The 57,671-nt window shown below is 67.9% G+C and carries 45 protein-coding genes and 3 pseudogenes (2 of these 48 cut by a window edge); 25 read left to right on the top strand and 23 right to left on the bottom strand.

Annotation, left to right across the window (positions count from 1 at the left end):
* On the top strand, positions 1–300 hold the 3' end of the coding sequence (locus SKC42_RS09140; protein ID WP_330963986.1) for an alpha/beta fold hydrolase. 486 nt of this gene lie to the left of the window's left edge; the window shows 300 of its 786 coding nt (coding positions 487–786); its start codon lies beyond the left edge, outside the window; it ends in the stop codon at positions 298–300.
* Between the two features lie 57 nt (positions 301–357).
* Entirely contained in the window at positions 358–1,164 is an 807-nt protein-coding gene (locus SKC42_RS09135) for a GAP family protein (RefSeq protein WP_330963985.1), read from the top strand.
* A 192-nt stretch (positions 1,165–1,356) separates the two neighbouring features.
* On the opposite strand, the pseudogene SKC42_RS09130 reads toward SKC42_RS09135, so the two are convergent.
* From SKC42_RS09130 to SKC42_RS09110, 5 genes and pseudogenes are all read right to left on the bottom strand, one after another.
* Positions 1,357–2,130, bottom strand: a pseudogene (locus tag SKC42_RS09130) (TylF/MycF/NovP-related O-methyltransferase); the annotation flags it as partial.
* Between the two features lie 119 nt (positions 2,131–2,249).
* Entirely contained in the window at positions 2,250–3,518 is a 1,269-nt protein-coding gene (locus tag SKC42_RS09125) for a glycosyltransferase (protein ID WP_330963984.1), read from the bottom strand.
* A 111-nt stretch (positions 3,519–3,629) separates the two neighbouring features.
* Complete coding sequence (locus SKC42_RS09120) at positions 3,630–4,898, bottom strand: glycosyltransferase (protein ID WP_330963983.1); 1,269 nt, start codon at positions 4,896–4,898, stop codon at positions 3,630–3,632.
* Positions 4,899–5,061: 163 nt separating this feature from the next.
* Positions 5,062–6,030 (bottom strand): sulfotransferase family protein, encoded by a 969-nt coding sequence (locus SKC42_RS09115; RefSeq protein WP_442932060.1) that lies wholly within the window; start codon positions 6,028–6,030, stop codon positions 5,062–5,064.
* A 347-nt stretch (positions 6,031–6,377) separates the two neighbouring features.
* Positions 6,378–6,593, bottom strand: a complete 216-nt coding sequence (locus SKC42_RS09110; RefSeq protein WP_330963982.1) for a hypothetical protein — start codon at positions 6,591–6,593, stop codon at positions 6,378–6,380.
* 6 nt (positions 6,594–6,599) lie between these two features.
* Here SKC42_RS09110 and SKC42_RS09105 point away from each other — a divergent pair, with 6 nt between their 5' ends.
* From SKC42_RS09105 to SKC42_RS09085, 5 genes are all read left to right on the top strand, one after another.
* Positions 6,600–7,799: a hypothetical protein gene (locus tag SKC42_RS09105; protein ID WP_330963981.1), complete on the top strand. Its 1,200-nt coding sequence runs from the start codon at positions 6,600–6,602 to the stop codon at positions 7,797–7,799.
* 99 nt (positions 7,800–7,898) lie between these two features.
* On the top strand, positions 7,899–9,569 hold the full coding sequence (locus SKC42_RS09100; RefSeq protein ID WP_330963980.1) for an MFS transporter: 1,671 nt from the start codon (positions 7,899–7,901) through the stop codon (positions 9,567–9,569).
* 216 nt (positions 9,570–9,785) lie between these two features.
* Positions 9,786–10,205 carry an MmpS family protein gene (locus SKC42_RS09095; RefSeq protein ID WP_330963979.1) on the top strand — a complete coding sequence of 140 codons (420 nt, stop codon included), beginning with the start codon at positions 9,786–9,788 and terminating at the stop codon, positions 10,203–10,205.
* Positions 10,202–13,075: an MMPL/RND family transporter gene (locus SKC42_RS09090; protein WP_330963978.1), complete on the top strand. Its 2,874-nt coding sequence runs from the start codon at positions 10,202–10,204 to the stop codon at positions 13,073–13,075. The genes SKC42_RS09095 and SKC42_RS09090 overlap by 4 nt, the downstream gene beginning before the upstream one ends.
* A gap of 31 nt (positions 13,076–13,106) precedes the next feature.
* The gene (locus tag SKC42_RS09085) at positions 13,107–16,022 is read left to right on the top strand and encodes an MMPL/RND family transporter (protein WP_330963977.1); all 2,916 of its coding nucleotides are present in this window, start codon (positions 13,107–13,109) and stop codon (positions 16,020–16,022) included.
* 24 nt (positions 16,023–16,046) lie between these two features.
* Here the strand turns inward: SKC42_RS09085 and SKC42_RS09080 are convergent, their stop codons facing one another.
* The 3 genes from SKC42_RS09080 to SKC42_RS09070 form a co-directional block, all read right to left on the bottom strand.
* Complete coding sequence (locus SKC42_RS09080) at positions 16,047–16,628, bottom strand: PE family protein (protein WP_330963976.1); 582 nt, start codon at positions 16,626–16,628, stop codon at positions 16,047–16,049.
* Positions 16,629–16,676: 48 nt separating this feature from the next.
* Complete coding sequence (locus SKC42_RS09075) at positions 16,677–17,222, bottom strand: PE family protein (RefSeq protein ID WP_330963975.1); 546 nt, start codon at positions 17,220–17,222, stop codon at positions 16,677–16,679.
* Positions 17,223–17,470: 248 nt separating this feature from the next.
* Positions 17,471–18,772, bottom strand: coding sequence for an adenosylmethionine--8-amino-7-oxononanoate transaminase (locus SKC42_RS09070; RefSeq protein WP_330963974.1), 1,302 nt, complete (start codon positions 18,770–18,772; stop codon positions 17,471–17,473).
* Between the two features lie 61 nt (positions 18,773–18,833).
* Between SKC42_RS09070 and SKC42_RS09065 the strand changes: the two genes are divergently transcribed.
* From SKC42_RS09065 to SKC42_RS09030, 8 genes are all read left to right on the top strand, one after another.
* Complete coding sequence (locus tag SKC42_RS09065; protein WP_330963973.1) at positions 18,834–19,295, top strand: hypothetical protein; 462 nt, start codon at positions 18,834–18,836, stop codon at positions 19,293–19,295.
* A 315-nt stretch (positions 19,296–19,610) separates the two neighbouring features.
* A complete protein-coding gene (gene ripD / locus SKC42_RS09060; protein WP_330963972.1) occupies positions 19,611–20,408 on the top strand; it encodes an NlpC/P60 family peptidoglycan-binding protein RipD in 798 nt (265 codons plus the stop codon).
* 88 nt (positions 20,409–20,496) lie between these two features.
* The gene (locus SKC42_RS09055) at positions 20,497–22,629 is read left to right on the top strand and encodes an acyltransferase family protein (protein ID WP_330963971.1); all 2,133 of its coding nucleotides are present in this window, start codon (positions 20,497–20,499) and stop codon (positions 22,627–22,629) included.
* A gap of 93 nt (positions 22,630–22,722) precedes the next feature.
* The gene (glgX, locus tag SKC42_RS09050) at positions 22,723–24,915 is read left to right on the top strand and encodes a glycogen debranching protein GlgX (protein ID WP_330963970.1); all 2,193 of its coding nucleotides are present in this window, start codon (positions 22,723–22,725) and stop codon (positions 24,913–24,915) included.
* Between the two features lie 3 nt (positions 24,916–24,918).
* Complete coding sequence (gene treY / locus SKC42_RS09045) at positions 24,919–27,231, top strand: malto-oligosyltrehalose synthase (RefSeq protein ID WP_330963969.1); 2,313 nt, start codon at positions 24,919–24,921, stop codon at positions 27,229–27,231.
* Positions 27,224–28,960 carry a malto-oligosyltrehalose trehalohydrolase gene (gene treZ / locus SKC42_RS09040; protein WP_330963968.1) on the top strand — a complete coding sequence of 579 codons (1,737 nt, stop codon included), beginning with the start codon at positions 27,224–27,226 and terminating at the stop codon, positions 28,958–28,960. Before treY ends, treZ begins: the two co-directional genes overlap by 8 nt.
* Positions 28,961–29,040: 80 nt before the next feature.
* A complete protein-coding gene (locus SKC42_RS09035; protein ID WP_330963967.1) occupies positions 29,041–29,955 on the top strand; it encodes a class I SAM-dependent methyltransferase in 915 nt (304 codons plus the stop codon).
* A 237-nt stretch (positions 29,956–30,192) separates the two neighbouring features.
* Positions 30,193–30,783: a mismatch-specific DNA-glycosylase gene (locus SKC42_RS09030; RefSeq protein WP_330963966.1), complete on the top strand. Its 591-nt coding sequence runs from the start codon at positions 30,193–30,195 to the stop codon at positions 30,781–30,783.
* Here the strand turns inward: SKC42_RS09030 and SKC42_RS09025 are convergent.
* From SKC42_RS09025 to SKC42_RS09005, 4 genes and pseudogenes are all read right to left on the bottom strand, one after another.
* Positions 30,761–31,638, bottom strand: a pseudogene (locus SKC42_RS09025) (aminotransferase class I/II-fold pyridoxal phosphate-dependent enzyme); the annotation flags it as partial. The gene SKC42_RS09030 and the pseudogene SKC42_RS09025 overlap by 23 nt on opposite strands.
* 158 nt (positions 31,639–31,796) lie before the next feature.
* Entirely contained in the window at positions 31,797–33,086 is a 1,290-nt protein-coding gene (ilvA, locus tag SKC42_RS09015; RefSeq protein WP_330963965.1) for a threonine ammonia-lyase, read from the bottom strand.
* Positions 33,087–33,120: 34 nt separating this feature from the next.
* Positions 33,121–33,351: pseudogene (locus SKC42_RS09010) on the bottom strand (nitroreductase/quinone reductase family protein); the annotation flags it as partial.
* An 89-nt stretch (positions 33,352–33,440) separates the two neighbouring features.
* A complete protein-coding gene (locus SKC42_RS09005) occupies positions 33,441–33,998 on the bottom strand; it encodes a TetR/AcrR family transcriptional regulator (RefSeq protein WP_330963964.1) in 558 nt (185 codons plus the stop codon).
* Between the two features lie 97 nt (positions 33,999–34,095).
* Here SKC42_RS09005 and SKC42_RS09000 point away from each other — a divergent pair, with 97 nt between their 5' ends.
* From SKC42_RS09000 to SKC42_RS08985, 4 genes are all read left to right on the top strand, one after another.
* Entirely contained in the window at positions 34,096–34,503 is a 408-nt protein-coding gene (locus SKC42_RS09000) for a hypothetical protein (RefSeq protein ID WP_330963963.1), read from the top strand.
* The gene (locus SKC42_RS08995; RefSeq protein WP_330963962.1) at positions 34,500–35,933 is read left to right on the top strand and encodes an FAD-dependent monooxygenase; all 1,434 of its coding nucleotides are present in this window, start codon (positions 34,500–34,502) and stop codon (positions 35,931–35,933) included. Before SKC42_RS09000 ends, SKC42_RS08995 begins: the two co-directional genes overlap by 4 nt.
* A gap of 167 nt (positions 35,934–36,100) precedes the next feature.
* A complete protein-coding gene (locus SKC42_RS08990) occupies positions 36,101–36,931 on the top strand; it encodes a mycofactocin-coupled SDR family oxidoreductase (RefSeq protein ID WP_330963961.1) in 831 nt (276 codons plus the stop codon).
* Positions 36,932–37,009: 78 nt separating this feature from the next.
* Positions 37,010–37,831 carry a TetR family transcriptional regulator gene (locus SKC42_RS08985; protein ID WP_330963960.1) on the top strand — a complete coding sequence of 274 codons (822 nt, stop codon included), beginning with the start codon at positions 37,010–37,012 and terminating at the stop codon, positions 37,829–37,831.
* Between the two features lie 167 nt (positions 37,832–37,998).
* Here the strand turns inward: SKC42_RS08985 and SKC42_RS08980 are convergent, their stop codons facing one another.
* The 4 genes from SKC42_RS08980 to SKC42_RS08965 form a co-directional block, all read right to left on the bottom strand.
* Complete coding sequence (locus SKC42_RS08980; protein WP_330964077.1) at positions 37,999–38,724, bottom strand: MBL fold metallo-hydrolase; 726 nt, start codon at positions 38,722–38,724, stop codon at positions 37,999–38,001.
* Between the two features lie 196 nt (positions 38,725–38,920).
* The gene (locus SKC42_RS08975; RefSeq protein ID WP_330963959.1) at positions 38,921–40,813 is read right to left on the bottom strand and encodes a lysophospholipid acyltransferase; all 1,893 of its coding nucleotides are present in this window, start codon (positions 40,811–40,813) and stop codon (positions 38,921–38,923) included.
* Positions 40,810–42,636 (bottom strand): fatty acid--CoA ligase FadD11, encoded by a 1,827-nt coding sequence (gene fadD11 / locus SKC42_RS08970; protein ID WP_330963958.1) that lies wholly within the window; start codon positions 42,634–42,636, stop codon positions 40,810–40,812. The genes SKC42_RS08975 and fadD11 overlap by 4 nt, the downstream gene beginning before the upstream one ends.
* A 127-nt stretch (positions 42,637–42,763) precedes the next feature.
* Positions 42,764–43,147: a MerR family transcriptional regulator gene (locus SKC42_RS08965; protein ID WP_330963957.1), complete on the bottom strand. Its 384-nt coding sequence runs from the start codon at positions 43,145–43,147 to the stop codon at positions 42,764–42,766.
* A 60-nt stretch (positions 43,148–43,207) separates the two neighbouring features.
* Here SKC42_RS08965 and SKC42_RS08960 point away from each other — a divergent pair, with 60 nt between their 5' ends.
* Together SKC42_RS08960 and SKC42_RS08955 are read left to right on the top strand one after the other, a co-directional pair.
* Entirely contained in the window at positions 43,208–43,651 is a 444-nt protein-coding gene (locus SKC42_RS08960; protein ID WP_330963956.1) for a PPOX class F420-dependent oxidoreductase, read from the top strand.
* Positions 43,651–44,634, top strand: a complete 984-nt coding sequence (locus SKC42_RS08955; RefSeq protein ID WP_330963955.1) for an MBL fold metallo-hydrolase — start codon at positions 43,651–43,653, stop codon at positions 44,632–44,634. The genes SKC42_RS08960 and SKC42_RS08955 overlap by 1 nt, the downstream gene beginning before the upstream one ends.
* On the opposite strand, the gene SKC42_RS08950 is transcribed toward SKC42_RS08955, so the two are convergent.
* The 4 genes from SKC42_RS08950 to dnaE form a co-directional block, all read right to left on the bottom strand.
* Positions 44,598–45,689 (bottom strand): MAP_0585 family protein, encoded by a 1,092-nt coding sequence (locus SKC42_RS08950; protein ID WP_330963954.1) that lies wholly within the window; start codon positions 45,687–45,689, stop codon positions 44,598–44,600. The genes SKC42_RS08955 and SKC42_RS08950 overlap by 37 nt on opposite strands.
* 55 nt (positions 45,690–45,744) lie before the next feature.
* Positions 45,745–46,206, bottom strand: a complete 462-nt coding sequence (locus tag SKC42_RS08945) for a lipoprotein LpqH (RefSeq protein ID WP_330963953.1) — start codon at positions 46,204–46,206, stop codon at positions 45,745–45,747.
* Between the two features lie 15 nt (positions 46,207–46,221).
* A complete protein-coding gene (locus SKC42_RS08940) occupies positions 46,222–46,662 on the bottom strand; it encodes a hypothetical protein (protein ID WP_330963952.1) in 441 nt (146 codons plus the stop codon).
* Positions 46,663–46,946: 284 nt separating this feature from the next.
* Positions 46,947–50,480 (bottom strand): DNA polymerase III subunit alpha, encoded by a 3,534-nt coding sequence (gene dnaE, locus SKC42_RS08935; RefSeq protein WP_330963951.1) that lies wholly within the window; start codon positions 50,478–50,480, stop codon positions 46,947–46,949.
* Between the two features lie 100 nt (positions 50,481–50,580).
* Here dnaE and SKC42_RS08930 point away from each other — a divergent pair, with 100 nt between their 5' ends.
* The 3 genes from SKC42_RS08930 (at position 50,581) to SKC42_RS08920 (ending at position 54,708) form a co-directional block, all read left to right on the top strand.
* The gene (locus SKC42_RS08930; protein ID WP_330963950.1) at positions 50,581–51,177 is read left to right on the top strand and encodes a TetR/AcrR family transcriptional regulator; all 597 of its coding nucleotides are present in this window, start codon (positions 50,581–50,583) and stop codon (positions 51,175–51,177) included.
* 229 nt (positions 51,178–51,406) lie between these two features.
* Positions 51,407–51,811, top strand: coding sequence for an MmpS family transport accessory protein (locus SKC42_RS08925; RefSeq protein ID WP_442932059.1), 405 nt, complete (start codon positions 51,407–51,409; stop codon positions 51,809–51,811).
* Positions 51,808–54,708, top strand: coding sequence for an MMPL/RND family transporter (locus SKC42_RS08920; protein ID WP_330963948.1), 2,901 nt, complete (start codon positions 51,808–51,810; stop codon positions 54,706–54,708). Before SKC42_RS08925 ends, SKC42_RS08920 begins: the two co-directional genes overlap by 4 nt.
* Here the strand turns inward: SKC42_RS08920 and SKC42_RS08915 are convergent, their stop codons facing one another.
* The 3 genes from SKC42_RS08915 to SKC42_RS08905 form a co-directional block, all read right to left on the bottom strand.
* Positions 54,709–55,140 (bottom strand): type II toxin-antitoxin system Rv0910 family toxin, encoded by a 432-nt coding sequence (locus SKC42_RS08915; RefSeq protein ID WP_330963947.1) that lies wholly within the window; start codon positions 55,138–55,140, stop codon positions 54,709–54,711.
* 148 nt (positions 55,141–55,288) lie between these two features.
* Positions 55,289–56,092: an SDR family NAD(P)-dependent oxidoreductase gene (locus SKC42_RS08910; protein WP_330963946.1), complete on the bottom strand. Its 804-nt coding sequence runs from the start codon at positions 56,090–56,092 to the stop codon at positions 55,289–55,291.
* 22 nt (positions 56,093–56,114) lie between these two features.
* Entirely contained in the window at positions 56,115–57,167 is a 1,053-nt protein-coding gene (locus SKC42_RS08905; protein ID WP_330963945.1) for an SDR family NAD(P)-dependent oxidoreductase, read from the bottom strand.
* A gap of 268 nt (positions 57,168–57,435) precedes the next feature.
* Between SKC42_RS08905 and SKC42_RS08900 the strand changes: the two genes are divergently transcribed.
* Positions 57,436–57,671: the 5' portion of a group I truncated hemoglobin gene (locus SKC42_RS08900; protein WP_330963944.1), read on the top strand. Its footprint extends 169 nt past the window's final position; 236 of the gene's 405 nt are visible here — the first part of the coding sequence; the start codon lies at positions 57,436–57,438; its stop codon lies beyond the right edge, outside the window.

Below are 57,671 nucleotides of genomic sequence, written 5' to 3'. Positions count from 1 at the left end.
CCGGCCGAACAGGTCGCGCACGTCGTGGAGGCGGTCACGGGTTTCACACTTCCCGACGGGCTCGACAAATCGGACTCCCCCGCGTTGTTCCTCAGTGGCTCCCACGACATGTGGCTCGTTCGCCGCTCGGCGGCGGCGCTCGCGCGGAAAATGCCGAACGGCATCGACCGAATCGCGACCGGAATGGACCACGAGTGGCCCTTGCACAATCCGGACCTTTTCTCACGCACCGTCGACGGCTGGCTTTCGAACTCGGCGCTCCCACCCGAGATCGCGCTAACCGATTCCATCCGTCGCTAAGAGCTTTTCCCATTCCGCCGCCGCACAATAAGAAACCGAAGAGGTAGTGTTCCAGCCGTGTGGAGCCCGGCTCTGGTCTTAGCGCTTGCGCTCGCGCTCGATCCGCTCCGGCTCGGCCTGATCGTTCTGATGATCACTCGACCGCGGCCGACGCAAAGCCTGTTCGCCTACTGGGTCGGCGCGATGGCCGTGAGCGTGCCTTACATGCTCGTTCCGCTAATGGTGCTGCATTCCGTACCGACGTTCAGGACCACCGCACACCATTTGGCCGTGGCCTCGTTCACCAGTCCCACCGTCCATCACATTCAAATCGCCATCGGAGTGCTCGCAATATCGATCGCCGCGCTGATGACAATTCGCCATCGCATGTCGCCGCGCGTGTACGTTCCGGCAGCGAACGGCACCGGGTCGCCGGGAGGGCCGGACGCCGGCACCTCGGCGAGCGTCCGCACGGCGGAAGGGGAACCAGATGCGCGGAAGGAGCGCCATCCCGTGGGACACGTGCTGCGCGGGCGTGCCCGCGTCGCTTGGGACAACGGCTCCTCATGGATCTCCGTGGTGGTGGGCCTCGCGTCGGGCCCGCCGCCCCTGACCGTCCTGTTGGTCCTCACCAGCATCATGGCCTCGGGGACCGCGATCGGCACACAGGTCGGCCTGGCGATCGCCTGGGTCGTCGGGATGTTCGCGGTCGTCGAGATCATCCTCGTCAGCCACGTGGCCGCGCCGGCGAAGACCGAGGCATTCCTGCGACGCGTACACGACTGGGTCTTGGCGCACCGTCGCCAAACCCTGATCGCCCTGGTGGCGGTCCTCGGGATCATGATGGTCGCCTACGGTATGGGGCCGGTCCAAACCGGAGCCTGAGCGCCAAGGGGCAACGGGCCCTTTGCAATACGCGGCCGTTACTCCTTGCTCTTACTCCTTGCGCCAGAGCACGCCGCCGCAGCGACCCGAGGAAAGATCACGCCGGTCGTGCGTGAAGTCCTTCGTGCCGGCGCGGGCGCCGCTCGGGCTGGCCGCGACCGACGCGGGCTGCCGCCGCTGGGAACTCACCGGTCCGCTTTCGTCGACTTCGAAGATCTCCGCGGTGATGCCGTGATCGGCGCGATAGTCCGCGACCGCCCGCCGGCATGCCTCGATGTCGAGGTAGTCGTCGACGATGCAGAAACCACCCGGGGACAGGCGGGGGTACAGCGCGTCGAGCGCCTGGATCGTCGACTCGTACAGGTCGCCGTCGAGCCTCAACACCGCGATGCGATCAATCGGCGCCGTGGGCAGCGTGTCTTTGAACCAGCCCGGCAGGAAGCGGACCCGGTCGTCGAGCAATCCGTAGCGCTGGAAATTGGCTTTGACTTCGGCCTCCGGGACGGCAAGGGCGGCGCCGGCAAGGCCCACCTTGATGTCCTTGTCGGCCTGGTAATTCGCGGTGTCCGGGCGAGGCAGGCCCTCAAACGAGTCGCATAGCCAGACGGACCGGGTTTCGTCGCCGTACGCGGCCAGCACCGCGCGCATGAGAATGCAGGCCCCCCCGCGCCAGACCCCGCATTCGACGAGGTCGCCCGGGATGCCCTCCTCCAGCACGGTCTCGACGCAACGTTGCAGGCTGGTGAGTCGATGCATGCCGATCATCGTCTCGGCCTCCGCCGGCCAGTCCCCGCCCAAGTCGCGCTTTCGCTTGTCGAACGGACGCTTGTTCACGAGCATGAAATTGCCAAATTTGAGTGGATGCCCGAGCGACCAACCCACGGGTTCGAGTTCCTCGACGCCGTATCTGGTGAGGTTGCGCCGGAGCAGGTCAAGGTAGAGGGATCGCGCGTCGCTATTGGTCACGGTCAAAACGGCCCCTGTCTTGCGTGCCGGCACTTGTCGGCGATGAGCTTAGACTTTCGCCGAAACCGCCAAAAGCCTTTCGGACTTTTCTTCAACTTCATGATTCGCCGATCACTCGATCACACAACCCGCTTGAGCCGGGCGAAATCCTCGACGAGGTCCGCAGCGGCCGCAACGCTTTCGGTGGGTTTGGTCATCCGCGTCGCGATCTCCCGGGCGCGGGCCACGTAATCCCCGGCGAGGATGGTGCGCAGGTCGACGACCAACGATTCCTCGGTGGTGGCCGAGAGGCGGCGAGCGGTGCCGACCTTCAGCCGTTTGATCGCGGCGCCCCAGAGCGGCTGATCGGGCAACGTCCAGAGGATCAGTGCGGGTACCCCGGCGCGCAGCCCCGCGGCCGTGGTGCCGGCGCCGCCGTGGTGCACGACCGCTCGGCAGGACGGGAAGATCGCCGCGTAGTTGACCGTGCCCACCACCTTGACGTGGTCGGCGCCGGGGACGCTACCGAAGTCCGTCCCGGCGGCGCAGACGAGCGCGCGCTCACCCAACCGGGCGCAGGCCGCGCTGATCATCGCCAACGTGTCGGCCGCGGATTCCACCGAGATGCTCCCGAAGCTGAAGCAGACCGGTGGTGTCCCGGCCGCGATCCACGAGGCGACCTCCTCGTCGGCGTCCGTCGGCAACTCCATCGTCAACGCACCGGTGAAGGGGCGGTGGGCGGCGGCCTTCCCCCATTCGGCGGCCAGCCCCGGGAAGCACACCTCGTCGTAGGCCTGAATTTCCAGCCAGCCGCGCTCGGCGATCCGCTTCTGTACCGGCGCGATCGCCCTCGGCAGGCCGAGCTCGCGGCGCTGCGCGTCCTCGACCTTCCGCGATCCCAGCCAGGACAGCCACCAGAACGCCGACGTCATCAATCGGCCCAGTGGCGCCGGCAGGAACGGCACGAGCTGGCTCCGGGCCCGCACGGGGAACCAATGCAGCGTCACCAACGGAATGCCATGAGCCTCCGCGATGTTCGCGGCGGCCACCTCGAAATTCACGCCGATGAACAGCACATCGGCCTCGTCCGCCAGCGCCGAGAGCGTCGTGCTCATCCCGACCCAGCACTCGCGAATGCCCTCCTCGACCTCGCGGCGCATTCTGCCCAATTCCCGGATCCGCCACGGGCTGGCGAAGAAGCACGTCCAGTATTCGCGCGTCACCGCCATGATGGCGTGCGTGTCGGGTCCGCAGGCGACCGTCTTCAGACCGGCCGACTCGGCGAAGGCGACGAGGTCGGGCGGGACGGCGATTTGCACTTCGTGTCCCCTGCGCAGCAGCTCGCGGCCGACGGCGACGCATGGCTCGATATCACCGCGCCGCCCCCAATTCGCCATGACCAACCTCATCGCGGGTCCGCCTTTCGCCGCCCGAGCGCACAGTTGCCGAACACCCGCCGCGCCACCGAGCCCACCCGGACACCGCGGACGCCCGCCGGACCTGGTCGCCCCCCGCGCCAGTCAGCCAAGGCCGCGCTCGCTGACGTATTTCTCCAAATGGTCGGCCGCGGCCGCGACGCTGTCGGCGGGCCTGGTCATTCGGGCGGCGACCTCGCGTGCGCGAGCGCGGTAGTCCGGGGCGAGGATGGTGCGCAAGTCCGCAACGAGCGATGTCTCGGTGGTGGCCGAAAAGCGCCGGGAGGTGCCGACTTTCAGCTGTCTGACGGCGGCGCCCCAAATCACCTGGACGTCCGCCATCCAGAGGATCAGCGTGGGAACCCCGGCGCGCAGGCCCGCCGCCGTGGTTCCCGCGCCGCCGTGGTGCACCACGGCGCGACAGGATGGGAAGACGGCCGCGTAGTTCATCGCACTCACCACCTTGACGTGATCGTCCTCCGGTTCTCCCCGAAAGTCTGACGCCGCGGCACATACCAGCGCGCGCTCGCCCAACCGCGTGCAGGCCACCCGGATCATCGCCAGCGTGTCGGCGGCGGATTCGACCGGGATGCTGCCGAATCCGAAACAGATCGGCGGCGTTCCCGCGGCGATCCACGACGCGACCTCGGCATCGGCCTCGGTCGCCAACTCCATCGTCAGCGTGCCGACGAACGGCCGCTTGTCCCCCCACCTCGCCCATTCGGCCGCGAGTCCGGGAAAACAGACCTCGTCATATGCCTGGATTTCCAGCGATCCTTGTTCGGCGATCCGTCGCGGCACGGGCGAGGTGACCGTGGGCAGACCGAGTTCGCCGCGCTGGGCGTCCTGGGCTTTCTTCACACCGCGCCAGATCAGCCACTCGTAGACCTTCATCGCCGAGCGGATCAGCGGCGCCGGCAGGATCGGAACGATGTAACCGTTGACCCGTATCGGGAACCACACGAGGGTGGCGAACGAAAGCCCGCGGTATTCCGCGACATTGGCGGCCAGCTCCTCGAAACTGACGCCGGTCAACACCAGATCCGCCCCGTCCGTCAGCGAGGTCAGGACGGCGCTCATCCCGCCCCAGGCGCGGGTGCCCGGCGCCCGGGATTCCTGCAACAGATCTTTGAGCTCGCCGACCTTCCAGAAGGTGCGGAAAAAGCGCGCCCAGAAATTGCGCGTCGATTCCAGCCATGCCTGGATGTCCGGGCCGTAGGCGACGGCCTGGAGCCCGGCCGACTCGGCGAAACCCGTCAGGTCCGGAGGGACTGCCATGCGCACGATGTGGCCTCTGCGCAGGAGCTCGCGCCCGAGCGCGACACCGGGCTCGACGTCGCCGCGAGTGCCGTAGAACGCCAGCACAAACTTCATCGGGTGGATCCTGGCCCTTCACTGTCCGTGCGCATTCGGTGAAATGACAGCGGCGGCCTCACCCTCCCTGTTCAGCCGCTCGGGAGCATAACCCAATGCCGGCACTGTCCAATAGCCATCAAAACGTTTTGGGGCAGTGCCAATGCGCGACACGCCTCCGCTGTCAAGCCCAGGTCTCGCTGCGCCGGCGGGCGATTGCGTTGATCTCCAGGAATAACTTCACTACCGGTATCGGCACCAGCCGGTAACGGGTGTGCAGGCGACGGAAATCCTCGAACGCCGTGCGGAATCCTTTTTCGCTGGCCCGATACGCCTCGAACGTGCGATCCAACTCGGACTGGTCCCACGGCTCGTCCCGCGCCGCCGCGCTGAGCGTTTCGTAGGCCCGCGAAAACCAATTTCCACCGAAGAGCTCGGCCTCAGGTCCCTTGTGACGGTGGTTGCGGAGATTCGGCGCTAGGAACGCCTCGATCGCAGCCTCATTCGGGGTGTCGAGGTCGATCGCGAGCGCCGTGGAAATCCGCGTCAATTCGCGGCGCCAATTTCCCAGAAGATTCGTGTACTCGACGAACACCCGCGGCACCTCGCGGGTGCCCCGCTCGGCCAGCAGACTGTATTTGAGCCACAATGCGCCACCGAGTTCGGGCGAAGTCCCGGCGGCCGCCGTCGTCGAACTGATGCACTCCTGTGGATGGCGCACCGCGATCACGGCCATCGGGGCGAACCCCGCCTGCCGCGCCGCTTCGAACCACAGGCCGGACAGCACGGTGATCTTTGGGTCCTTGATGACCACGACCGGCGCGGTTGGCAGCGCCCTGAGGTAGGCCCGGATCTTTGCGACGTAGGCGGCCCGCTCGGCGGCGTCGAAGGCACCTTCCTCCTGCAGGCACAACGTCGGGTCGAACCCGGCGCTATGGTGGCGGCGCAGGATCGCGCCGTTGAGATTGACGGCCGCTCGGGGCTCCCAGAAGCCGCCCGGATATCTCTTGATGGCGCCCAGCAATCGGGGTGGGAGCGTCGCACCGCACAACGAGATGACCCGCGTCAGCGCCGAGGTTCCGGAGCGGGCATAGCCCAGCACGAACAGCGCGACCCGCCGGTCGGCGGTTGCGGGCTCCGGAGTGAGGGTCACCAGCGCTCCCGGACGAGATGACGGCGCTTGGTCACGACAACACGATAAGGGTCCGCCCCTATCCCCGTCGGATTTGGTGGAAAGTGGACACGGGCAAGAACCGAAATGTATGCATTTTTGTCGTGGCCCCTCCGGGCGTTTGACGCGCCGGGTCGGGCGCGCACCGAAGGAGGTGTCGCCAATCGCAATGCCACCATTGCCAGGCGAGGACAAGCGCCACACGAACGCGATCCGATAATCGTTGAACCGGGCGACAACCCGGCCGTCCGGACGCGGCACGAGTCGTCACACGGTGTACGCTCCGCCGAAAGTCGCGGGCCAAATTCAATACCTGTCGTCGGAGGCTGTCAGTGTCGGGCCGGATATCTCGTGAGCGATTTTCGTTCAAAGGGCGCTCCGCCCATGGGTCGGAACGCGCCGATAACCGGCTCACGTTTGTCGACCAGGCGTTCTTTGCCGGGCAACGTGCCGCCGGCCAAACGGAAGTGATGCAGGTCGTCTGGGTTTATGAGCACCCCGTCGACTTCGAGGCGCTGCGGCGTCTCCACCACAATCTCCGGCACGGTTTGTTGGCAAGGCTTATCGAACGTTCACCGCTGCCGTTCGGCCGGCATCGGTGGGTATTGGACCGGGGGCCCGCGGAAATCGATTTCGCACCGTGCGCCCGTCCGCGTGCCGAACTCAGCGACTGGGCCGACGAGCGGTCACAACTGCCCGTCGACCCGGAATCGGGCCCGGGGTGGCACCTCGGCGTCGTTTCCCTGACCGATGGCTCGACCGCCATCAGCCTGGTCGCGTCGCACTACCTGCTCGACGGCATCGGCTTCATGATCGCGATCATCGAGGCGATTCAGGCCAACACGTACGATTTCGGCTACCCGCCGCCACGTTCCCGCACCCGGCTGCGCGCGGCGGTCGAGGACGCCCGCCAAGCAGCCCGCGACGCACCCGAGGTTGCCCGCGCGCTGGTAGCGGCGGCAAGCCTGTTCCGCAGGCAGCGCCGTGCTGGGGGGCAACCGCCGGCCCCCGCGCCCGTGGCCGTCGGCCCCGAGGGCGACGACGGGGACACAGGGCTGGTCGTTCCGCCGGGTATCACGATCTCCATCGACATGGACGATTGGGATGCCCGCGCGGAATCCCTTGGCGCATCAAGCAATACGTTGGCCGCCGCGCTGACGGCCAAACTCGCGGAGCATCTCGGGCGCCGACGCGACGGTGACGGCGCGGTCACCGTGCAACTCCTCATCAGCGACCGCACCGAGGGCGACACCCGCGCCATCGCCGTGTCCTTGGCCCGCGTCAGCGTGGACCCGGCGCAAGTGACAACCGATCTGCGGGATGCCCGCGCGGCGATCAAGCAGGCGCTGACGGATCTCCGCGAATCGCCGGACGAGGCGTTGGGCCTCGCCGCGTTGGCCCCCTTGACACCGAAACGGACGTGGCGGCGCGGCGTCGAAGCGGGGTTCGCCGACCCGGCACGGCCGGTGGTCTGCTCCAACCTGGGCGACGTGGGCTCGGTGATAAGCCTGGTCGACGGCACCCACTGCGACTACGCCTTCGCCCGCGGGATCAGGCAACGCGTGGCTCGGCAGTGGCTCGACCGCTCAGGGGGGCAACTGCAATTGCTGTCGTTGCGGACGCCGGTGCTGCGCAAGCTCTTCATCCACGTCGTCGCCTATCAACCGGGCGCCGACAATACGAAGCCCGCCCTGCGCCGGCTGGCCGCCCGCGCGCTGGAGGAGTTCGGCCTGACGGGCGCGATCGACTAGACGTCCGGCCGATCCCCGGCGAATCGTCCTTTTCGCCCGATAAAGGTGTAGAACCTTTATTGCACCCGTGTTGATCAGCCGGATGGGAGATTCTTCGCCATGGCGACCCCCCCGGACGCGAAGAGCGGGCAGTCACCCGTGAACGACGGGGTGCGCGGAACGGCAAACCCCGCCCTCGCGGAACCGGGCGCCCCGGCCGGGCTCGCGACGGGCCAGTTCGTCGCCATCGTCAGCGCGCTCGGCGGCATCCAGCTCCTGGCGATGATGGACGGCACCGTCGCCCTCTTCGCGCTTCCCAAGATCCAGAACGAGCTGGAATTGTCCGATGCCACCCGGAGCTGGGTGATCACCACCTACGTCCTGGCGTCGGGCGGCCTGATGCTGCTCGGCGGCCGGATCGGCGACGCCTTCGGCAGGAAACGCACCTTGATCGTCGGCGCCGCCCTGTTCACCATCACCTCGGCGTTGTGCGGCGTGGCTTGGGACGGCAGCGTTCTCGTGCTGGCGCGGCTGGTGAAGGGGGTCGCCGCGGCCATCGCCGCGCCGACGGCTCTGGCGCTCGTTGCGACCACGTTCCCCAAGGGGCCTTCCCGCAACGCGGCGATGGCCGTGTTCGGCGCGATGGCCAGCGTCGGGTCGGTGCTGGGCCTCGTGGCCGGCGGCGCGCTCACCGAGCTGTCGTGGCGATTGGCGTTCCTGGTCAACGTCCCGCTCGGTCTCCTGGTCGTCTACCTTGCCCGTACCGCGCTCCGGGAAACCGAGAAGGAGCGGATGAAGCTGGACGCCGCCGGGGGCGTGCTGGCCACGGTGGCGTGCACCGGCGCCGTTTTCTGCTTGTCGACGGGGCCGGAACGGGGCTGGTTGTCGGCCGTCGCGCTCGGTTCCGGCGCGGTGGCACTGACGGCCTTCATCGGTTTCGCGCTCGTCGAGCGCAGCGCCGAGAACCCGATCTTGCCGTTCCGCCTGTTCGCGGACCGCAGTCGGATGGCCACCTTCGCGGCAACATTCCTCACCGGCGGAATCACTTTCACCATGGCCGTCATGGTCGCCCTCTATGTGCAGAGCCTGATGGGTTACGGCCCAATGCGCGCGGCCATCGCCTTCACCCCGTTCGCCTTCGCCACGGCCCTCGGCGCCGGCGCGTCCTCGCGGCTGGTGATGCGGTTCCCGCCTCGGGCGGTGGTGATCGTCGGCGCCGCGATGCTGCTGACCGCGATCTTGTATGGCACGACGCTGACCCGCGACCTCCCTTATTTCCCGGACCTGTTGCTGCCCATCGTCATCGCCGGCACCGGCCTCGGCTTGATCAACGTCCCGCTGGGGCTGGCGCTGGTCGCCAGCGTCGGCGTGGACGAAATCGGCCCGGCCGCGGCTATCGCCGTGATGCTGCGCTGCCTGGGCGGCCCACTCGTGATGGCCGTGGTCCAGGCGGCCATCACGTCGAGGGCCCTGCAGCTGGGCGGCACCCACGGGCCCGTGAATTCCATGACCAACGCCCAATTGCACACGCTCGACCGCGGTTACGCCTATGGCTGGCTGTGGCTCGGCGGAGTGGTGATCCTCCTGGCCGTGGCGGCGCTGTTCATCGGTTACACCACGAAACAGGTGGCGCGCGCCCAGGAAATCAAAAAGGACCACCGATTTGGCGCGACCGCCCACCGGCAGCAAATCGCCGCGGCCCGGCGGGAAGACGTAATGGCAGCACATCCGAACCGTGCCAATAGGGCGACGCTTCGGTCCGCGTTCACGAAGATTCGGATCCGTTATTGAACTCGTGTCAGCTAGGGTGGTGCGGTGGTCCAGGGTAGCGTGCGCGACGTTGATCCGGCGCGTTCCAATTTCGCCTACGAGAACGCTCCGGAGGCACCCGCGGGCCGCGGTCCCCGACGCATTCCCTTTCGGCGATCTCGCCCGGCTTCCCAAGCGCCCCAAGGGGGTCGTCCACCCAAGAATCGGCGTAATCCGGCATCGATCGTCTTCGGGCTTTTGCGGAAGCTCTGGATCCCACTGGTCATCCTGGCCGTGATCGCCGGCGGAGGGTTGACGGTGTCGCGACTGCATGGCGTTTTCGGCTCCGAGAAATCCGCGCCGTATGGGAACGCCAGAAAAGACGAGACAAAGTCCTACAACCCGCAGCACCTGAGGTACGAGGTCTTCGGCCCGCCGGGAACCACCGCCTTGATCAGCTATTTCGACGCTGACGGTGAACCTCAGCATGTCGAGGGAGCGGATCTGCCGTGGTCACGGGAATTCGACATCACGGCGGCGACCGCCATCGGCAGTGTTTCCGCGCAGGGCGACAGTGACAGCATCGGCTGCCGAATCCTGATCGACGGCGTGGTCAAATCCGAGAAGGTCACGCATCAGGTGAGCGCATTCACCTCGTGCATGTTGAAGGCCGCATGAGCAACCACCAGTTGACCAATAGTCGACCCCTGGTGGCGCGCACGGTTTACCGATATTCGGTGCTCGTCATCCTCGCGTGGGTGGGGATCATTGCGATGCTGAGTATGGGCGTCCCGGCGCTCGAGCAGGTGGAGAACGAACACGCCGTATCGCTGAATCCGGAAGACGCGCCGTCCTTCAAGGCCGCAAAGCGCCTCAACGAGGACTTCAAGCAATCGGATTCCGGCGGTAGCGCGGCGATGATCGTCTTGGAAGGCCAGCAACCGCTGGGAGAAGAAGCGCACAGATATTACGACCGCCTAATCCTGCAGCTGAAAGACGACACGAAGCACGTCCGGCACATTCAGGACTTCTGGGGTGACGTGCTCACCCGGGGCGCCGCTCAAAGCTCCGACGGCAAGGCCGCATATGTCCAATTGTCGCTCGCGGGCAAATCCGGCCAGGCCGCGGGCAATGAATCGGTCGAAGCCGTGCAGCACATCGTCGCGAGGACGCCCGCGCCACCCGGGGTCAACGCCTACGTCACCGGGCCGGCGGCGATCTCCGCGGACATGAGCCACAGTGGCGACCGAACCATCGCGACCGTCACCGCCGTCAGCGTCGCGGTCATCTTCGTCACCTTGCTGCTGGTCTACCGGTCGATCCTGACCGTCATCCTCCTGCTCGTGGTGGTCGGCATGGAATTGCAGGTGGCCAGGGGAATCGTCGCGTTCCTCGGCCACTTCGGCGTGATCGGCCTGACCACCTTCGCCGTGAACCTGCTGGTGTCCCTGTGCATCGCGGCCGGGACCGATTACGGCATATTCTTCATTGGGCGCTACCAGGAAGCGCGCCAGGCCGGCGAGGACCGGGAAACGGCCTACTACACCTCGTACCGCGGCGTCGCCAAGGTCGTGGTGGCGTCCGGCATGACCATCGCCGGCGCGCTGTTCTGCCTCAGCTTCACCCGGCTGCCATTCTTCAAAGCCCTAGGCGTCCCGTGCGCGGTGGGCGTCTCGGTCGCGGTGGCCGTCGCGGTCACCCTGATTCCGGCGGTGCTCGCCGTCGGAACCCGCTTCGGCGTCTTCGATCCCAAGCGCAAAATCCAGGTTCGCGGATGGCGCCGGGTGGGCACGGCGATCGTCCGATGGCCCGGGCCCATATTGGTCGCGACTTTGGCGATCGCCCTTCTCGGGCTGTTGACGCTGCCGGCATACAAGCCCAGTTACAACGACCAGAAGTACATCCCCAAAGACATCGCGGCCAACCTGGGTTTCGAGGCGGCGGCGCGACACTTTCCCGCTTCCGCCATGATGGCGCCCGAAATGTTGTTGGTCGAGACGGACCACGACCTTCGCAACCCCGCCGATTTTCTGGTGCTGGACAAACTCGCGAAGGCGGTTCTCGCCGTTCCCGGTATTTCCAAGGTGCAGTCCGTGACGCGGCCGCAGGGCACCCCCATCGCGCACACGACGATCCCGTATCTGCTCAGCATGCAGCTAACCGGCCAGAAACAATTCATGTTCTTCCAGAAGGAGCGCATGAACGACCTGCTCAAGCAGGCCGACATGGTGACCGATGCGGTCAACATCATGCAACACACGTACGAACTGCTCCAGCAGATGGCCGCCACCACCCATGATCTCGTGAGCAAAACCCGTGAAGTGCAGGACATTACGAAGCATCTGCGCGACAATGTGGCGGATTTCGAAGACTTCTTCAGGCCGCTTCGCAGTTATTTCTATTGGGAGAGGCACTGTTTCGACATTCCCATCTGCTGGTCGCTGAGAAGCATCTTCGACGCGATCGACGGGGTGGACCTGCTCACCGACAAGCTGAGCGATCTGTTAATCGACCTCGACCAGATCGACGTGCTCCTGCCGCAGCTGTTGACGCAATTCCCGGAAATGATCGCGATCATGCAGACCTCGCGCACCATGCTGCTGACCATGCACAGCACCATGTCCGGCGTCATGGGGCAGATGGACGACAACAGCGGCAATTCCAGCGCCATGGGTAAGGCATTCGACTCCGCCCAGAACGACGATTCCTTCTATCTACCGCCGGAAGTCTTGAAGAACAAAGACTTTCAACGGGTCATCAACATCTTCTTGTCGCCAGACGGCCGCGACGTCCGCATGCTGATCTCCCAGAACGGCGATCCGGCGTCGCCCGAGGGCATCTCGCGAGTCGAGGCGATCAAGAGCGCGGCTCAGGAGGCGCTCAAGGGCACCCCGCTGGAGGACTCGAAGGTCTATCTGGCCGGCACCGCGGCGCTGGTGCGCGACATCGTCCAGGGCTCCACGTTCGATCTGGCGATCGCCGGCGTGGCGGCGCTGTGCCTCATCTTCATCGTCATGCTGATCATCACGCGCAGCTTCATCGCCGCGCTCGCCATCGTCGGCACGGTCCTGCTCTCGCTCGGCGCGTCATTCGGGCTCTCGGTATTCATTTGGCAGTTTCTGCTCGGCGTGCAGATCCACTGGGCAGTGCTGGTGATGTCGGTGATCATCCTGTTGGCGGTGGGCTCCGATTACAACTTGTTGCTGGTCGCCCGCATGAAAGAAGAATTAGGCGCCGGGCTCAACACCGGAATCATTCGTGCGATGGGTGGCACCGGAAAGGTCGTCACCAACGCGGGCCTGGTCTTCGCGTTCACCATGGCATCCATGGCCGTCAGCGACCTGCTGAGCATCGGCCAGGTGGGCACGACGATCGGCCTGGGTCTGCTGTTTGACACGCTGATCGTGCGCGCGTTCATGACACCCTCCATCGCGGCGCTGCTCGGGCGCTGGTTCTGGTGGCCGCAGCGCGTGCGCCCCCGACCCGCCAGTTCCCTCCTCCGCCCCACCGGCCCTCGCCCGCTGGTGCGTGCCCTGCTGCTGCGATAGCGGGGATCGGGTGCAGACATTGCCGGCGACCATGAGCACAGAACCGCCTCGGCGCCCGCGGACCGCGCGGACGATCCGCGCGGTGTCGCCACTGATCATCCTGGCGTGGGTGGCCCTGACGGCGCTCGTGACTCTCGGGGTCCCGCAGTTGGAGGAGGTCGGCCGGGAACACTCCGTACCGCTGGCCCCGCAGGACGCCCCGTCGGTGCGGGCGATGGCCAGCATGGGAAAGCTCTTCAAGGAATCCGATTCGGACAGTTTCGCCATGATCGTCCTGGAGGGCAGGCAACCGCTGGGGGACGACGCGCACACCTACTACCGGACGTTGATCGGCAGGTTGCGCGACGACCGCCGGCACGTCGAACACGTGCAGGACATGTGGGGAGATCGAATCACCGCGGGCGGCGTGCAGAGCCCTGACGGCAAGGCCGCGTACGTGCAAGTCAATCTGGCCGGCAATCAGGGCACCACCCTGGGACAAGAATCCGTAGCGGCCGTCCGCGGCATCATCAAACAGCTGCCCCCGCCCGCGGGTGTCGAGGTCCATCTCACCGGCCCGGCCGCGCTGGTCCCGGACATGCAGCGCAGTGGCGACGCTTCCCTGCTCAAGATGACCCTGGTCAGCGCCGTGATCATCTTCTTCGTACTGCTCATGGTCTACCGCTCGATCACCACGGTGATCCTGGTGTTGCTGGGGGTCGGGATCGAAGTGGGGTCGGCACGCGGGATCATCGCGTTCCTCGCCGACAACAACGTCGTCGTGCTCTCGACGTTCGCCATCAACTTGCTGGTTGCCCTGTCGATGGCGGCCGGGACCGACTACGCCATCTTCTTCTTCGGCCGGTACCAGGAGGCCCGCCAGGCCGGCGAAGACCCGGAAGCGGCCTACTACGCCACCTACCGTGGGGTCGCCCCCGTCGTCCTGGGTTCCGGGCTGACGATCGCCGGGGCGATGCTGTGCCTGAGCTTCACGCGAATGCCCATCTTCCAAACCATCGGGGTGCCGTGCGCCGTCGGCATGATCGACGCGGTCGCGGTCGCCCTGACGTTGGTGCCCGCGGTCCTCGTCGTGGGCAGTCGCTTTGGCCTGTGCGACCCCAAACGCAAGATCGCACAACGTCGTTGGCGCGGGCTCGGCACCGCGATCGTCCGCTGGCCCGCGCCGATTCTCGTCGCGACCCTGGCGGTGGCGCTGGTCGGCCTCATCACCCTGCCGGGCTACCAGACCAGCTACAACGACCGGAATTACCTGCCCGAGGACCTTCCCGCCAACCTGGGCTATGCCGCGGCCGACCGTCATTTCTCGCAGTCGAGGATGATGCCCGACATCCTGATGATCGAGTCTGACCACGACATGCGGAATCCGGCCGATTTTCTGGTGCTACACAAGTTGGCCCGCGCCATCTTTCGCGTTCCGGGCATTGCCCGGGTGCAGGGCATCACCCGACCCGAGGGCACGCCGATCGAGCACACGTCCATACCGTTCATCATCAGCATGCAGAACGCCGCCATGCTCCAGAACGTCAGGTTCATGAAGGACCGCATGAATGACATGCTGACGCAGGCCAATCTGCTGGCTAGACAGATCGAGATCATGAAAAAGCTGTATGCCCTGCAGCAGCGGCTCACCGCCCTGACTCATGACTCGGTCGGCATCGCAATCGAGATGAATGTGGTGGTGGACGAGCTGAGGGATCACCTTGCGGATTTCGACGACTTTCTACGCCCGCTGCGCAGTTACTTCTACTGGGAACGGCACTGCTTCGATATCCCGATCTGTTATTCGCTGAGGTCCATATTCGACACCTTCGACGGCATCGACGATATCAGCGACAAAATGAAGGAACTGGTCCGCGACGCCATGAAAGTGGATCAGCTGTCGGAGCAATTGCTTCGGCAGCTCCCGCCCCTGATCGCGATCACGGAGGCCACGCGCACCCTCCTGCTGACGAACCACAGCACCATGTCGGGGGTCCTGGGCGAGCTGGACGACACCAGCCAGAACACGACGGCCATGGGCCAGGCGTTCGACGCCGCCAAGAGCGACGATTCGTTCTACCTGCCTCCGGAGGTATTCCAGAACCCCGACTTCCAGCGGGCGATGAGCTCCTTCCTGTCCCCCGACGGGAAGGCCGCGAGGTTCATCGTCCTGCACCAGGGCGACCCGGCCACGCCCGAAGGGATAGCGCGGGTCGACCGCATCAGAACGGCGGCCACCGAGGCCCTCAAGACGACGCCCCTGCAGGGCGCCAAGATCTACATCGCCGGCACCGCGTCCACCTACAAAGATTTCCGCGACGGCGCCCAATACGATTTGTGGATCGCGCTGGTCGGCGCGCTCTGCCTCATCTTCATCATCATGCTCACCCTCACGCGCAGCTTCGTCGCCGCGCTCGTCATCGTGGGCACGGTATTGCTTTCGTTGGGCGCATCGTTCGGGCTGTCGGTGCTGGCCTGGCAATATCTCCTCGGCATCAAGTTGCATTGGATGGTGCTGCCGATGTCCGTGATCGTCCTGTTGGCGGTCGGATCGGATTACAACCTGCTGCTGGTATCTCGCATGAAAGAGGAGATAGCCGCGGGCATCAACACCGGGATCATCCGGGCCATGGGGGGTACCGGCAAGGTGGTGACCAACGCTGGGCTGGTTTTCGCCTTCACCATGGCATCGATGATCTTCAGCGATTTGCGGATCATCGGTCAGGTGGGCACCACGATCGGCCTCGGCCTGTTGTTCGACACGTTAGTGGTGCGTTCGTTCATGACGCCGTCCATCGCGGCACTTCTCGGCCGTTGGTTCTGGTGGCCGCAAACGGTTCGCCCGCGCCCGGCCAGCTTCATGCTCAGGTCGGAAGCGCCCCGCCAGGTGGTGCGTTCGTTGCTGCTTCGGGAGGATCCGCGCGACGACGAACCCGTCACGGCGGAGATCCCGGTCTTGCCGGGTTAGGGCTGGGTTAGGGCAACATTCGGCTCATAGGCCGGGCAGCGACGTCGGAATGAGCCCCGCGATCCTGCCGGGAAGCTGGGCTGTCCACAGTTGCAGCCATTGGCCGGCTTTCTCCACCACCAGGGACGAAAGCACACCCGCCTCGTTTGCGACGTTGATCCAGGCGCTCCCCACCCCGGTGAGGATGTTGCCGTAAATGGTCGCGTCGTTGGTGAGGACGTTCGCCGCGCCGCTCAACAGCGTGAGCACCTGGGGCGGCAGCGAGCCGGTGAGGGTGCTCACATCGGCAGGCGCGGTCGCGTTCCCGAGTTGCGCCAAAGCGGCGTTGGCGGCCTCGGCGGCCGCGTAGGAGTTCGCCCCCGCGGTCAGCTGCTGCACGAACTGCGCATTGAACGCCGCCGCCTGCCCGGCCAGCATGTGGTACTCCTGGGCGGCCTGCGAGAACGCCTGCGCGACTGCCGCCGAAACCTCATCGGCGGCCGCGGGGACGAGCCCGATCGTCGGGGCCGCCGCGTCCAGGTGGGCCGCGCTGACCGCCGAACCGACGGCCGCCACCTTCGCCGCCGCCGCGGTCAACGCCTCGGGCGCCGCCACCAGATACGACATGTTCATCCTCCGCACTTGGTTCTTGCCGCCGGGAACCGTTCCGTCAGCTCAAAACGCCAATACGAACAATTGGCTGGCCTGGACCGCGATGATGGCGACCCCCAGCGCGAAGTACGCCAGGCCCGCCGCCAGGAATGCGAGCAACGGAGGAATCAGGGCGATTTCGAACGCAACGTTCCACACCGCCGCCGTCGCGGTCGCCAATAGATTCCATAAGCCGTTGGCGACGTTGAGCAATTGGCCAGGCAATGCGGCGACGAGGGCGTTCAAATCCAATCCCGCGGCGGGAGTCAGCGGCTGCATGGACGCGGCGCTGGCCAACTCGGTCGCCGCGTACGAATTGGCGCTTGCGGTCAGGCGCTGCACGAATTGCTGATTGAATGCCGCCGCCTGCCCGGCCAGCGCGTGATACTCCTGCGCCACCCGGGAGAACAGGCCGGCGACCGCCGACGACACCTCGTCGGCCGCCGGGGGCAACAGCGCTGTCGTCGGCGCCGCCGCCTCCAGGTGGGCGGCGTTGACCGTCGACCCGACGGCCGCGACGTGGGTGGCGGCCGCCATCAGCATGTCCGGCGCGGCAATCACATACGACATCTCTACCTACCTCCGACCTGATCATTCAATCGACCCGGCGGCACAGCACAGGCATGACTCACGTCACGCACGTTAGGGGACATTACACACAAGTAGAATGACGCGGGGCGGGTTTTCCGCGATCCCGTTGGTTCGCGATAAATCGCTCGGCGGTGCACCGAAATTGCGGTCACCATTTCCCAGCAAAGCCGGCGAAGCCTAGTCGCGGTCCCACTCGGGCGAGACGCAAAGCCCTCGAGGCGGGGATCTCAGACGACCCGCGCGACCTCGACCATCGCGGCGGCGATCTGCGCGATCTCGTCCCCGGAACAGATGTACGGCGGCATCGCATACACGAGGTTGCGGAATGGGCGCAGCCAGACGCCGTGGTCCAGCGCGACCGGGGTCGCGACGGCGAGGTCGACGGGACGCTCGCATTCGATGACGCCGATGGCGCCGCAGACGCGGACGTCGGTCACCCCGGGCAGCGCCCGGGCGGGCTCGAGCCCCTCGGTCAGGCCGGCGCCGATCCCGGCCACCCGCCCTCGCCAGTCCTGGCCGAGCAGGACCTCGACGCTGGCCACCGAGACCGCGCACGCCAACGGATTGGCCATGAACGTTGGGCCGTGCATGAGGGCGCCGGCCTCACCGGCGCTGATGGAGTGGGCGATCTCGGTGCTGCACAGGGTCGCGGCCAGGGTGACGTATCCGCCGGTCAGCGCCTTGCCCACGCACATGATGTCCGGGCTGACCCCGGCGTGGTCGGCGGCGAAGAGTTCGCCGGTGCGGCCGAACCCGGTGGCGATCTCGTCGAAGATCAGCAGCACGTCGTGCCGTCGGCACGCCTCGCGCAGGTCCCGCAGGTAGCGCGGGTCGTGGAAGCGCATCCCGCCCGCCCCCTGCACGACGGGCTCGACGATCACGGCCGCCAGTTCCCCGGCGTGCCGCTCCAGCAGCGCCTCGAACGCCGCGCTGTAGGCGGGATCGTGATCGCGCGGCACCGGCGGGGCGAACACTTGGCGCGCCAGCACGTCGGTCCAGAGCGCGTGCATGCCGCCATCGGGGTCGCAGACGCTCATCGGGGTGAAGGTGTCACCGTGGTAGCCGCCGCGCCAGGTCATCAGGCGGCTCTTGCCGGGCCGGCCGCGACCGCGCCAGTACTGCAGCGCCATCTTGACCGCGACCTCCACGGACACCGACCCGGAGTCGCTGAAGAAGACGGTCTCCAGGCCCGCGGGGGTGATCTCGACCAGCAGCTGCGCCAACCGGGCCGCGGGCTCGTGGGTGAGCCCGCCGAACATGACGTGGTTCATCACGCCCAGCTGGGCCGTCAGCGCGGCGTCGAGGACGGGGTGGCCATGCCCGTGGATCGCGGTCCACCAGGAGGCCATCGCGTCGAGCGCCTCGGCCGGCGCGCCGTCCCGGATCAGCGTCAGCCGGGCGCCGCGCGCCGCGACCGCGACCACCGGCGCCACGGACTCGCCGCCGATGGTGCTGTAGGGATGCCACACGTGCGCGGCGTCGATCGCGCTGATCTGCTCGGGTGTCAACCCGGCCTTCGCCGCGGGCATAGTGGTCGAGGGTAAACAACCGGGTCGCACAAATCCCAACCATCGGGAAGCATGGGACCCCATGGCCTGGCCGCATCAGCCCGAAATCCCCTACCCCGATCACACCGAGGAGCCACCGGTGCCGAAGACTCCCCTCGTCGCGCGGCCGTCGGACGAGGTGAAGCCTCGCGTGCTGCGCCTGCGGGTGGCGGCCTGGGACGTGATCTGCACCATCGCGCTGCTGGCCCTGCTGATCACCCTCGCCACCGCGACGACCTGGCCGGCCCGGCTCTACGGCTTCCTCGACAACGTGTGCGAAGGGGAAACCTGCGGTCCCGTCCCGTACGGCGTGGACTACTACATTCATCCCGTCGTGTGGGGCGGTATCGGTGCGGCGATTGCGGCCGCCGTCGTCGGCCCGTTCGTCTCCCTCCTAAAGGGCTGGTACATGTCCTTCTGGCCGGTGCTCTCCCTCGCCGTCCTCATGGTCAGCTCGGTGGCCGGCTCGATCCTCACCACGTTCAGCGAGCGGTACTGGATCTGACCCGCGCCCGGTGACCCGGACCGGCGCCAACTGAGACCGAAATCACAACTGCGCATAGGCGATTCGTCGTCGCAGTCACCGTCCGGTCACGGTTGCGATAAAAATCCTCCGCGCGTCTCACCAGGCGTTTTCCCGCGGCACCTTTCGTTGTAAAAAGTGTCTGTAGTGACTGGTGTGAAAACTGGGATCCCTCCGAGGGTTCGCATCAAGCTCATGCGGCGGGCATCGGGCCCCGACGAGGAGCCGTCCGGCGCCAGTCGCAACCGCGGCCGACGCGCGCAGTCACCGCGCCGAGGCCCGAGGAAGGAACCCACAATGAAACGCATCCACGCCCTCGCGATAGGTCTGGTGATGCTCGTGGCGCCGTTGCTCGGCCTCGGCATCGCCGCGGCCGACCCGGGCACCAGGCCAATGGACTACCAACAAGCCACCGACGTTGTCATCATGCGGGGCCTTTCGCAGCGCGGCGTGCCGTACGCGTGGGCCGGCGGCGGCCCCACCGGGCCCACACGCGGCAAGGGCTCCGGCGCCATGACCGTCGGCTTCGACGCGTCCGGGCTGATGCAGTACGCCTACGCCGGCGCCGGGATCAGGCTCCCCAGGTCGTCCGGCGAGATGTACCGCTCCGGCCAGAAGATCCTGCCGCAGCAGGCCCACCGGGGTGACCTCATCTTCTATGGCCCCGAGGGGACGCAGAGCGTCGCGATGTACCTCGGGAACAACCAGATGTTAGAGGTGGGCGACGTCGTGCAGGTCTCCCCCGTGCGCGGCACCGGCATGACGCCGTACCTGGTCCGGGTGCTCGGCACGCAGGGGATCCCCACCCAGCAGGCCCCGCTGCAGCAGCTGCCGGCCCAGCAGGCGCCCGCCCAGCAGGCGCCGACGCAACAGGCCCCGCTGCAGCAACAACAGGCGCCCCTCCAGCAGGTGCCGACGCAACAGGCCCCGCTGCAGCAGGTGCCGACGCAACAGGCCCCGCTGCAGCAGGTGCCGACGCAACAGCTGCCTGCCCAGCAGGTTCCCGTCCAGCAAGCCCCGCTGCAGCAGATGCCCCTGCAGGTGCCTGCCCAACAGGCGCCCGTGCAGCAGGCGCCGATCAACACCGCGCGGTAAAACACACCGGCGTTCCGAAGCCGCCACCCGCTCCCCTGCGCGCTCAACAGGGAGCGAGTGGCGGTTTTCGGTAAATTAGCGGGCGATCATGCTTACCCTGTCGCCGCCTTCCCCGCCGCTCGCCACCGTGCAGCCGGTCGACATGGGAACGCGGTCGGCGGGCTTCTATCGCCACGACCTCGACGGCTTGCGTGGCGTCGCGATCGCCTTGGTCGCCATGTTCCACGTGTGGTTCGGGCGCGTTTCCGGCGGCGTCGACGTCTTCCTGGCGCTGTCCGGCTTCTTCTTCGGCGGCAAGATCCTGCGTGCCGCGCTGAACCCCGCGGTCCGGCTGTCGCCGCCGGCGGAAGCCCTCCGGTTGGTTCGCCGCCTGGTTCCCGCGCTGGTCGTCGTGCTCGCCGGCTGCGCGGCCCTGACGATCCTGGTGCAACCGCAGACCCGGTGGGAGACCTTCGCCGATCAAAGCCTCGCCAGCCTGGGCTACTACCAGAACTGGGAGCTGGCCAGCACCGCATCGGACTACCTGCGGGCCGGTGAGGCCGTCAGCCCACTGCAGCACATCTGGTCCATGTCGGTGCAGGGCCAGTTCTACATCGGGTTCTTGCTGCTGATCGCCGGGGGCACCGCGTTCCGGCGGTTCCTGGGCGGCCACCTGCGGACGCTGTTCCTGGTGCTGTTGAGCGCGCTCACGGTGGCCTCATTCGTCTACGCGATCTTCGCCCATCAGGACGATCAGACGACCGCGTACTACAACAGCTTCGCGCGCGCCTGGGAGTTGCTGCTCGGCGCGCTCGTCGGGGCGGTGGTGCCACACGTGCGCTGGCCGGGATGGCTGCGCACGCTGGCGGCCGCGGTGGGCCTCGGCGCCGTCCTACTCTGCGGGGCCCTGATCGACGGCGTCAAGGAGTTTCCCGGCCCGTGGGCGCTGGTCCCGGTCGGCGCCACCATGCTGATGATCCTCGCCGGAGCCAACCTGCGCGCCGGCGAGGACCGACCGCTGCCCAACCGGCTGCTGGCCGCCCGGCCGCTGGTGGCGCTCGGCGCGATGGCGTACTCGCTGTACCTATGGCACTGGCCGCTGCTCATCTTCTGGTTGTCCTACACGGGGCACCGGCACGCCGACTTCGTCGAGGGCACGGCGGTGCTGCTGGTGTCCGGGGCGCTGGCCTACCTGACGACCCGGCTCGTCGAGGACCCGCTGCGCTATCAGTCCGGCGAGGCGGCCGTCACGATCCCCTGGCTGGCCCGCCTGCGCAGGCCGACGATGGCGCTCGGATCGGCGGTGGTGCTGCTCGGCGTCACCCTGACCGCGACGTCGTTCACCTGGCGTCAGCACGTCACGGTGCTGCGGGCCGCGGGCAAGGAGCTGAGCGTGCTCAACGCGCAGGACTACCCGGGCGCGCGGGCCCTGACCGAACACGTGCGGGTGCCCGCGCTGCCGATGCGGCCGACGGTGCTGGAGATCAAGCAGGACCTGCCGCGCTCGACGCGCGACGGGTGCATCAGTGACTTCGTCAACCCGGCGGTGGTGGTGTGCACCTACGGGGACCCCGGCGCGAGCCGCACCATCGCGCTGGCCGGTGGGTCGCACGCCGAGCACTGGCTGCCCGCGCTCGAGCTCCTCGGCGTGGCGCACCACTTCAAAGTGGTGACCTACCTGAAGATGGGCTGCCCGTTGTCCACCGAAGAGGTCCCGCTGATCATGGGCAACAACGCGCCGTACCCGCAGTGCCGGGAGTGGGTGCAGCGCACAATGGACAAGCTGGTCGCCGACCGCCCCGACTACGTGTTCACCACCTCCACCAGGCCGTGGAACATCCGGCCGGGCGATGTGATGCCGGCCACCTACATCGGCATCTGGCAGACGTTGTCCGACAACAACATTCCGATCCTGGCCATGCGTGACACGCCTTGGCTGGTCAAGAACGGCAAACCGGTCGACCCGGCGGACTGCCTGGCCAAGGGCGGCAATGCCCAGTCGTGCGGCGTCAAGCGCTCCGAGGTGCTGGCCGACCACAACCCGACCCTCGACTTCGTTGCGCAATTCCCGCTGCTCAAACCGCTCGACATGTCCGACGCGATCTGCCGCGCGGATCAGTGCAGGGCGGTCGAGGGCAACGTGCTGATCTATCACGGCGCGCACCACCTGTCCCCCACCTACGTGCGGACGATGACGGACGAGTTGGGGCGCCAAATCGGCGCCATCACGGGCTGGTGGTAGCGGCGCTTACTGCGACGATGCGGGCCGGAACGGCCTGAGCAGGAGCCGGGACATCGACCTTCGACCGGACCGCCACGCGGATAAGGTCTACAGATGCCGACCAACAACCCCGCCTCAGAAACAGGCGCTGCTGGTACCCACCGACCCAGGCTGGCCACCGTCTGGCCGGGCACCCCCTACCCGCTGGGAGCTTCCTACGACGGCGCCGGAACCAACTTCTCGCTGTTCTCCGAGATCGCCGAGAAGGTCGAGTTGTGCTTGATCGACGACACCGGTGGCGAGACGCGGATCCCCCTGGAAGAGGTTGACGGCTACGTCTGGCACGCCTACCTGCCGAACATCATCCCGGGCCAGCGCTACGGCTTTCGGGTGTACGGCCCGTGGGGACCGGAGGCCGGCCACCGGTGCGACCCGAGCAAGCTCCTGTTGGATCCCTATGGCAAGGCATTCCACGGCGACTTCCAATTCGGGCAGGCGCTGTTCTCCTACGATCTGAAAGCCGTCCAGGGCGACAATTCTTCCGGGTTCGACCCCGGCACGCCCCCCATGGTCGACTCGCTGGGCCACACCATGACCAGCGTGGTCAGCAACCCCTTCTTCGACTGGGGCTCCGACCGGGCGCCGCTCACCCCGTACCACGAAACGGTCATCTACGAGGCCCACGTCAAGGGGATGACGCAGACCCATCCCGGCATCCCGGAGGAACTCCGCGGCACCTACGCGGGGCTGGCCCATCCGGTGATCATCGACCACCTTAAGGCGCTCAACGTCACGGCTCTCGAGCTGATGCCCGTGCACCAGTTCATGCACGACTCGCGGCTGCTGGATCTGGGGTTGCGAAACTACTGGGGCTACAACACTTTTGGATTCTTCGCCCCGCACAATCAGTACGCGGCCAATCGGACCGCCAGCGTCGCCGAATTCAAGTCCATGGTGCGCACGCTGCACGAGGCCGGCATCGAGGTGATCCTGGACGTCGTCTACAACCACACCGCCGAGGGCAACCACCTCGGCCCGACGATCAACTTCCGCGGGATCGACAACGCCGCGTATTACCGGCTGGTCGACAGCGACCCGAGGCTGTACAAGGACTACACGGGCACGGGCAACAGCCTCAACGCACGGCACCCACACGTCCTGCAGCTGATCATGGACTCGCTGCGCTACTGGGTCATCGAGATGCACGTCGACGGCTTTCGCTTCGACCTCGCCGCCACGCTGGCCCGTGAGCTGCACGACGTCGACCGGCTGAGCGCGTTTTTCGATCTGGTCCAGCAGGATCCGATCATCAGTCAGGTCAAATTGATCGCCGAACCGTGGGACGTGGGCGAGGGCGGCTACCAAGTCGGAAACTTCCCGGGTTTGTGGACCGAGTGGAACGGGAAGTATCGCGATACTGTGCGTGACTACTGGCGGGGCGAACCCGCAACCCTAGGCGAGTTCGCTTCCCGGCTAACCGGGTCGTCGGACCTTTACGAAGCGACCGGCCGGCGGCCGAGCGCCAGCATCAACTTCGTCACCGCACATGACGGGTTCACCCTCAACGACTTGGTCTCGTACAACGAGAAACACAACATGGCCAACGGCGAGGACAACCGCGACGGTGAGAGCCACAACCGCTCGTGGAACTGCGGGGTCGAGGGCCCCACCGACGACCCGGAGACCATGGCGCTGCGCTGTCGCCAGATGCGCAACTTTTGGGCAACGCTGATGCTCAGCCAGGGCACACCGATGATCGCGCACGGCGATGAACTGGGCCGCACCCAGAACGGGAACAACAACGTGTACTGCCAGGACTCCGAATTATCGTGGATGGACTGGTCATTGGTCGACAAGAACTCGGACCTGCTGGCCTTCGCGCGCAAGGTGACCACGCTACGCAAGACCCATCCGGTGTTTCGGCGGCGCAGGTTCTTCGAGGGCGAACCGATCCGCAGCGGCGACGAGGTGCGCGACATCGCCTGGCTCAATCCGAGCAGCCGGGAGATGACGCACGAGGACTGGGGCGAGAGCATTCACAAATGTGTGGCGGTGTTCCTCAACGGCGAGGCCATCACCGCGCCCAACGCGCGCGGTGAACGGGTCGTCGACGACTCATTCCTGTTGTGCTTCAACGCCGGCGAAGGACCCGTGGAGTTCGTGATGCCAAACGACGACTATGCGCAGGAGTGGACCGTGGAACTGGACACCAACCACCCGACGGGTGAAGCCGACCAGGTGGTGAATGCCAAAGAGAAGGTCTCGCTGCCCGCGCGTTCGCTTCTGGTCTTACGTAAGACCATGTGACGCATGCCTTTTCCAATACTCTCGACTTACCGATTGCAGCTGCGTGGTGAATCGAGCGGATTCGCATTCACCTTCGACGACGCTCTGAACCTGCTGGACTACCTGGACGACCTGGGGATCTCGCACGTCTACCTGTCCCCGATCATGACCGCGGCGACCGGGTCCAATCACGGCTACGACGTCACCGACCCGACTACTGTCTCACCCGAACTGGGTGGCGCCGACGGACTGGCGCGGCTGTCGGCGGCGGCCCGAGAGCGTGGCATCGGGCTCATCGTGGACATCGTGCCCAACCACGTGGGAGTCGACCAACCGTGGGAGAACTCGTGGTGGTGGGATGTGCTGCGGCACGGCCGTTCCTCCTCCTACGCAACGTATTTCGACATCGACTGGGACCTCGACGAGGACGGCCGGATCGTGCTGCCGGTGCTGGGTTCCGATGGGGACGCCGCCGACCTGAAGGTCGACGGCGACCTGCTGCGGCTGGGCGATCTGGCGTTTCCCATCGCGCCGGGCACCGGCGAGGGCACCGGGCCCGAGGACGGCGCCCGGGTCCATGACCGCCAGCATTACCGGCTGGTGGGCTGGCGCAACGGCACATGCGGATACCGCCGCTTCTTCTCGATCACGTCGCTGGCCGGCCTGCGGCAGGAGGATCGCGCGGTGTTCGACGCGACGCACGCCGAGGTCGCACGGTGGTTCACCGAGGGACTGGTCGACGGCGTGCGCATCGACCATCCGGACGGCTTGTCCGATCCCTGCGGGTACCTCGCGTGGCTGCGCGGGGTGGTCGGTCCCGACGGCTGGATCGTCATCGAAAAGATCTTGGCCGTCGACGAGGCACTGGAACCCACGCTGCCCATTGGCGGCACCACCGGCTACGACGTGCTGCGCGAAGTCGGCGGCGTCTTCGTCGATCCCGCCGGGGCGCCGGCGCTCACCGCGCTCGTCGAGTCGGCCGGCGTCGACTACGGGGCAATGCCGCAGATGCTGGCGGACCTCAAGGTCCGCTCGGCGACGGAAACGTTGGCGAGCGAACTGCGCAGGCTGCGGCGCAGCATCGTCGCGGCGGCGGGGAGCGACCATCCGCAGATCCCCGAGGCGGTGGCCACGCTGCTCACCCACATCGGCGTCTACCGGTGCGACTACCCGGGGCTGGCGGCGATCATGCCCACGGCGCTCGCCGAAACGCAAGCTGCCGCACCGGAACTGGGTCCCGCCCTGCAGGTGATCGCCGCCGCTCTGGCCGTCGACGGCGAGCCCGCCACCCGGCTGCAGCAGTTGTGTGGCGCGGTGACGGCCAAGGCGAGCGAGGACTGCTACTTCTATCGCGACGCCCGGCTCGTGTCGCTGAACGAGGTGGGCGGCGAGCCGCACCGCTTCGGTGTCGGCGCGGCGGAGTTCCACGACAGCGCCGCCATCCGGGCGCGGATGTGGCCGCAAACCATGACGACGCTGACCACCCACGACACCAAGCGCGGCGAAGACGTCCGGGCCCGCATCGGCGTGCTGTCACAGGTGCCGTCGCTATGGGCGGAGTTTCTCGCGCGCTGGGAGGCCCAGGCGCCCTCCCCCGACCCGGCGACCGGACAGTTCCTGTGGCAGAACATCTTCGGGGTGTGGCCCGTCACCGGAGAAGTGACCGACGCGCTGCGCGACCGGCTGCACGCCTACACCGAGAAAGCCATCCGCGAGGCCGCCTGGCACACCACGTGGAACGACCCGAACGAGGCATTCGAGGCGGCGGTGCACCGCTGGCTGGGCACGGTGCTCGACGGGCCCGTCGCCGGCCAGCTGACCGAGTTCGTCGCGCAGCTCAATCCCCACGCGGCCAGCGACGCGCTGGGCCAGAAGTTGCTCGCGCTGACCGTCCCGGGCATTCCGGACGTCTACCAGGGCACCGAGCTGTGGGACGACAGCCTCGTCGACCCGGACAACCGCCGGCCGGTCGACTACGCCGCCCGGCGCGCGGCCCTGAACGCGCTGGAACACCCCAAGATCCGGGTGACCACGACGGCGCTAAAGCTGCGGAGGTCGCGCCCGGACAGCTTCCTGCGCGGCGCCTACATCCCCGTCCTGGCCGGCGGCGAGGCCGCCGATCACGTGGTGGCGTTCCTGCGGGGTGACGACATCCTGGTGGCGGTGACCCGCTGGACGGTGCGCCTCAAGGAGAAGGGCTGGGGCAACACCGTGATCCCCGTTCCCAAGGGGCGCTGGACGGACGCGCTCACGGGCGCGATGGCGAGCGGCCCTACCGCGGCGGCGCAATTGTTCGGTGAACTGCCGGTCGTCTTGCTGGAGCGCAGCAATGACTGAATTCCGGGTCTGGGCCCCCAAACCCGGACGCGTGCGCCTCGACGTCGGCGGCCACGTCCACCCGATGGCCCGCTCCGACGACGGCTGGTGGCATGTCGACGTCGACGCGGCGCCGGACGCCCGCTACGGCTTCCTGCTCGACGACGACCCGACGGTGCTGCCCGATCCGCGATCACCGCGGCAGCCCGATGGCGTGCACGAACGCTCGCAGTTGTGGGATCCGGCGTCGGCGGCGTGGACCGACGGCGACTGGGCCGGCCGGCCAGTCGAGGGCGCGGTGATCTACGAGCTGCACGTCGGCACCTTCACCCCCGCGGGCACGTTCGACTCGGCGATCGAAAAGCTGCATTACCTGGTCGATCTCGGCGTCGACTTCGTCGAGCTGATGCCCGTCAACTCGTTCGCCGGCACGCACGGCTGGGGTTACGACGGGGTGCTCTGGTACAGCGCCCACGAACCGTACGGCGGGCCGGACGGCCTCGTCCGGCTGGTCGATGCCTGCCACGCGCGGGGCCTCGGCGTACTGATCGACGCGGTGTTCAACCACCTCGGCCCGTCCGGCAATTACCTGCCGAAGTTCGGGCCCTACCTGTCCTCGGCGAGCAACCCGTGGGGCGAGGGCATCAACATCGCCGACGCCGACTCGGACGAGGTGCGGCGCTACATCATCGGGTGCGCGCTGCGCTGGATGCGCGATTTCCACGCCGACGGCCTGCGCCTCGACGCGGTACACGCGTTGGTGGACACCACCGCCATCCACATCCTCGAGGAGATGGCGACCGAAACCGACTGGCTGTCGCAAGAGTTGGGCCGTCCCTTGTCGCTGGTCGCCGAGAGCGATCTCAACGATCCGCGGCTCATCACCCCCCGGGACCGTGGCGGGTACGGGCTGGCGGCGCAGTGGGCCGACGACATCCACCACGCCATCCACGCCGCGGTGTCCGGTGAGCGGCAGGGCTACTACGCCGACTTCGGTTCGCTGGCGGCGCTCGCCCAGACGTTGCGGCACGGGTTCTTCCATGCGGCCACGTACTCGTCGTTCCGGCACCGCCGCCACGGGCGCCCGCTGGACACCACCGAGGGCACGGGCATTCCGGCGACCCGGCTGGTCGCCTACACCTGCACCCACGACCAGGTCGGCAACCGGGCGCTCGGCGACCGCCCGTCGCAGAACTTGACCGCCGGGCAGTGCGCCGTCAAGGCCGCGCTTGCGCTCGCAACTCCCTATACCGCAATGCTGTTCATGGGTGAGGAGTACGGCGCGTCCACCCCGTTCCAGTTCTTCAGCTCGCACCCCGAGCCGGAGTTGGCAAAGGCGACCGCCCAGGGGCGCAAGTCCGAGTTCGCCGAGCATGGCTGGGACGCCGACGACATCCCCGACCCCCAGGACCCCGAGACGTTCTGGCGGTCCAAGCTCAAATGGGACGAGATCGACTCGGGCGACCACGCCCGGCTGCTGCGGGTGTACCGCGAACTCATCGCGCTGCGGCGCGACGATCCCGACATGGCCGACCCGTGGCTGGACCACCTCGCCGTCGACTTCGACGAGGATCAGCGCTGGATCGTCGTCTCCCGCGGGCGGTTGCGCATCGCGTGCAACCTCGGCGCCGAGCCGGTGCGGGTGCCGGCGACGGGCGAGACGGTGCTGGCCTGGGGCGAGCCCGGCGTCGACGGCGACAGCACGGTGCTCGACGGCCATTCCTTCGCGGTCCTGCGCGTGGCCGGCTGAGCTCGCGGGAGCGGGCGTACAGTGGAGACATCACTTAAATGAGCTAACTAACGCGCGTCCGCGCGGAAAGGGGTTCGCGAATGGCCCGCACCGACAACGACACCTGGGATCTGGCGTCCAGCGTGGGCGCCACCGCGACGGCGGTCGCCGCGTCGCGGGCAATGGCATCCCAGGGGCCGGATCCGCTGCTCGACGACCCGTGGGCCGACCCGCTGGTGCGCGCGGTGGGTATGGACATCTTCGTCAAGCTGATCGACGGCGAGCTCGAGCAGCGCGAGGACGACCCCCTGCTGAATCGCCGGGCGATGAACGAGCAGATCACCGTGCGCACCCGGTTTTTCGACGACTTCTTCCTGCGGGCAACGGGCGCAGGTATCCGGCAGGCCGTGATCCTGGCGTCGGGCCTGGACACCCGGGCCTACCGGCTGGGGTGGCCGGCGGGGACCGTGGTCTACGAGATCGACCAGCCCGACGTCATCCAATTCAAGACGCGGACCCTGGCCGACCTCGGCGCCGAGCCCAGCGCCGAGCGTCGCACGGTCGCGATCGATCTGCGCGACGATTGGCCGTCAGCGTTGCGCCGGGCCGGATTCGACGCGGGGCAGCCGACGGCGTGGAGCGCCGAGGGGCTGCTGGTCTACCTGCCGCCCGCGGCGCAGGACCGCCTGTTCGACAACATCGCCGCACTGTCGGCGCCGGGCAGCCGGATCGCGACGGAGCACATGGACATGCGCAACATCCCCGCGGACTGGGCCGAGCGACTGACCGAGCGGTCGCGGCGCATCGGCTCCAACATCAACCTGGCCGAGCTGTTCTACACCGGCGAGCGCAACACGGCCGCCGAATACCTCGCCGCGCACGGGTGGCGGACGGACATCCAGACCACCGAGCAGGCCTACGGCGCCAACGGATTCGAGTTGCCCGACGACGATTTGGCCTCGTTCGTCGGCGCCTCCGGCTACCTCACCGCGACGCTAGAGCCGCCGGCCGGCTAGGGCCCGCGGCTCTGGTGCTCGATGCGGTGCCGGTCGGGCGTGAACCCGTGGCCGACGCCGGCGGGTGGCCCGCCATGCCCGCCCACGACACATAAATCGCGCACACGACATGCCGAAATAGGCGGCAGCTGTTTAAGTCTCGTAGGGTGGAAAAGCCGCATCAGGCCTACCGCCCTGGCCCGCGACGATGGGCGCGGCCGGGGCAGCCGCCGGCCACGGGTATCATCGGCCTCCGCTATGGCCGAGGTCCGATTCACCCGCGACGAACTGAAGCGGTTCCGCGGCAGCACCCTGCCCGACCTCATCTCCGACCAGGTGAAGTTACTGTTCGTCGGAATCAATCCGGGCCTGAGAACGGCGGCGGTGCAGGCGCACTTCGCTCCGCGCGGCAATCGCTTCTGGCCCGCCCTCTACCAGGCGGGCATCACCGATCGCCTGATCGACGCCTCGTCGGGGTTTACGCCCGCCGACCGAAAGTATTTGCTGGGCCGCGGAATCGGCATCACGAATCTGGTCGAGAGGGCGACCGCGGGCGCGGACGAGCTCACGCCCGCCGAACTCGTCGCGGGCCGGCGCACGCTGGACCGTACCGTCGCCCGGTACTCCCCGACCGTCGTCGCGGTCCTCGGCATCACCGCCTACCGGGATGCCTTCGGCGACCGGCTGGCGAAGCAGGGCAGGCGGGTGTCGCCGTTCCCCGCCACGGAACTGTGGGTGGTCCCCAACCCCAGCGGCCGCAACGCCCACGCGTCGCTCGCCGGCCTCGCGCGCGCCTACGGCGAGGCCGCCCGGGCCGCCGGCATCCTCACACGCTCCGACGCCCGGTAGGGAGTACCGCCGCGGCGATCGCGCCGGCCAGCGGGCCATCTCGTCGGCGCTCAAATCGGCCACCGTGACGCGTATTCCGGGCGGTGTTCCGATCCGGAAGCGCGTCCCGGGCGCGGCGGCCCACCCGGCGCCGAGCAGGCGGGTGATCGCGACGGTCTCGTCGGGCACCGGGACCCACACGTCGAGGCCGGAGCGGCGGTGGGCGGCGACGCCACGCCCGGCCAGCGCGTCACACAACCCGGTCCGCCGCGCGCGGTAGCTTTCCTCGGCGTCGCGGACCATGCGCGTCGCCGAGACGTCGCACCACAGCCGCACGGTCAGGTCCTGCAGCAGGTGGCTCACCCATCCCGGGCCGAGCCGCAGGCGCCCGTGCACCCGCTCCACCATGCGGCTGTCTCCGGCGAGCACAGCGACCCGCAGGTCCGGCCCGTAGGCCTTCGACGCCGACCGCACGAACACCCACCGGTCGGTCGAGCCGGCCAGGGTGTGCAGCGGGGCGCCCGAAATGCCCGCGCAATGGTCGTCCTCGATCAGCAGCACGTCGCGACCGGCAACCAGGCCGCGTAGGTCCTCCACCCGTGCCGCGGATAGTGCTGCGCCCGTTGGGTTTTGCGCCCGACCGGTGACGACGAGCGCTCGGGCACCGCGGTCGAGCGCGCGCCCCCCGTCGGCGGGCAACGGCCCGTCATCGTCGACCCGCACCGGTTCGACGGAAAGCCCCAGTGCTGCAACGAGATCCAACAGGTTGGCCCAACCGGGGTCCTCCACCGCGACGCGGTCACCCGGCCGCAGATGGGCGGCGAGTGCGCGCTCGATACCGTCCAGCGCCCCGCTGGTCACGGCGAGGTGGTCAGCCGCGCCGGTGGTCCCGTCGACAATCCGCCAGATTGCGCGCTGCCCCACTGGGCGGGCATGGTGCCGTTACGCCTGATCGCCGAAAAGCCCATCGCAGCAAGCGATCTCGATCCGGCGACGCCCCTGCCGCCCTACCTGCGCCAGCGGCCGAACGCGGCCTACAGCAGGTAGCGGTAGGCCGCGGACCCCGGCTCCAGCGCCTCGATGTGCAGGTCGGTGGCCCGCATCCGGGTGAGCAGGCCGTCGAAATCGGCCGACGACCCCAGCTGAACGCCGACCAGGGCCTCGCCGGTCTCGCGGTTGTTGCGCTTGACGTACTCGAACAGGGTGATGTCGTCATTGGGCCCGAGCACCTCGTCGAGGAACCGGCGCAGCGCGCCCGGCTCCTGCGGGAAGTCGACCAGGAAGTAGTGCTTGAGGCCCAGGTGGACCAGTGAGCGCTCAAGCACCTCGCCGTAGCGCGAGACGTCGTTGTTGCCGCCTGAGATCAGGCACACCACGGTTGCACCCGGCTCGATGTCGGCTTCCAGCAGGCCGGCCACCGACAGCGCGCCCGCCGGCTCGGCGATGATGCCCTCGTTCTGGTACAGGTCGAGCATCGCGGTGCACACCGCGCCCTCGTCGACGGTGGTGATCGAGACCATGTCGCCGGCGGCGGCCAGGGCGGCGTAGGTCAGCGCCCCGGCCTGGCGGACGGCGGCACCATCGACGAATTGGTCGACGTGATCCAGCGACACCGGTTCCCCGGCCGCCAGCGCGGCCATCATCGCCGCGGCGCCGGCCGGCTCGACGCCCAGGATCGCGGTGGTGGTGGTCCGCTCGGCGAGGTACGTGGTGATGCCCGCGATGCACCCGCCACCGCCCACGGGAACCACCACCAGGTCGGGCTCATCGTCGAGCTGGGCAAGCAACTCGACGGCGATGGTGCCCTGGCCGGCCATCGTGCGCGGGTCGTCGTACGGCGGCACCAGGGTAGCGCCGGTGCGGGCGACGTCGGCCAGCGCCGCCTCCGCGGCGAGGTCGTACGTCGCCCCGCCCACGATCAGCTCGATGAAGTCGCCCCCGTGGTAGCGGATCCGGTCACGCTTCTGCTTGGGCGTCTTGGCCGGCACGTAGACGCGTCCGTGCACGCCCAGCGCCCGGCACGCGTAGGCGAACCCCTGCGCGTGGTTGCCCGCCGACGAGCACACCACACCGGAGGCCAGCTCCTGCTCGGACAACTGCACAAGCAGGTTGTACGCCCCGCGCAGCTTGTAGGAACGCACGATCTGCAGGTCCTCGCGCTTGAGGTAAACCTGCGCGCCGGTGATCGCCGAGAGCCGGTCGCTGAACTGCAGGGGGGTCGGCGACACCACCGAGGCGATCCGCTTCGCCGCGCCGTCGATGTCCGCCGCGGTCAGCGGCGCGGGGATCGGCGAGCTCGGGTGGTGGCTCAGTTCGGCAGACACCGGTCAATGGTGCCATGCCGACCGGCTCCGGATATCAGTCGACCGGCGTCAGGACGAACACCGGGATCTGGCGATCTGCCTTCTTCTGGTACTCGGCGTAGTCCGGCCAGGCCTCGACGGCGCGCTCCCACCAGACGGCCTTCTCGTCGCCGAGCACCTCGCGGGCGTCGAAGTCGCGGGTGACCGCGCCGTCCTGCAGCTCGACGCGCGGGTTCTTCTTGATGTTGAAGTACCGGACGGGGTGCTTGGGCGCGCCGCCGAGCGAGCGACGACGGCGTTCCCCGGCCACCGTTGTCGCGCTGAGGCGGGCGAAGAGCCGGCCGCCCCTCGCCGCTCGAGGCGCCGAGCCCACCCTTACGGCGCCGGCCCCGCGAGGTAGCGGGCGAGAACGGGCCGCAGCCACTCGGTCAGCGTCGCGTCGTCCATGCCGGTCAGCGACGGCACGCCGACCACATTGCGCGCCATCGCGATTCCGATGACCTGCGAGCCCACCAGCGCGGCGCGCTCGGCTGCGCGGTCGGGGGCGATGGCAGCCAGCGCCGGAGCGACCTGCTCGACGAAGACCCGTAGCAGCGCGTCGGCGGCCGCCCGGTTGGTCGCGGCCGCCCGCAGGAGCGGCAGAAACGAACCCCCGGGGTTCCATACCTCGACGAACAGCGGCACCAGCACATCCGCGAGGCGCTCGGGAGCCACGCCGGACAGATCGGGAAAGTCGATCTCGAGCCGCGACACCGCCGCGAACAGGTCCGCCTTGCTGCCGAAGTAATGCATAACGAGCGCGGGGTCAACGCCCGCCACCGCCGCGATGGAGCGGATGGTGCTGCGCTCGAAGCCATGCTCCGAGAACTGGCCACGCGCGGCGCACAGGATCGCCTCGCGGGTGACCTTCCCGTCGCGCGGCTTAGCAGGCATGCGCGAAGTGTATTCAACAACTGTTGACATGCCAACCAGCGAGTGCCTACCGTTGACTTCAACAACTGTTGAACTCAATCGCGAGGAGGTCCCGCGCATGCCATTGACCGTCATACAGATCGGGCTCGATCCCGCCGTGATCGACTACTCCAGCCCCGATTTCGCCCAGTTCCCCGGATTGTCCGAGGGCACGCTGCGGGCCGCCAACCATGACAACGTCGAGGCGCTCCGGGCCGCCGGTTACGACGCGGACAACTGCCTGGTCGACTTCGGCGCGGCGGGCGCCGACAAGGCCCGCCGGTGGCTGGGGGGCAAGCGCTACGACGCGGTGCTGATCGGCGCCGGGATCCGGCTGGTCGCGACCAACACGCTGCTATTCGAGGCGATCGTCAACGCCGCACATGCGGCGCAGCCCGGCTGCCGCTTCGTCTTCAACCGCGCGGCGTTGTCCACGCCGGGCGACGTCCGCCGGTGGTACCCGGAGCCGGAAGGGGCGGCGCGATGAACGACGTCGACGTCCTCGTGGCGGGCGCAGGCCCGACGGGGCTGACGGCCGCGGGCGACCTGGCCCGCGCCGGCCGATCGGTAGCGGTCTTGGAACGCTGGCCGTCCGAGAACCCGTCGAGCCGCGCGTTCGCAACCATGGCGCGCACGCTCGAGGTCCTGGACGCCCGCGGCCTGGCCGACGACCTACTGGCGCTCGGGCACCATGCGCCGGGGGTGCGGCTGTTCGCCGGCGCCCGGCTCGACCTGACGCACCTGGACTCCCCCTACCGCTTCGTGTTGGTCACGCCGCAGGCCAACGTCGATGCCGCGCTGCGCCGCTACGCGACCGCCCAGGGCGCCGACATCCGCCGCGGCACCGAGGTGATCGCCATCGACCAGGACGCCGACGGCGTGACGGTCACGGCCCGGCCCAAGGACGACGGCGATCCCGCCCACCGGCAGACCTGGCGGGCGCGCTACGTGATCGGCGCCGACGGGGCCCACAGCACCGTTCGGGAGTTGGTGGGCGCCGACTTCCCCGGCAAGACGCTGCTCACGTCTCTTGTGCTGGCCGACGTGAAGCTGGCGCGCGAACCGTCGGGAGACGGGCTGCGCGTGGGCTCGACCCGCGACGCGCTGGGCTTCCTGGCGCCCTACGGCCGCCGCGACCCGGGCGGCTCGTGGTACCGGGCCATGGTGTGGGACCGCAACCACCAGGTCCCTGACGGCGAGCCCGTCGACGACGGCGAGGTGATCGGCGTCCTGGCGCGCGCCATGCGGGCGGACTTCGACGTCACCGAGATCAGCTGGAAGTCCCGGTTCCATTGCGACGAAAGGCAGGTCCGCCGATACCGCCACGGCCGGGTCTTCCTGGCCGGCGACGCCGCACACGTGCACTCCCCCATGGGTGGCCAGGGCATGAACACCGGTATCCAGGACGCCGCCAACCTCGCCTGGAAGATCGACGCGGCGCTCGCCGGCGCCGACGACGCCCTGCTCGACACCTACCACGACGAGCGTCACCCGGTCGGCAAACGGGTCCTCCTGCAGTCCGGGCTGATCGCCCGCGCGGCTACCCTGCATCCCAGACCCGCGCGATTGCTGCGGAACCTATTGGCGCCCAACCTGCTTCGGATACCGGCGGTCCGCGACCTGGTGGCGGGCAGCTTCGCGGGTACGACGCTGCGCTACGGCCGGCGCGGGCCGATCGGCACCCGCGCGAGCCAGATACCGTTGGCGCGGGGGCGGGTGACCGAACTGCAACGCGGCGGCGGATACCTGCTCGTGCGCGAACGGGGCGCCACTCCGGTCGAGGCGCCCGGGATCCCGCAGACGGAGCGCACCGACGACGGCCCCGCGGTCCTGGTGCGCCCCGACGGGTACATCACGTGGGCCGGCCCGTCGGCCCACGCGCCCGTCGCAGGCCCGGTGGACGCGCTCTCGCCCTGACCGCCAGCGAGGTTCGCCCATCGAGAACGTTCGATGCGGGATCCCTGCGCGCAGAAGCAAGTCCGGGACGCGTACGCACAAACACCACGGCACAACTTGCGTCACAGTGGAATTGACGCGGGGGTCAAACTCGTGACTTCGGACTACGGGCTTAGCGACGGGGGATCATGACCGGCCGATTCGAGGGCAAGGTTGCATTCATTACCGGTGCCGCGAGAGGTCAGGGCCGCTCCCACGCGGTGCGCTTCGCCGAGGAAGGCGCCGACATCGTCGCCGTCGACATCTGTGAGCAGATCGATACCGTGCCATACCGGCTGACCAGCCGAGAGGATCTCGACGAGACGGTCAACCTGGTGGAAAAGACCGGACGTCGAATCGTGGCCGAGCAAGCCGATGTCCGCGATTTCACAGGGCTCCAGTCCGTTGTCGGTGACGCGGTCGCCGAACTGGGCCGACTAGACTTCGTGCTTGCCAACGCCGGCATTGCGCCCCTCGGCCTACCCCAACCGACCATGTCGGCATTTGTCGATGCCATCGATGTGATGCTGAACGGGGTCTACTTCACGATCGAAGCGGCGTTGCCGGCCTTGCTTGCACACGGTGACGGCGGTGCCATCGTCATCACCAGCTCGGCTGCGGGACTCAAATCGGTAGGCCGGAGCTTCGACACCCGCGATCACGGTCTGGCCGGATATACCGTAGCCAAGCACGGCGTCGTCGGACTGATGCGCTACTTCGCAACTACTCTCGCCGAGAAGAGCATCCGAGTGAACTCGGTGCATCCGACCGGTGTCGCGACGCCGATGATCCAGAACGAAGTGTTCGATCGTTTCGCCAACCATCACCCGGCCTTCGAAGCGGCTTTTGAGAATCTGCTCCCCGTGCCCCTGATTGAGCCCGCGGACGTCACCGAGGCGATGGTCTACCTGTGCGGAGATTCCGGGCGCTATGTCACCGGCGTCACGCTGCCGGTAGACGCCGGAATCCTCCTCAAATGAGCGCGCCGACCGATTCCAGGAGGGACAGAATTTCCGGCGCGCCTAACGGCAGCCCATTGGAGCGCGTGGTGATGGCGAATGGCGGTTGATCGGAAAGGAACCGGTCCGGTCGACGAACACAACACCACTCTGCCGCAAGAACTGCCGGTCGAATATCGGTCATGCGGCGACCGCGACGCTCAGTCCGCCCGGGATAAGATCCTCGAGGCGGGCCGCGAAATCTTCACCACGCTAAGCTATTCCGATATCACCGACCTTCGGATCTACAAGCGGGCGGGTGTCACGCGCGGCGCTCTCCAACACCACTTCGGCGACAAATTCGGCTTATTCGTGGCCATCGTCGAAAATCTCCAACGCGCGCTGTGCGCCCGAATGTCCGAAGCGATCAATGGGCGGCAGCACGACCCGTGGGAGAACGCGCGTGCTGGTACCACCGCATTCCTCAATGGTTGCAGCGAGCCGACATATCAGGCCGTCGTGTTGGAACAAGGGCCGGCCGTCGTCGGATGGGACCGCTGGCGAGAGCTCGACAACAACCAGTACGGGCCCCTGATACGCGCGCTGACCGACATGCTGATCCCGGCACGAGACGATGAGTACGCAAGGGCAATGGCCGCGGTCGCCATCCGTGGCGCGCTCACGGAGTTGGCTTTCGAGATTGCGCGGTCCAGCGATCGGGCCTTGGCCAGGGACGCAGCCCTGGCCGTCGTGGACGACCTGCTGATCGGTGTGCAGAGGATGACATCGAACACCAACCGGCCACCGGCGCGGATCGGCATCGGGCAACTGCGGGCGGCCACAAGCGCTTACCTAGACCGGGTGCAAGCAGGCGAGACCTTCGATGTGCTGCGCCGCGGGCGCGCGGTTGCCCGCCTTCAGCCGTACCCGGTCCAGGACTGACCCGAATGGCCGACGGAGGTGTGGGCAGACATGGCCGGAGTGGATCCGATAGGCGATGGTGCGGTCGTTCCTCACCTACATCCCGTGGCGCCAACCGTTGGCTTGGGTGTAGATGAACCCGCATCCATCGATGCCCGATGGGTCCCGCGGTGGAACGGGTCGAGAGATCATCGGCGTTGCCCCTCCCACACCGTGGTCTCGGCGTGTACCGCGCGCCCGTGTCCGGGCAGGAGGTGGGCGACAGGGAGCGTCTGCAGACGCTTGCGGGTGTTCGCGGCGGCGACATCGTCGACGGTCTCAGGGGTGTGCCATGCCCGGCCACGAGCGCCGAGAACGGCGTCGCCCGCGATCAGAGTGCGGCTCAATGGATTCCAGAACGCGATGCTGTCGTCTGTGTGGCCGGGCATGGCCAGGACCAGCCACTCGGGGGCACCGGGCAACCGATCTTCATCGGCGAGGGAGCTCGCCGGTGCCGGACCGGACCATCGCATGCCGGCGGAGGTGCCGTACCCCGCGGATCGGGCACCCGAAAGCAATCCGGCCACACCGATCCGGTCCAGCGGCTGGTCCATCAGTGTGGGCAAGATGCGGGCGACACGAGCCGCGGTGGGGGTGCGCGGACGCTCACCCGCCAGATACGTCATCGTCACGGTCGGGAGATGGATTGCCGCCCCGTACTTTGCCGCGACGGCAGCCGCTCCCGCCACGTGATCACTATGACCATGGGTCGCCACAACCGCCCGAACCCGTCCTCCGAGTCGGCCGATCACCGGTGCCAGGTCCTCTGTTGCAGAAGGTAATCCGGCATCGACAACGATCGCTTCCCCATCGTTGTGGAGCACATAACAGTTGAAGATCCAACGCGAAATCCGAGTGACACCAAGCTCGGGCATCTCATCGATTACCAGGCTCACCCGTCGACCCTACGTCGGCTGACGTGGCCGGGGCCAGGCCGTCAAGCGCTTGCTACCTGCCGCCGCCTCGCGATGTATGAGGCGAAGCGGGCCGGCGGGAATCAGGTTCGACATTTCGACATTCCCGCTCCGCCCATGCAGTGAAGCGCCGCGACACCTGCGTCGCCCCGCCCGCTTATCGCGCGCGCGCCAATTCCGCGATCGTGTTGACCCGCCGGATCGCCGTGGCGATCTCGTCGGCGAACTCACGCCGCCTCGCCGCCATGCCGGAATCGCCGAAGCCGTCGACCAGTTCGCGGTGCCGGGCCAAGCGCAGGGCGGTCTTGAACAGTTCCATCGACCTCGACTCGGCGTTGGCGATCCGGTGCTGCAATTCCCACTGCTTGCCGACTTGCAGGCATTCGGCGAGAAACGCCTCCTCGTCGAACGATTCGTCCTCGTAGGCGGCCAGCCGGTCGGCGACGATGTGGTAGGCATCCAGGAACGGCCGCAATACCAGATGGGCGAGCAGCAGGTCCGCCTCCTCCAGCAGCCCGCGCACGTAGGACGCGCTCGCCGGGCTGCTGGTGTCGACCAGGGGGTCCGCGGGCCCGATCAGCCGCACCTCATCGGACAGGTCCTTCTCGAACTGCGCACGGGCCGAGAACAGGAATTCGAATTTCAGCAGTTCCCGCAGGGCCAGCGCCTCGTCGCGGACCGAGACCGGCAACACCGAGCCGTCCGCCGAGGATTCGGCGGCGGCAAGCAATGCCGTCTCGGCGATGGCACGGTCGACCAGGATGTGGATGGCGGTGTTGCGGTAGAACGCCGCCACCAGGTGCTGGTCCGGGGAGATGCCCCAGACCGCTTCCGTGCCGGCGTCGTAGACGCTCACCACCCCCGAGGCGACCAGCTCGTGCAGCGTCCACCGGATCGTCGACCGGTTCGTCAGGTCCGCCGCCCCGGCCACCGCCCAGTTGCGTGCGGCGATGTAGCTCGCCAGCGGTCGCACGGTAGCCAGCACCTCCATGATGGACAGCGAGCGGTCCGCGCCCAGCAGCGCGAGACTCACCACCGCGGTGGGCGTGACCGGCGTGGCACGGTTGATCCGGTGCTCGACATCCAAGGCGATGCGCTCGATCTCGGTCCCCGCCCCCGACTCCTCGGCGCGCAGCTCCTCCAGCCGCTTGCGCAGCGGCAGCGGCTCGCCGAAGTCCAGATACGCCCGCCCCAGCCGTTCGCCCTGCTGGCGCGCGAGGCGCACCAGGAAGCGGAAGTCCTCCGGCCGTTTGGCGGCGCCGTACGCCTCGTTGGTCATCGCCTCGACCTCGTGCAGCTGGTCGTACACGATGGACGTCGGCACCAGATACACTTCGGGCCCGTCGATTTCGTCGACGGCGTCGGTGATGTAGCGCAGGATTCCGAACACCGGCGGCCGCAGCTTCCCGGTCCGGGTTCGGCCGCCCTCGATCGACCAGGTCAGGTTGGCATGATTCTGTACCAGCTGCGCGGCGTAGGCGCGCAGCGCAAATCGGTAGACGGGAATGTCCTTGGTCTGCCGCCGGATGAAGATCGCGCCGGTGCGCTTGGCCCACAACCCCATCGGGAAGAAGTTCAGGTTCGCGCCGCCGAACGTCAGCGCCGGCGAGAGCCGGTTGGCGGCGATCACTTCGGGCAACAGCATGCCGTCCAGGTAGGATCGATGCGAAAACGCAAAGGCCAGTGTGGCTTTGCGGTCGAGCCTGCGGAGCTGCGCGATCTGGTCCTCGTCGACCAGCACGTCGTAGGCGCGCATCAGCCAGCGACTGAAACCGCGCCAGGCCTCCACCGCCGGCTCGTCCAGCGACGTCGCCATCTCCCGCAGGTATCCGGCCGCCTCCGCCCGGACGCCGTCCAGGTCGCGCCCGAGGTCGTCGGCCAGCTTGCGCAATCGCTCCATGTACCACGGCGTGGCCAGCAATTCGACGACCTCGGGCGGGTCGGTCGACAGCGGTGTCACCGACTCGCCGATGATCCCCGCGCGCTGCAACACCCTTCGTAGACCGACACCGCCCAACTCGCGGGCGGTGGCCGCCGCTCCGCCGCTCATGCCGGTTGCACCGTTGCGGCGTCGGACGGTTCGTGCACCTGCGGATGCGGGTCCGCCGAATACAATTCCTCGATCTCTCGCGCGTATTTCGCGTGGATCGGCTTGCGCTTGAGTTTCATCGTGAGCGTGATCTCGTCCCCGCCGGGCTCCCACAACGTCGACAAGACGCGGAAGCGTTTGATCTGTTCCACCCGCGAGAGTTTGGCGTTGCCCTCGGCGACCCCCGCGGCGATCTTAGCGATCACCTCGGGGTGGGAGGCCAGCGCCGCGGGCGACGCGTCGGATAGGCCATGCTGGGTCGCGTACGGGCCGACGGAGTCGGCGTCGAAGACCATCAGCGCGGTGTTGTAGGGCCGTCCGTCGCCGATGGTCATCATGACGCCGATCATCGGGCACGCGGCCACGATGGTGTTCTCGATGTTGGCGGGCGACATGTTCTTTCCGGCGGCGTTGATGATCAGCTCCTTCTTGCGGTCGACCACCCGCAGGTAACCCTCCGGGTCGACCTCGAAGATGTCCCCGGTGTGCAGCCACCCGTCATCGTCGATCGCCTCCGCGGTCTTGGCGGGGTCCTTGCGGTAGCCCCTCATCACCAGCGGGCCACGGACGAGGAACTCGCCGTCGTCGGCGACCCTGCCCTCCAGCCCGGGAAGCAGCTTGCCGACGGTGCCCAGCCGGGCGTCGCGGGGATGGCTGACCGTGGCGACGCAGCTGAGCTCCGACATGCCCCAGACCTCGGCGATGGGAATGCCGATCCCCGCGAAGAAGGCCAGCGTCTCCCTGGGGATCGGGGCCGCACCCGACATAGCCCACCGGAGCTCGGCGAAGCCGAGCCGCTCCCGCAGCCGGGACAACACCAACTCGTCGGCCTGGGCCCATTCGGCCGCGATGTCGTCGGGCATCGGTCCCCCGGCGAGCAGCGCCTCGGCCCGTTTCGCGGCCACCCCGAGCGCCCACTGCAATGCCCGCCGCTTCACCTCGTCGGGCTCGTGGTCGGCCATGAATTCGATTCCGGCTTTGAGCTTTTCCCACACCCGTGGCACCGCCCCCCAGATGGTGGGCCGCACGTCGGGCAGCGCGGCGACGATCGCGCGACCGTCGGACACGACGGTGACCTGCGTGCCGAACAGTTCCTGCGAGTACAGGCCGGTCATGCGGTCGGCGATGTGCGCCGACGGCAGGAACGACGTGACGCGGTCGCCGAACTCGATGCCGAGCACCGACTCCAGCGCATAGCCCTCGAACAGCAGGTTCGTGTGGGTCATCTCCACACCCTTGGGGTTTCCGGTCGTCCCGGAGGTGTAGATGAGGGTGACGATCTCGTCGGGTTGCACTGCGCGCCAGGTGGCTTCGAAGTCGAAATCGGCGGGTGCGGCCGCGTACAGCTCGCCGACCGACAGGGTGCCGTCCGGTGAGCCGTCGATGCAGACGATGTGCTCGATGGGTGCGCCGCTGGCGCGAATGCGGTCGACGTACTGCTCCTCGCAGATCACCACCTTGGTCCCGGCGTTGTCGAACAGGTAGGTGAGCTGCTCGGCAGGAAGCGTGTTGTAGACCGAAAACGAAGTGGCCCCTGCGTGTTGGGCCCCCACTTCCAGTGGATAGAACTCGATGCGGTTGGCCATCATCAGCGACACAGTGTCGCCCCGACGAACCCCCAGGCCCGCAAGGCCGGCGGCGACCTTGCGCACCTGCGCCGCGTACTCCCGCCACGTCAACGTCTGGGTGGCGCCCGGCGTCCGCAGCGCCACGGCGTCGGGATCGATCGACGCGGTCCGCTGAAAAGCGGCACACATCGTGGCCGGACGCTCGGTCGTGGTCATCTACGCTCTCCTTCGTGTTCGCCATGCAACGGTGTGAGCGTACGTCCGCGACGTGTGGCGGGGAGCACATTCCCCCTAGGTGGCGGGTACCGCCGCTTCCCCTAGGTGGCGGGTACCGCCGCTTCCCCTAGGTGGCGGGCACCGCCGCGTGAATGCCACACGTGCACGCGTCGATCGACGGGCAGGTACAGCGCATTCCCCATTCGATGACGGTCCGGGCGCGGGCAAGCGCCTCCATTCGGGCGTCGATCTCGGCGAGCTTGGCCTCGGCCAACTTGCGGCTGACGGGCCGCCCCGGTGCGTCGTCGGCGAACAGCAGCGCAATCTCGTCCAACGTGAATCCTGCCGACTTGCACAGCCCGATCACCTCGAGCCGGGCGAGGACCGAATCGTCGTAGCGGCGCTGGCCGCCCCGCCGCGAGGGGGCCGGCACCAGGCCGATCTGCTCGTAGTAGCGCAGAGTGGTGGGAGCGACGCCGGACGCCCGCGCCACCGCCCCGATCGTCAGCATCGCAGGCCTCCCCTCGTTTGAGCTTGACTTAGAGTTAACTCTAAGTCATTGACTGTACCCATGGACCACAAAGCACTGACCGAGCTGGGCCGCGCCCGCTACGCCCTGCTCCGGACTTTCCGCCGAAACGGCACACCCGTGGATACGCCGGTCTGGTTCGGACTGGACGGCGAGGCATTGCTGTTCCGGACCAAGGTGGGCCCGAAGACCAAGCGACTCAACGCCACTCCCACGGTCCAACTCGAAGCCTGCGACTACCGGGGCCGCGTCCTTCCCGGCGCGACCACCATGGCGGGCCGCGCGGCGGTCCTGTCCGGCGCCGAGGCCGAGCGGGCCAACCGCCTGCTCCACGAGCGCTACGGCTGGCAGTGGAACATCGTGCCGCTGGTGAAGGTGCCGGGGATACCCAACGTGCACCGAGACCTCTGCGTTCGCGAAAAGCTGCGACGCGCGCGGCACCGGGGGGTGTGGCCCGACAGCGTCATCGTCCGGGTGGAGTTCTGATGGCGCGGCCGGCCACGGACACGGTCCGCTCCCCATCCGCCGTGCAATGCTGTGCCGCCGCAGCAGGACTCGTGTGGGGCATGGTGCGGCCGAGGCGGCCCGACCAGCGGTTCATCCGCAGCATCGTCGACGCCGGACTGCCGCAACCCCGCCGCACGGTAACGGTCACCGCGCTGCCCCAGGCGCCGCGCGCGGTGCCGACGGCCGCGATCGTCGAGGGCGTGTTCCGTCCTGCGCGCGTGGCGAACTCGCTGACGTCATTTGTCGTCAGGCATCCCGAGGCCACGTTCATCGTCGATCCCGCCGTGTGCACCGATGTGGGATCCCGGGTGATCGCCCAGCTGCCCGCGGTCCTGCGCGTCGCGGTCCGCCCGCCCGCCACCACCGTTCCGACGATCACGGCGTTGAACCGGCTGCCCACGACGCCGCGGCTTGATTTCGCGCTGCCGACTCACACGCACTGGGATCACGTGTCGGGCCTGCTGGACCTGCCCGGCCTCCCGGCGCACCTGCACCGCCCGGAACGGGAGTGGATCAGTGCGGGGGCCGTCGCCCCGGTGGGCGGGGTCCGCGATTCGCTGGGCGGCCGCGCCGTCGTCGACTACGACCTGGACGGGCCGCCGGTGTCAACCTTCACCCGGAGCCACGACCTGTTCGGTGACGGTTCGGTGATCTTGGTCGACCTGGCCGGGCACACCCCCGGTAGCGTCGGTGTGCTCCTCCACGCCGGCCGGGGGTGGACGCTGATCGCCGGTGACGCCGCGTGGCACACGCTGCAGGTCGAGAAGGTACGCCAAAAGTCCAGTTACCCGGGCGCTTTGGTGGACGAGGACCGGGACGAAGCCTTCCGGACGCTGCACCGATTGCACCTGGCGCGGCACCGGGTGGCCATCGTCCCGACCCACGACCACCGGGCGATCGCCGATCGGTTGGGGGCCGGCGCCCCTCAGTACAGCGGGACCCAGACGCCCTCGAACCAGTAACCCCAGCCTCCGTACTGCCAGTTGAAGACCGGTAGGACGGTGTAGGTGTTGTAGGTGAACGGCGCGAAATAACGCTGGCCGTAGCTCGCGTCGACTGGCGGTCCGGTCCAGGGGCGGTTCCACCCACCCGGGGGCGGTGGGCCGTTCCAGCCGCCCGAGGGCGGTGGGCCTTCCCAGTTCGGCGGGGGCGAGCCCGGCGGCGGGCCGTCGTTCCAGCCGTAACCGCTCGGCCGTGGCGGAGTCGGCGCTCCCTGGCCGGGGATCCAGTAGCCATTCTGCAGGTCGACGGGGCCGCCGTACTGCGGACTGCCACGCAGGATGGGACCGCGCGGCGGGTAGTAAGGCGGGTGGTCGGGTTGCCTTTCCGGCGCGTGCAGGATGGGGGTGGTGTAGCCCCCGCTCGGTCCGGGCTGCGGCGGGCCTCCGTTCCACTGCCCGGGCTGCGGCCCCGGCGAACTCACGCCCCACTGTCCGGTCGGCCCGGTCGGCTGCGGCCCAGGCGAACTCACGCCCCACTGCCCGGTCGGCTGCGGCCCAGGCGAACTCACGCCCCACTGCCCGGTGGACGTAGGCACGGGCGCGCCGGAAGTGGTGCAGTCCGGATGCCAGCTCGCGCACGATACGGGGATGCTGGTCGATGTCGGACCGCTCCACGGCGGCGCCGTGCTGGTCGGCGTGGGTCCGCTCCACGGCGGCGACGTTGTCGGCGTGGGCCCGGTCCATGTCGTCGGCGGCGCGGTCGTCTGCTTGGGCGCGCCGGTCCACGTCGTCGGCGGCGGCGCGGTCGTCTGCTTGGGCGCGCCGGTCCACGTCGTCGGCGGCGGCGCGGTCGTCTGCTTGGGTCCGGCGCCTGGAACATTCGCGCTCGGGGAGGGCACGGTTCCGGTACCGCCGTAACCGGGACCGGGGTTGGTGCTCGTGCCACCGCCGCTGCAGTTCTTGTTCCCGTTCGGGCAGGACGGGTCGGAGCTGGCGAAGCCGGCGCTGAACACGGTCGCGGACATGCCCAGGCTGGTCGCGACTGCCGCTGCTGCGGCGAGACGTTTGATAGACATTGGTTGCGTCCCCTCTCGGGCTGGCGCCCGACCGAAAGTGGGCCTGTGCTCGCGCTTAGGGGCAGGTCAGGTCCATCTCGAATGGCTTTGTTACCGGCTTCGGCTGCTGCGGGTTGCTGGTATCGGCGCCGGTAGCGGTGCCTTTGATCTGCAACGAATTGCCGCTTGCGGCGGCGCCGGCGTTACCGCCCTGACCCTGTGCGGCATCGGAGAATCCGAGAATGATTCCGTCGACGGTGCCCAGTCCGACCGCGTGCACGATGGGCGGATTGTCCTTGCTGACCACCGCTCCGACGCCATTGGCCACGTCGCCGATCCCAATGTTGATGTTGTTGCCGGCCGGTGTACAGGTCACCGCGCCGGTGACGTTCAGGTTCTTGCCGTCCACGACAACCTGCGGTGGAGCGGCAGGCGGCGGCGACGACGCTCCCGTGTTCGACTTATTGCTGGAGCAGCCGGCGCACCCCGCGACGACGAGTGCCACGCCGGCCACGCTGACGACGATCCCATGCCTCATCGCTGCTCTCCTTTATCAGCCGGGAATCTGGTAAGCGCACCTGCCGGTCGCATGTTCGGTGAGCGGGACGGGGTGGCCGTCGACGACGATCGCGCAGTCGTGCGGGCCACCGTCTTTGTCGGCGTAGTTCAGCGCGAGGTAGGGGTTTCCGTTCACCTGCACGGTCTGCGACCACGGCACCGAAACCCAGGTCGTGGTGCTCGCCGGGTACACCGGCGTTCCGGGGTCGGGAATGACGGAGTAGACGTCGCCGCCACCGAGGATCCGGTACACGACGGTGTGTTGCGCCGGACTCGCCTGGGCCGCGGGCAATAGAGCCGGCGGCGCGCCGCTCACCGCGGCGGCAACGGCCGCGCACAGGCCGATCGCGACGCTCGGCCGCAGGAGCGCGCTCGCAGTGCGCCCCCGTCCCGAGTCTGCGCGCGCGAGGTCACCCGCAGGCGAATTCGTTGACATGGCGTTCCCTTCGAGACGCGACTGCATGCAGCCGTGCCCTGTCGCTCTTCGTCGGATGACTCGTTCGTCGATGACAACCGCCGCCCGTGCGGTGCTTTCAGCAAACGCCCGGTACCGTCACCGAATCAATTAGGGATTTCCCTACACTTTGTCGTCGGCGGGGGCTCCGAAGTCCCGCGAGCGTGCGTGTCGGCACACCGACACGCCGGTGGTCGCGTACATTCGCGCACGCTCGCGACGGCGGCGAAGCCGCACGAGGTCGCGAAGAGGCCGAGCAGGCCGCGCTAGCCGCCCAGACAGCCCGGGCCGAGCAGCGCCTTGAGATCGCCCATCAGCGCGGGCGACGGGGTGACCCGCAGCGACGCGTCCAGCTCAAGCGTGGTGATCCGCTCGCCGCTGATCAGCCGCAGGTGCACCTGCGACGTGCCCGGATGGCGCGCCAGCACCTGTTTGAGCGCGGTCACCTTGTCGATAGTGCACTGCCGGGTGGGCAGGCTGACCGCGATCGGGCGATCGGCCTGGGCGGACGAGAAGTCCGGCACCACAAGCTCGTTGGCGATCAGCGCGATCCGGTCGTCGCGGATCGCCACCTTGGCGTTGACGAGCACCACGGCGTCGTCGGCGATGTCGGCCCCGTAGGCCGAGTACGACTGCGGGAAGAACAGCACCTCGATGCCGCCAGTGAGGTCCTCCAATTGGGCCGACGCCCAGGGCATCCCGTTCTTGTTCACCCGCCGGTTCACCGACGCCAGGATGCCGCCCACCCGCACCTGCGCCTCGTTGGGCACATCGCCGTCGAGGATGGCCGGGATCTGGGTGTCGACCTGGGCGGCCAGCAGGTGCGCCACCTTGTTCAGCGGGTGCCCGGACACGTACAGGCCCAGCATCTCCCGCTCCAGGGCCAGCTTGTGCTTGTCCTCCCACTCGTCGTCGGGGACCTTGATGGTGAACACCGCCTCGGTGCAGCCGTCATCCCCGCCGAACAGGTCGAACTGCCCTATCGCCTCGGCCTTCTTGGTGCCGAGCACCGAGTCGACGGCGTCGGTGTGCACCAGGAACAGGCCCTTGCGGGCATGGTTCAGCGAGTCGAACGCGCCCGCCTTGATCAGCGACTCCGTCACCTTCTTGTTGCAGGCCGAGATGTCGATCTTGTTCAGGTAGTCCGAGAAGTCGGTGAACTTGCCCTTCTCGTTGCGGGTCTTGATCAACGACCCGACCACGTTCGCGCCGACGTTGCGCACCGCACCCAGGCCGAACCGGATGTCCTGGCCGACCGACGCGAAGTTCACCAACGACTCGTTGACGTCGGGCGGCAGCACGGTGATGCCGAGCTTGCGGCAGTCGGCCAAGTACACCGCGGCCTTGTCCTTATCGTCGCCGACCGACGTCAACAGCCCGGCCATGTACTCGGCCGGGTAGTTCGCCTTCAGGTACGCGGTCCAGTAGGACACCAGGCCGTAGCCGGCTGCGTGCGACTTGTTGAACGCATAACCGGCAAAGGGAAGGATGGTGTCCCACAACGCCTTCACGGCCTTCTCGGAAAAGCCGTTGGTGGTCATGCCTTCGTAGAAGCCCTTGTACTCGGCCTCGAGCACCTCGAGCTTCTTCTTGCCCATCGCCTTGCGCAGCGCGTCGGCCTTGCCCATCGTGTAGGAGGCGACCTTCTGGGCGATGAACATGATCTGCTCTTGGTAGACGATCAGGCCGTAGGTCTCGGACAGGATCTCGCGCAGCGGCTCCTCGAGCTCCGGGTGGATCGGCTTGATCGCCTGCCGGTTGTTCTTCCGGTCGGCGTAGTCGTTGTGGGCGTTCATGCCCATCGGGCCGGGACGGTACAGCGCCAGCACGGCGACGATGTCGTTGAACTCGGTGGGCTGCATGCGGCGCAGCAGGTCGCGCATCGGGCCGCCGTCGAGCTGGAACACCCCCAGGGTGTCGCCCCGGCCCAGCAGCTCGTAGGTGGGCTTGTCGTCCAGCGGCACCGACTCCAGGTCGAGGTCGATTCCCCTGTTGGCCTTGATGTTCTCCAGCGCGTCACCGATGATCGTCAGGTTGCGCAGGCCCAGGAAGTCCATCTTCAGCAGGCCGATGGCCTCGCACGACGGATAGTCCCAGCCGGTGATGATCGCGCCGTCCTGCGGACGCTTCCACAGCGGGATGGCCTCGGTGAGCGGCTCGCTGCTCATGATCACCGCGCACGCGTGCACGCCGGCGTTGCGGATCAGGCCCTCCAGGCCGCGGGCCGTCTGGTAGATGGTGCGGACATCGGGGTCGGTCTCGATGAGGCCGCGGACCTCGGCGGCCTCCTTGTAGCGCTCGTGTGCCGGATCGGTGATGCCCGAGAGCGGGATGTCCTTGGCCATGATCGGCGGCGGCAGCGCCTTGGTAATCCGGTCGGCGATGGCGAAGCCGGGCTGGCCGTAGTGAATGCGGGCCGAATCCTTCAGCGCCGCTTTGGTTTTGATGGTGCCGAAGGTGATGACCTGGGCGACCCGGTCTTGGCCCCACTTGTCGGCGGCGTAACGCACCATCTCGCCGCGGCGGCGGTCGTCGAAGTCGATGTCGATGTCGGGCGCCGACGGGCGTTCGGGGTTGAGGAAGCGCTCGAACAGCAGCCCGTGCGGGATCGGGTCGATGTTGGTGATGCCCAGCGCGTAGGCCACCAGCGAACCGGCCGCCGAGCCACGCCCCGGCCCCACCCGGATGTCGACGGACCGCGCGTAGCTGATCAAGTCGGCGACGATCAGGAAGTACGCGGGAAAGCCCTTGTCGCAGATGACCTTGATCTCGTACTCGGCCCGATCGATGTAGTCCTGGCCGACGCCGGACGGGAATCGCCGCCGCAGCCCGGCCATCACCTCGTGGTGCAACCAGGTCGCCTGATCGTGCCCGTCGGGCACAGGGAAGACCGGCATGCGGTCTCGCGGCGCCCACACCTCGTCGTAGGGCTGCACCCGCTCGGCGATCAGCAACGTCGAGTCGCAGGCGCCGGGCACCGTGTCGTCCCAGATCGCCCGCATGTCCGCGGCCGACTTCAGGTAGTAGCCGTCGCCGTCGAACTTGAACCGGTTGGGATCGGACAGCGTCTTGCCGGTCTGCACGCAGAGCAGCGCCTCGTGGTTGTGCGCGGCGTCACGGGTGACGTAATGGCAGTCGTTGGTCGCCAACGGCGGGATGCCGAGCTTGCGGCCGATCTCGAGCAGGCCCTCGCGGACCCGCTGCTCGATGGACAGCCCGTGGTCCATCAGCTCCAGGAAGTAGTTGTCCGCGCCGAAGATCTCGCGCCACTTGGCGGCCGATTCCAGCGCCTCGCGGTCGTGCCCCAGGCGAAGGCGGGTCTGCACCTCACCCGACGGGCAGCCGGTGGTGGCGATGATGCCCTCGGCGTGTTCGGCGATGAGCTCGGCGTCCATCCGCGACCACTTGCCCAGCTGGCCCTCGAAGGAGGCCAGCGAGGACAGCTTGAACAGATTGCGCAGCCCGGTAGCGTTCTCGGCCACCATCGTGAGGTGCGTGTAGGAGCCGCTGCCCGAGACGTCGTCGGATTTCTGACCAGGGTCGCCCCACAGGATCCGGCGGGTATCGAAGCGGGAAGCGGGAGCGATGTACGCCTCGACCCCGATGATCGGCTTGATCCCGGCCTTGCTCGCCGCGTTGTAGAACTCGCTTGCCCCGAACATGTTTCCGTGGTCGGTCATCCCGACCGCGGGCATCCCCAGCCGCTCCACCTCGGTCAGCATCGGGGTGATCTTCGCGGCGCCGTCCAGCATCGAGTACTCGGTGTGGTTATGCAGGTGCACGAAGGACGACTGACTCATAGGGACGTCAGTCTATGACCGAGGACCGACACGTTTCGGGCGTGTCGCGAAGTGTGTCCGAAAGTCCGCGCTCCGGGGCGCCGGATCTATTGTGGGCGTCATGACGCAGACCGCCGACCGTGCCGCGGAGTCGTCGCCGTGGTCACCGCGGGAGTCGGAGATGCTCGCGGTGACGCTGCGGTTGCTGCAGGAGCATGGCTACGAGCGGCTGACGGTGGACGCCGTCGCCGCCGCCGCTCACGCGAGCAAGGCCACGGTGTATCGGCGCTGGCCGTCGAAGGCCGAGCTCGTGCTGGCCGCCTTCATCGAGGGCATTCGCCAGGTCGCGATCGCTCCCCAGACCGGCACGCTGCGGGGTGACCTGCTCCAGATCGGCGAGACCTGCGCCGAGCAGGGCCGCCAGCACGCCAGCACGATCCGCGCCGTCCTCGTCGAGGTGTCGCGCCACCCCGCCCTCCGCGAGGCCATGCAGCACCAGTTCCTCGACCAGCGCAAGGCGCTGCTCGACCACGTGCTGAGCCAGGCCGTCGAGCGCGGCGAGATCGCCGAGGCCGCGATCACCGACGAGCTCTGGGACCTCCTGCCCGGCTACCTGATCTTTCGCTGCATCATCCCCGGCCGCCCACCCACCTGGCGCACCGTGCAGGCCCTCGTCGACGAGTTCATCCTCCCGGGGCTGATGGGGCGCACTGGCTAGGCGCCACCGTGGGGTTGCGGCGGCGAATCCGCGGCGCAACTACTCCACGTCGAGCGCACTCGACCGGCGCGGCCCGCGCCGCAAAGAGTGTACGGGTCCGTCTCTTGTGCAGTACGAATCAGTACCGTACTGTTTACCCAACGACGGCGAGATTTGCCGTATCGCCCGAACATCGAAAGGCAAACGGGTGAAACGGATTCCGATTGGGCGTCTCGTGAAACGGGGGTGGATGATGCTCGTCGCCGTGCTGGTCGTCAGCCTGACCGGGTTCGCCATCTTCCGGTTGCACGGGATCTTCGGCACGAACGACACCACCTCGAGCAACAGCGGGCTCGCCAACGAGATCGTGCCGTTCAACCCCAAACAGGTGGTCCTCGAGGTCTTCGGCGCACCCGGGGCCGTGGCGACCATCAACTACCTGGACGTGAACGCCCAACCACAGCAGGTCACGAACGCACCGCTGCCCTGGTCGTTCACGATCACCACGACGGAACCCGCCGTTCTGGGCAACGTGGTGGCGCAGGGCAGCGGTGACACCCTGGGGTGCCGCATCACCGTCAACGGCGAGGTCAAGGACGAGCGCACCGTCAACGAAGCCGACGCCTACACCTTCTGCCTGGACAAGTCGGGATGAGTAACGAAGACCAGCCGCGGCCCCGCGTGCCCCACACCATCCGTCGCCTCGCGCTGCCGATCCTGCTGTTCTGGGTGGCGCTCGCCGCCCTGACCAACATCGCGGTGCCGCAGCTCGAAGACGTCGGCAAGACCCACAACGTCGCGCTGAACTCGCCCGACGCACCGTCGCTCAAGGCGATCAAGCGGATCGGTCAAGCGTTCAAGGAGTTCGACACCGACAGCTCCGCCATGGTCGTCCTGGAGGGCGACAAGCCCCTGGGGGGCGACGCGCACCGGTTCTACGACACGATGATCCGCAAGCTCGAGCAGGACAAGAGGCACGTCGAGCACGTCCAGGATTTCTGGGGCGACACCCTGACGGCGGCCGGGTCGCAAAGCACCGACGGCAAGGCGGCGTACGTTCAGGTGTTCCTGGCCGGCAATCAGGGCTCGGCGCTGGCCAACGAGTCCGTTGGCGCCGTCCGCGACATCGTCGAGCACACGCCGCCGCCGCCGGGCGTCAAGGCCTACGTCACCGGCGCGGCGCCGCTCATCTCCGACCAGTTCGACGTCGGCAGCAGGGGCACCGCAAAGGTCACCGCGATCACCGTCGGCGTCATCGCCGTGATGCTGTTCTTCGTCTACCGGTCCGTGCTCACGACGCTGCTCGTGCTCATCACGGTGCTGATCGAGATGTCCGCCGCCCGGGGCATCGTCGCGTTCCTCGGCAATGCGGGCATCATCGGGCTCTCGACGTACGCGACGAACCTGCTCACGTTGCTGGTGATCGCCGCCGGAACGGACTACGCGATCTTCGTGGTCGGCCGCTACCAGGAAGCGCGCGGGGCCGGCGAGGACCGAGAACGGGCCTTTTACACCATGTTTCACGGCACCGCCCACATCGTGCTCGGTTCCGGCCTCACCGTCGCCGGCGCGGTGGCGTGTCTGAGCTTCACCCGGCTGCCGTATTTCCAGAGCCTGGGGGTCCCCGCCGCCATCGGCATCGTCGTCGCCCTGATCGCCTCGCTCACGCTGGGCCCGGCCATGCTCACCCTGGGCGCGCTGGTCGGCATCTTCGACCCGAAACGCGCGATGCGGACCCGGGGATGGCGGCGGATCGGCACGGCCATCGTCCGCTGGCCCGCGCCCGTCCTAACCGCGGCCTGCGCGTTGGCCCTCATCGGCCTGCTCGCGTTGCCCGGCTACAAGACGAGCTACGACACCCGTCCCTACATGCCCGCCGACGCGCCGGCCAACATCGGCTACACCGCCGCCGAACGGCACTTCTCCCGGGCCCGGCTGGAGCCCGAGCTGCTGATGGTCGAGTCGGACCACGACATGCGCGATCCGGCCGACATGCTCATCCTGGACCGGGTGGCCAAGGCGGTCTTTCACGTGCCCGGCATCGCCCAGGTGCAGGCCATCACCCGGCCGCTGGGCACCCCCCTCGACCACAGCTCGCTGGCGTTCGTGGTGAGCAATCAGAGCGCCGCGCAGCAGGAAAACCTGACGTATCAACGGGATCGCGCGGACGACCTGCTCAAGCAGGCCGGCGAACTCGCCAAGACGATCAACATCTTGAAGCAGCAGTACGCGCTGCAGCAGCAGCTCGCCGCCGCCACCCACAGCGAAACCCAAAGCTTCCACGACACGGTCGCCACCATCCAGGATCTGCGCGACAAGATCGCCAATTTCGACGACTTCTTCCGGCCGATCCGCAGCTACTTCTACTGGGAACGGCACTGCTTCGACATCCCGGCCTGCTGGGCGATCCGGTCCGTCCTGGACGCGCTCGACGGCATCGACCAGCTCACCGAGAAGTTCGAAAACCTCACGGCCACCTTGGACAAGCTCGACGAGCTGCAGCCCAAACTGGTGGCGCTCATCCCGCCCCAGATCGACAGCCAGGAGACCAATCGCGAACTGGCACTGGCCAGCCACGCCACCCAGGCCGGCATCAACGCCCAGACCCAGGCCGCGATCGACAACGCGACGGCGCTGGGGCGCGCGTTCGACGCCGCGAAGAACGATGACAGTTTCTATCTGCCGCCCGAGGTGTTCAGCAATCCCGACTTCAAGCGCGGCCTGAAACTGTTCCTCTCCCCCGACGGCAAGGCGGCCCGCATGATCGTCACCCATGAGGGCGATCCGGCTACGCCACAGGGTATTTCACACATCGACCCGATCGCCCGGGCCGCGCACGAGGCGCTGAAGGGGACGCCGATGGCCGACGCCCAGATCTACATCGGCGGCACCGCGGCCACCTACAAGGACATCCAGGACGGCGCCAAGTACGACCTGATGATCGTCGCGTTCGCCGCCCTCAGCCTCATCCTGCTGATCATGATGATCATCACGAGGAGCCTGATCGCCGCGCTGGTCATCGTGGGCACGGTGGCGCTTTCGCTGGGAGCGTCGTTCGGCTTGTCGGTGCTGGTGTGGCAGTATGTCTTCGGGATCCAGCTGTACTGGGTGGTGTTGGCGCTGGCCGTCATCCTGCTGCTGGCGGTGGGCTCCGACTACAACCTGCTGCTGATCTCCCGATTCAAGGAGGAGATCCACGCCGGGCTCAAGACCGGGATCGTCCGCGCGATGGCCGGGTCCGGATCGGTGGTCACCTCCGCCGGTCTGGTCTTCGCGGTGACGATGTGCGCGTTCGTGTTCAGCGGTTTCCAGGTCCTCGGTCAGATCGGAACCACCATCGGACTGGGCCTGCTGTTCGACACGCTGATCGTCCGCTCGTTCATGACGCCTTCCGTTGCAACGCTTCTCGGGCGCTGGTTCTGGTGGCCGCAGCGGGTGCGCCCGCGGCCGGCAAGCTCGATGCTGCGCCCGTACGGGACCCGGGCCGCGGTGCGCCAGCTGCTGCTGTGGGAGGACGGCGACGCGGCGGTGATGCCCGGCAGGTCGAAGTAGCTAGCCGTACAGCTCGACGAATTGTTGCAGCGACTTCTGCACGTCGCCTTTGACGGCCCGGGCCGCCGCCGAACCGACCGGCCCGAACAACGGCCGTCCGCCCAGCTCCAGGCGCACCCCGAGCGTGGAGCCGTCGTTGGTGGGGCGCACGGTCAGGCTCACGGCGTACTTCGCGCCGCCCTTGCCCGAGCCCGAGAGCGCGACCTGATGCGGCGGGTCCCACTCGGTCACCGTCCACGTCACCCGGTTGCGGAAACCCTTGGCGCGCGCCACTCCCACGACCTGCGTGCCGACGGCCAGCTCGTCGGGGAGGTCGCTGCGCCAACCCTCGTGCATGACCAGCCAATCCCCCAGGTCCGACAGGTCGGAGACGCGGTCCCACATGTCCTGGGGGCTCATGGGCACGTCCGCGGTCAGGTCTACGGCCGCCATGGCTCGCCCCCAGCGCCCGCGCTGCGTCCACGAGACATCAACGACGGCGACGTTTTCCGGCGTGTCGTCGCAACCAGTGCTGTGTCGCGGACGCCGGGGTCGGGCGTCCGGACCGACGCGTCGGGGGCGTTCGGCTCCACGGCCGCCATCAGCGGTCGGGCCCGCCGCGGAGTCGCTGACCGATTCTCAGCGCGGGCAGGAGCAGGCTCCGGGGGGCATATCTGCCGCCGGCGCTGGCCGCCTTCGGCACCACGCCCGGCACCACGCTGCGCCTGCCCACGAGCATTCCCCCGATCGCGGCTTCGGCGACGTCGCGGGGCGACACCTGCGCGGCGGGGATGCTGAACCGCTCGGCGTTGGCGATCTCGGCCCATTCGGTGGGGACGGGGCCGGGGCACAGCGCGGTGACCGATACGCCGGTGCCGTGCAACTCCTCGTGGACGGCCTCCGAAAACGTCTGTACGAACGCCTTACTCGCCGAGTAGACCGCCATGTAGGGAAGCGGCTGGAAGCCGGCGATGGAGGCGATGTTCAGCACCGCTCCGGCACCCCGCTCGACCATGCCGGGAAGCGCCGCGTGGGTGAGCTCCATCAGCGCCAGCGCGTTGAGGGTGACCTGCTCGCTCTCCCGCTCGACCGGCAGCGTGTAGAAGAGTCCGCTGGTGCCGAAACCGGCGCTGTTGCACAGGCCGGCCATCGGCTCGGTGCGCAGCCGGTCGGCCAGCTTCGCGCGGCCTTCGCCGTCGCTGAGGTCCAGCGGCAGCACCTCGACCGCGACCGAGTTCTCCTGTCCGACTTCGTTGGCGAGCTCGTCGAGGCGCTCGCGGCGGCGTGCCACCAGCAGCAGTGGGAAGCCACGGCGGGCCAGGCCGCGGGCCAGTTCTGCGCCGATGCCCGAGGAGGCGCCCGTGATGACGACGGTGGTGTGGGTGTCGGGTTTGGGAAGGCTCATGGTGTCACCAATCTATCCCGGGTCACCAATGTATTCCGCGGGTGGCACGCACGAATGCCTCGCTTCTCTTGTCGAATTCCTTGCCGTCGGTGGACGATTCGCCGCCCTTGGCGGCATCCGAGTCTTCGAACATCGCGAAGGCGCGGTTGCGCACCCGATCCATCACCGCGGGGTTGACGGCGTCGGCGACGGCGGCGAACTGGCCGAACGGCGAGCTGGCCCGCCGGGGGCGGTGCACGATCGCGTCCGCGATCACGCCGGCCGCCTGGTCGGGTGTCAGCGCCGGGAACTTGTCGTACAACGTCGTGGGGCTGATCATCGGCGTGCGCACCAGCGCCATGTGCACGGTGGTGAACCTGACGTTGTCGTTGACGGTTTCGGCCTGCAGCGCGTCACAGAGGCTGTCCAGCGCCGCCTTGCTCGCGATGTAGGCACCGAAGCGCGGCGCGCGGGTCTGCACGCCGACCGAGGAGACGTTGACGATCTGACCGTAGCCGCGCTCGCGCATCCCGGGTATGAACTTGAGGATGAGTTGCACGGCGCCGAGGTAGTTCAGCTGCATGGTCCGCTGGTAGTCGTGGATCCTGTCGTAGGACAGAGCCAGCGAGCGTCGAATGGACCGACCCGCGTTGTTGACCAGGATGTCGACTCCCCCGAGATCGGCGAGGACCCGGTCGGCCATCTCGGCGATGGCGTCCGTGTCGGCCAGGTCGCACGGGTACACGTGGGCGGTCCCGCCGCTGCCCTGGATCTCGTCGGCGACCTTCTCAAGGTTTTCCTGGGTGCGCGCGACCAGCACCACCTGCCCCCCGGCCTCCGCGATCTTCTTCGCGGCCGCCTCGCCGATTCCGGACGACCCCCCGGTGATGAGGGCCGTCCGCCCCTGTACTGCGTCCTCGAGCGTGCGCCCCTGAACCGCGTCCAGCAGGTTCCTCAGGTAGAAGGGCCGGTATCGGCCGGCGGAGTTGGGGGTGTTGATGATGTTCGACACCGCCGCGAGCGGCTTCTCAACCAACGCACTGGACACCGCCGCGATCGGCTTTTCCACCAGATTCGTCAAGTCGCCGAGGTTCATCGGTCTTCGCTCCTGAGGTCGGCCCCCCGACCGCGGGGGGCCCGGGCCACCGGGCGGGGCAGTGTGGGTGATGTGACGTCTGTCATAAGGCCAACCTAGGACATCGCTGCGCCGCCGGATGCAGATTTCCGTCAGGTAAACGCCGGCGAGGCCTCACAGCGGAGCGTCCGGTTCGGGCACCTGCGGGCAATGCCGTTGTTACACAGGGTAATCGACGGGTGATCGCGGACTAACTGGCGGGCAACGCCGAGATGTTCCAATCGCTGTTATGAAAATTCTGGCGCACTTCCGCAAACCCGAGCCGGCGACCATCTACGACCGCATCGGCGGGCACGAGGCCCTCGAGGTGGTGGTCGAGGACTTCTATGCCCGCGTGCTCGCCGACGAGCAGCTGTCCGGTTTCTTCAGCGGGACCAACATGAACCGCCTCAAGGGCAAACAGGTCGAATTCTTTGCGGCCGCCCTCGGCGGGCCGGAGCCCTACACCGGGGCGCCGATGAAGCA

The sequence above is a fragment of the Mycobacterium sp. 050134 genome (genome assembly GCF_036409085.1).
Classification (GTDB): domain Bacteria; phylum Actinomycetota; class Actinomycetes; order Mycobacteriales; family Mycobacteriaceae; genus Mycobacterium.
Note: the sequence above shows the minus strand (reverse complement) of the source record. Positions and strands in the feature narration are given on the sequence as shown.

Bases quoted from the DNA above. Each gene is read 5' to 3' on its own strand.
- SKC42_RS09125 (WP_330963984.1), bottom strand. From the start codon at position 3,518: ATGAGGTTGGTCATGGCGAATTGGGGGCGGCGCGGTGATATCGAGCCA.
- SKC42_RS09120 (WP_330963983.1), bottom strand. From the start codon at position 4,898: ATGAAGTTTGTGCTGGCGTTCTACGGCACTCGCGGCGACGTCGAGCCC.
- SKC42_RS09100 (WP_330963980.1), top strand. From the start codon at position 7,899: ATGGCGACCCCCCCGGACGCGAAGAGCGGGCAGTCACCCGTGAACGAC.
- SKC42_RS09090 (WP_330963978.1), top strand. From the start codon at position 10,202: ATGAGCAACCACCAGTTGACCAATAGTCGACCCCTGGTGGCGCGCACG.
- SKC42_RS09085 (WP_330963977.1), top strand. From the start codon at position 13,107: ATGAGCACAGAACCGCCTCGGCGCCCGCGGACCGCGCGGACGATCCGC.
- SKC42_RS09080 (WP_330963976.1), bottom strand. From the start codon at position 16,628: ATGTCGTATCTGGTGGCGGCGCCCGAGGCGTTGACCGCGGCGGCGGCG.
- SKC42_RS09075 (WP_330963975.1), bottom strand. From the start codon at position 17,222: ATGTCGTATGTGATTGCCGCGCCGGACATGCTGATGGCGGCCGCCACC.
- SKC42_RS09070 (WP_330963974.1), bottom strand. From the start codon at position 18,772: ATGCCCGCGGCGAAGGCCGGGTTGACACCCGAGCAGATCAGCGCGATC.
- SKC42_RS09065 (WP_330963973.1), top strand. From the start codon at position 18,834: ATGGCCTGGCCGCATCAGCCCGAAATCCCCTACCCCGATCACACCGAG.
- ripD (WP_330963972.1), top strand. From the start codon at position 19,611: ATGAAACGCATCCACGCCCTCGCGATAGGTCTGGTGATGCTCGTGGCG.
- SKC42_RS09055 (WP_330963971.1), top strand. From the start codon at position 20,497: ATGCTTACCCTGTCGCCGCCTTCCCCGCCGCTCGCCACCGTGCAGCCG.
- glgX (WP_330963970.1), top strand. From the start codon at position 22,723: ATGCCGACCAACAACCCCGCCTCAGAAACAGGCGCTGCTGGTACCCAC.
- treY (WP_330963969.1), top strand. From the start codon at position 24,919: ATGCCTTTTCCAATACTCTCGACTTACCGATTGCAGCTGCGTGGTGAA.
- treZ (WP_330963968.1), top strand. From the start codon at position 27,224: ATGACTGAATTCCGGGTCTGGGCCCCCAAACCCGGACGCGTGCGCCTC.
- SKC42_RS09035 (WP_330963967.1), top strand. From the start codon at position 29,041: ATGGCCCGCACCGACAACGACACCTGGGATCTGGCGTCCAGCGTGGGC.
- SKC42_RS09030 (WP_330963966.1), top strand. From the start codon at position 30,193: ATGGCCGAGGTCCGATTCACCCGCGACGAACTGAAGCGGTTCCGCGGC.
- SKC42_RS09005 (WP_330963964.1), bottom strand. From the start codon at position 33,998: ATGCCTGCTAAGCCGCGCGACGGGAAGGTCACCCGCGAGGCGATCCTG.
- SKC42_RS09000 (WP_330963963.1), top strand. From the start codon at position 34,096: ATGCCATTGACCGTCATACAGATCGGGCTCGATCCCGCCGTGATCGAC.
- SKC42_RS08995 (WP_330963962.1), top strand. From the start codon at position 34,500: ATGAACGACGTCGACGTCCTCGTGGCGGGCGCAGGCCCGACGGGGCTG.
- SKC42_RS08990 (WP_330963961.1), top strand. From the start codon at position 36,101: ATGACCGGCCGATTCGAGGGCAAGGTTGCATTCATTACCGGTGCCGCG.
- SKC42_RS08985 (WP_330963960.1), top strand. From the start codon at position 37,010: ATGGCGGTTGATCGGAAAGGAACCGGTCCGGTCGACGAACACAACACC.
- SKC42_RS08980 (WP_330964077.1), bottom strand. From the start codon at position 38,724: ATGCCCGAGCTTGGTGTCACTCGGATTTCGCGTTGGATCTTCAACTGT.
- SKC42_RS08975 (WP_330963959.1), bottom strand. From the start codon at position 40,813: ATGAGCGGCGGAGCGGCGGCCACCGCCCGCGAGTTGGGCGGTGTCGGT.
- fadD11 (WP_330963958.1), bottom strand. From the start codon at position 42,636: ATGACCACGACCGAGCGTCCGGCCACGATGTGTGCCGCTTTTCAGCGG.
- SKC42_RS08965 (WP_330963957.1), bottom strand. From the start codon at position 43,147: ATGCTGACGATCGGGGCGGTGGCGCGGGCGTCCGGCGTCGCTCCCACC.
- SKC42_RS08960 (WP_330963956.1), top strand. From the start codon at position 43,208: ATGGACCACAAAGCACTGACCGAGCTGGGCCGCGCCCGCTACGCCCTG.
- SKC42_RS08955 (WP_330963955.1), top strand. From the start codon at position 43,651: ATGGCGCGGCCGGCCACGGACACGGTCCGCTCCCCATCCGCCGTGCAA.
- SKC42_RS08950 (WP_330963954.1), bottom strand. From the start codon at position 45,689: ATGTCTATCAAACGTCTCGCCGCAGCAGCGGCAGTCGCGACCAGCCTG.
- SKC42_RS08945 (WP_330963953.1), bottom strand. From the start codon at position 46,206: ATGAGGCATGGGATCGTCGTCAGCGTGGCCGGCGTGGCACTCGTCGTC.
- SKC42_RS08940 (WP_330963952.1), bottom strand. From the start codon at position 46,662: ATGTCAACGAATTCGCCTGCGGGTGACCTCGCGCGCGCAGACTCGGGA.
- dnaE (WP_330963951.1), bottom strand. From the start codon at position 50,480: ATGAGTCAGTCGTCCTTCGTGCACCTGCATAACCACACCGAGTACTCG.
- SKC42_RS08930 (WP_330963950.1), top strand. From the start codon at position 50,581: ATGACGCAGACCGCCGACCGTGCCGCGGAGTCGTCGCCGTGGTCACCG.
- SKC42_RS08925 (WP_442932059.1), top strand. From the start codon at position 51,407: ATGATGCTCGTCGCCGTGCTGGTCGTCAGCCTGACCGGGTTCGCCATC.
- SKC42_RS08920 (WP_330963948.1), top strand. From the start codon at position 51,808: ATGAGTAACGAAGACCAGCCGCGGCCCCGCGTGCCCCACACCATCCGT.
- SKC42_RS08915 (WP_330963947.1), bottom strand. From the start codon at position 55,140: ATGGCGGCCGTAGACCTGACCGCGGACGTGCCCATGAGCCCCCAGGAC.
- SKC42_RS08910 (WP_330963946.1), bottom strand. From the start codon at position 56,092: ATGAGCCTTCCCAAACCCGACACCCACACCACCGTCGTCATCACGGGC.
- SKC42_RS08905 (WP_330963945.1), bottom strand. From the start codon at position 57,167: ATGAACCTCGGCGACTTGACGAATCTGGTGGAAAAGCCGATCGCGGCG.